Genomic DNA, 57,671 nt, shown 5'->3' with positions numbered 1-57,671 from the left:
AATGCCGTCATTTCGCTGCCGTCGAACTGACCGCACTGGCGGGACGGGCGGACCGGGCGGGGGATTGCGGCGGGCGCAGTCCAGGGCAGGATGCCGTCGATATCTACCGCTCGTTGCTGTCCACCGGTCTGGAAACCGGTATCGACGACGGGGTCGATGGGGATGAAAAGCCACCGTCGGAAACGGTCTTTCCCTTCCTGGCCCCACCCTGACACCAATGAAAAAGGCGGCCCCGACAACGGGCCGCCTTTTTTGATTCCACCCAGGACCTGAATCAGAACGGGATTTCGTCGTCCAGATCGGCCGCGGGGCTGGGCCGGCTGCTACCACCACCGGAGCCGCCGCGTGAGCCACCGCCACGGTTGCCGCCGCCGTAATCGCCGCCGCCACCGCCATAGGAGCCACCACCCCCGCCGCTGTAACCGCCGCCGCTGCCACCGCCATAATCGCCGCCACGGTCGTCGTAGCTGCCACCGCCGCCACCAGCGCCCATGCCGCCGCCTTCACGGCCATCCAGCAGGGTCAGTTCGCCACGGAACTGCCGCAGCACGACCTCCGTCGTGTAACGTTCCTGGCCCTGCTGATCCTGCCACTTGCGGGTCTCAAGCTGGCCCTCGATATAGACCTTGCTGCCCTTCTTCAGGAAACGCTCGGCCACGCCGACCAGATTTTCGTTGAAGATTACGACGCTGTGCCACTGCGTGCGTTCCTGACGCTCGCCCGTGCCACGGTCCTTCCAGGTTTCCGAGGTGGCGATACGCAGCGTGCAGACCTTGCCGCCATTCTGCAATGACCGGACTTCCGGCTCCTTGCCCAGGTTACCGATGAGGATGACCTTGTTGACGCTGCCCGCCATGCTGTCGCTCTTTCGCAAAAAGGGATCGTCGGCGGAAGTCGCCCGCCGCCGAATGGCTCGCAGCCTACACGCTGCCCCCTGCTGCTTTCTACATTTTTAATGGGAACAATACAAGAACATTGCATTCCGCTAATGGACAGGGCATTGTCATCCCGTCCCATGACCAGCCGGACGCGACCATGAACGACCTTCCCTTTGCCGATGCCGAGCAGGCATTGAAGGATCATGCCCTGACTCTGCCCGAGGCGGCGGAGGATTTCCCCTGGGGGGAACGGGTGATCAAGGTGCGCGGCAAGATATTCATTTTCGTGAACCATTACGAGGGCCTGTTCCGGGTCAGCCTGAAACTCCCCCACTCCCGCGACTTCGCCCTGGACATGCCGGGTGCCGCGCCGACGGGGTACGGGCTGGGCAAGGCCGGCTGGGTCACGTTCAAGTTTCAGCCGGGTGAAGGGATCGATGTCGAGCGGCTATGCCATTGGACGCTGGAAAGCTATCGCGCCGTCGCCCCGAAACGGTTATCCGCTTTACTGCCCACATGACGGGGCCGCGTTCACGCGACCTTTTCAAACCGGTCACATCGCCTATCCTTAACTGCATCGCAGCATCCGCCCGCCCCACGGGACAGAAAGCCGAAGATCAAAACCGATGAATAAGCATATTTCCGTCCGTGGCGCCCGCGAACATAACCTGAAGAATGTCGATGTGGATCTGCCGCGCGACAGCCTTGTGGTCATTACCGGCCTGTCCGGGTCGGGCAAATCCTCGCTGGCCTTCGACACCATCTATGCCGAGGGGCAGCGGCGCTATGTGGAAAGCCTGTCGGCCTATGCGCGGCAGTTCCTGGAACTGATGCAGAAGCCCGATGTCGACAGCATCGAGGGCCTGTCGCCCGCCATTTCCATCGAACAGAAGACGACCAGCCGCAACCCCCGCTCCACCGTCGGTACGGTGACGGAGATTTACGATTATATGCGCCTGCTGTTTGCGCGCATCGGCGTTCCCTATTCCCCCGCCACGGGCCTGCCTATCGAAAGCCAGACGGTTAGCCAGATGGTGGACCGTATCCTGAACATGCCGGAGGGGACGCGGCTGTACCTTCTGGCCCCCATCGCGCGCGGCAAGAAGGGAGAGTTCAAGAAGGAACTGGCGGAGTTGCGCAAGCGCGGGTTCCAGCGCGTGAAGATCAATGGCGAGATGTATGAGATCGAGGATGCCCCTACCCTCGACAAGAAGCTGAAGCATGATATCGAGGTGGTGGTCGACCGGTTGAAGGTGCAGGCCGACCTGGGCAACCGGCTGGCGGATTCGATTGAGACGGGGCTGGAGCTGTCCGACGGCCTGATCTTTGCCGAGAATGCCGACAATGGCGAGCGCACCGTCTTCTCCGCCAAGTTCGCCTGCCCCGTCAGTGGTTTCACCATTGAGGAGGTGGAGCCGCGCCTGTTCAGCTTCAACAATCCGTTCGGCGCCTGCCCGGCCTGTGACGGGCTGGGGTCGAAGCATTATTTCGACCCGATGCTGGTGGTGCCGGATGAGCGGTTGAGCCTGCGGGAGGGTGCCATCGCGCCTTGGGCCAACTCCACCTCGCAATATTATTTGCAGACCCTGGAAAGCATCTGCGCCCATTATGGCAGCAAGATCGACACGCCCTGGGAGAAGCAGCCCGAAGAGGTGCGCAACTGCATCCTGTTCGGGTCGGGCAAGGTGGCGATCACCATGCGCTATGATGATGGGTTACGGTCGTACGAGACCAAGAAGCCGTTCGAGGGCGTGGTGAACAACCTGCAGCGCCGCTGGAAGGAAACCGAAAGCGCGCTGGTGCGCGAGGAATTGTCCAAATACCAGTCGTCGCAGCCGTGCGAGGCCTGTAACGGCGCGCGCCTGAAGCCGGAGGCGCTGGCCGTCAAGATCAAGGGCCTGTCCATCGCCGATATCAGCCGCATGTCCATCCGCCAGGCTGGCGAATGGTTCCTGGCCCTTGACCCGCATCTGACGCAGAAGCAGCGCGACATTGCCGTGCGTATCCTGAAAGAGATTAACGAGCGGTTGGGCTTTCTCAACAATGTCGGGCTGGAATATCTGGCGCTGGACCGCGCGTCGGGCACCCTGTCGGGTGGCGAAAGCCAGCGTATCCGGCTGGCGTCGCAGATCGGTTCAGGTTTGACGGGTGTGCTCTATGTGCTGGACGAGCCGTCGATCGGCCTGCATCAGCGCGACAATGACCGGCTGCTGACCACCCTGAAACGCCTGCGCGATATCGGCAATACCGTCATCGTCGTCGAACATGATGAGGATGCGATCCGCATTGCCGATTATCTGGTCGATATGGGACCAGGGGCGGGCGTGCATGGCGGCACCGTGGTGGCGCAAGGTACACCGGCAGAGGTGATGGCCCATCCGGACAGCCTGACGGCGCAGTATCTGTCGGGCCGCCGCTGCATCGAGATCCCCAAGGTCCGCCGCCCCGGCCATCCGGGACAGTTCCTGGAGGTCACGGGCTGCCGCACCAACAATCTGCGCGATGTGTCGGCCAAGGTGCCGCTGGGCACCTTCACCTGCGTCACGGGCGTGTCGGGCGGTGGTAAGTCCACGCTGGTGGTCGAGACGCTGTACAAGGCGCTGGCCAAGAAGCTGATGGGGGCGCGCGAACATCCGGGCGAGCATGACGCCATCCATGGGCTGGAGAATATCGACAAGGTCATCGATATCGACCAGTCGCCCATCGGCCGCACGCCGCGATCCAACCCCGCCACCTATACTGGCTGTTTCACGCCCATCCGCGACTGGTTCGCCGGATTGCCGGAGGCGAAGGCGCGCGGGTACGGGCCGGGGCGGTTCAGCTTCAACGTCAAGGGCGGGCGGTGCGAGGCGTGCCAGGGCGACGGCGTCATCAAGATCGAGATGCATTTCCTGCCCGATGTCTATGTCACCTGCGATGTCTGCCACGGCAAGCGCTATAACCGCGAAACGCTGGAGGTGCATTACAAGGGCAAGAGCATCGCGGAAGTGCTGGACATGACGGTGGAGGAAGGGGCGGAGTTTTTCCGCGCCGTGCCGTCCATCCGCGACAAGCTGGAAACCCTGGACCGCGTCGGCCTTGGCTATATCAAGGTGGGCCAGCCGGCCACCACCCTGTCGGGCGGCGAGGCGCAGCGGGTGAAGCTGGCCAAGGAACTGTCGCGCCGGTCCACGGGGCGCACCATCTATATCCTGGACGAGCCGACGACCGGCCTGCATTTCGAGGATGTGCGCAAGCTGCTGGAAGTGCTGCACGCGCTGGTCGATCAGGGCAATACCGTGCTGGTGATCGAGCATAATCTGGAGGTCATCAAGACCGCCGACTGGATCATCGACATGGGGCCGGAGGGCGGCAATGGCGGCGGTGAGATCGTGGCCGCCGGCACGCCCGAACAGGTGGCCAAGGCCCCGCGCAGCCATACGGGGCATTATCTGGCGCCTTATCTGAAGGTGGCGAAGGCGCGCAAGGCCGGGTGAGCCGGAGAGGGGCGGGCGGGTTCACCGCCCTCCCCTTCATCATCCCGCCGCAAATTTAGTTGACTAAGAAACCATATCAATATAGTTTCCTTGGAAATCATATATGAGCCAGGGAGAACCGCCATGGATGCGGAACGGATCGTCCTTGCCCGTGAGTGCCTGGAGGCCGCCCATACGGGCAGCCTGAACTTCCCCGCCATCATCGGTCGGCTGGTGAATGCGGGGTTCGAGGGGTATCTGGTGGATTACCGCTGCGGCACGCAGAGCTATTACCTGCCCGATGGCGACAGCATCACCCTGCCCCTGCCGCACGCTGCCAGCACCATTTCCCCGGCCTTCGATGCGGCAGCCGTGGAGCGCCTGATCCGCTGGGCCCAGGCCGACGGTCCGGATTATTCCTATCCCGCCTTCTGTGACCGGGTCATGGCAGCGGGCTGCGCCGGCTACCTCGTCACCTTCCTGGGCCGCCGCGTCGTCTATTACGGTCGTACCGGCGACATGCATGTGGAGCATTTTCCGGGGTGATGGGGGTGCCGCAGGGGCCGTTGCTTGCTGGTGCTGAACCGCCCGCAGGTATATTCTCACCGGAGGGCGATTGATATGTCAGGGGCATGACATGACAGCAACAGCCACCGGCGAGGAGCAGCAGTGGCAGGCCGGTCAGGAGTTTGTGTTCATCCCGAAGGGCAAGGGCGTGCTGGTGATGCCGGTGCCAGAGCTGACACAGCTCGCCGGTATCGCTAAGGGGGCCAATAAGGAAGGCTACCGCGATCGCGCGGATCGGTACTGATGGCCTCGGCAAAGCGCTTGGTCGATACCTCGGCCTGGATCGAATAGCTGGTGGATAGCGACATGGGACACAGGCTGGCCACCACCGACGCCGTGATTTACGCCACCGCGCACCAGCGGGGGGCGGAATTTCTGACCTGTGACGCGCATTTCAAGGGATTGGCCGGTGTCACGCTGATCGCCAGTCGGCCTGCTGAAACCAGACATAACAGGGACAGGAGATGCTCATGACCACCCGGATCGCGTCATGCAGTTGCGGCCAACTGCGCCTGACCTGTGAGGGGGAGCCGCTGCGGGTGTCCATGTGCCATTGCCTGGAATGCCAGAAACGCACCGGCAGCGTCTTTGCCACCCAAGCCCGGTTCCCGCGCGACAGCGTGAGCATCACGGGCCACACCACCACCTGGTCCCGCCAGGGCGACAGCGGCGGCACCGCCACCTTCCATTTCTGTCCCACCTGCGGCTCCACCGTCTATTGGGAGTTGGACGGGGCACCCGATTTCATCGCTATCGCCGTCGGAGCATTCGCCGACCCGAACTTCCCGCCGCCGAACGTGATGGTCTATGAGGACAGGATGCATCCCTGGGCGTTGGCAGCGGAGGGGTTGGGGATGGAGCGGTGGGGGTGAGGTTTCGGGTTTGCGCTCCATTGAGGTCGTTCGGGCGCTCCGGTGAGCGTCTTATCAGCGGACATTTCGTCAACTGCTTTGTGCGGAAAGTCGTTTGGCAAACAATTTGTCCGGATTGCCATCGCAGTCGTCGGTTTCCAGCCGCCGCCGCGTTGACCGCCAAACGACGCCTTTACGGACGGGACGGGGGGGGACCGGTGTAGGGAGAAGGGTTTCGGCGGAAGCCTTCAATAAGCTGTTGTATGGTAAGCGACCCCAGCTATATCGCGGCCAGCACACGAAAGCTTTGACGGAAAATTGGCGTGGCGCGTCTAGTCACAAAAGGCTTGAGAAGATTTATCAGCGGCAAACTATTTTAGACTTTTACGTGAAAATGTGATATGATTTCTATTCACTGAGCATGCTGGGAGGGCGCATGTCGAGCGAAGCCACAGTAAGCAATTCTGGTTTCTATTTTCCCTCCCAATCGATTCTAACGAGCAGAAACCTATATCTGTTTTTGTTAGACTACTATAGTGTGGTAGACTTGTTCTATTTCACACTTAATTTGGCTTTTCATGCAGATGATGCAGCGCTAACTGCGAGCAAAGTATTAATAAAATCAGCAGAAAACGAAGAAGACAGAAAACGCTACCAGATGACCATTGATAATCCAGAGAAAGCAGTAAAGAAACTCAAGGATTTCAGTTCGCTTAATTCTAAAAATCTGACAGTGACTACTGTTGATGCCTTTCTTTGGTTTATTTCATCAACGATACAAGGTGCGATGAAAAAGAGGCCCGAGATGGTGAAATCCGGAGAGTCCGTCAAAATTGAAGACATATTTGAATTCAGCAACAAAAGAGAGTTAATAAACTATCTAATTGACAGAAAAGTCAACTCTCTTTCGTACGGCGGAATGTCAAAAATTGAGAAATTTATTAACGATTCAATGGGTATAACGATGTTTCGAGACAACAATGAACGCGATTTGATGCAAATTCTTGTGGAGGTTAGGAATATTCATGTTCATAATCGTGGTTTCGTTAATCGGGTGTTCCTAAGCAGAGTGACAGAACATGAGAATTTCCATTTTGTCGAAGGAGAGAGAGCTCATCTCGACTTTGATGAACTAATTAGTTTGACGCGGGTGTGTGTACAAACAGCTATCGATCTTGACATAAAAATCTGCAAAAAATTCGGCATCGAGCGAAAGCGATATTCAACTTGGAGAAAAGCCGTGACCACCCCGAAGTCCAATTCAGCTAAGCCAGTTTGATCTCGAATCGGGCGAGTTGGGTGGTATCGTTGCGAGGTTATCGTCTTAGCCCCCTGACAGCCCCCCCCGTCCGCTTCCGCCCCCCAAAAAAACACCGACGCCCCCCCCCCTCACTCCACCCGATGCCCCTCCAACCGCCGCCGTGCCGCCTCTTCCTCGGCGCGGCGCTTTTCCTTTTCCGCCTTGGTCTGGCCGAATTTCACGCGGTTTTCCGCAGCCTGCACCTCGCGGTCGGTCTTGGCCTTGGCCTTGCGGGCGCGGTTGAGATTCACGATTTCGCCCATTTCATTTCCTATCCTGTCGAGCGACGGTTCTATAGGTTAAGACCCGAGCAGCAGTGGAAGGCAAGAGGGATGGGCTGGGCGTGAAGCGGATCGCGGTGACCCTGGGGCTGACGCTGGCCCTGCTGATCCTGGTGGTGCTGGTGGGGCCGTCGCTGGTGCCGTGGAATGAGTTCCGGGCGCGGGCGGCGGATGTGCTGGCCGAACTGACGGGGCGGCAGGTGGTCATTGATGGTGACCTGAACCTGACCCTGCTGCCCGTGCCGACCCTGACCGCCGCCGATGTCCGGCTGCTGGATAATGGCGAGCCGCTGGCGCGCGTCGGGCGGGTCGCCATGCAGGTGCGGCCCTGGCCCCTGCTGCAGGGGCAGGTTCATATCCAGCATCTGGCCCTGAACGAGGCGGAGATGCGGGCCATCCTGCCCGCCGATGGCCCTGCCCGCTGGCCCATCGCCCTGTCATCGCTGGGCGGTGCGGTACAGGTGGAGGGGGTGAGCCTGTCGGCAGGGTCGCTGGCCCTGGAACGCGCGGGCGGCGATGTCATCCGGTTGGCCGGCTTGGCCGGCGAACTGGCGGCGGGCGGGCCATCGGGCCCGTTCGAGGTGACGGCCACGGGGTCGCTGGACGGCGCGCCGGCCCGGTTCAGCTTGAATGCCGCGCGCAAATCTGCCAATGGGGCGGTACCGGTGCGGGCCATCCTGGCGCTGACCGATGCCAAGGCCGAACTGCGCTTCACCGGCAATCTGCCGCCGGCGGGGGGCAATCTGCGGCTGGAGGGTGATGTCGCGCTGCAGGGGCCGGATGCGGCACCCGTCCTGCGGCTGGTGCAGCATCTGGCGGGCATGGAACTGCCCGCCGACGCCATGGGCGGCACCGGGGATGGGGCGGGCAAGGCCCCTGCCCTGTCGCTGCGCGGACGGTTGTCGCTGTCCAGACAGAATGCGGGCATGGACGGGATTGAGCTGCAATGGGGCGACAGCCGCGCGACCGGCAGTGTTGAAATCCCGCGCAGCGGCGATGGGGTAGGCGCCGTGGTGCTGGCCTTTACCGCCCTGGACCTGGATGGGTTGGGCCGGGACCTGCCGGGCCTGTCGCCCTGGCTGCTGCGCGCCAATCTGACGCTCGATTTGCTGGCCGATCAGGGGCGGTGGCGCGGGGATATATTGCGCGACCTGCGGCTGGTCGGGCGGCTGGGCGGCGGGGTGCTGGGCGATGCGGAACTGTCGGCCACCCTGCCCGGCAGCACGGCCCTGACCCTGAAAGGGGCGGCGGATTTCAGCGGGGAACAGCCCGTGCTGGGCGCCGATCTGGACCTGAAATCCGACAGCGTGCGCGACACGCTGGCCTGGGCCGGGGTGGGGATGGAGACAGTGCCCCTGGAACGGCTGCGCCAGGCGCGGCTGACGGGGCGGCTGTCGGGCAAGCCGCAGGATATGGCCCTGACGGATGCCAAAGGCAGCGTCGATACGACGGGGTTCAGCGGCGCTGTTACGCTGTCGCGACGTGACCGGACGGGCCTGGGCCTGCGGCTGGATTTGGACCGGCTGGACCTTGACGCCTATCGCACCAAGGAAGCGCCGCCGCTCTGGCCCGTGTTGAAGCCGCTACTGGCGGATATCGACCTGACGCTGGAGGGCAAGGCGGCGCAGCTGGTGGTCGCGGGCCTGCCCATTGAGGGGCTGGTGCTGGATGCCGGCTGGACCGGCGGGGCGCTGACCCTGCGCGATGGCGCGGCGGACGGCGTGGCCGGGATCAAGGTGAAGGCCAGCGGCCATTTGTCGGACAAGGAGGGGGAGGCATCGCACCTGACCCTGACGGGATCGGGTACGACGCTGGCCCCGCTGCTGCGCGCCCTGGGCCGGCCTGATCCGGTGCTGGCCGAACGGTTGGGGCCTGTTGCAGTGGAGGCACGGCTGGTCGGCGATGCCGCCAAACTGTCGGTCGATATCCGCGCCGATGCCCTGGGCGGCACGACGCAACTGGGCGGCAGCATCGGCAACCCCACGGCGCGACAGGATGCGCAGCTGGATGTGAAGCTGCGCAGCACGCTTCCCGACAGTGCCAATCTGCTGCGCCTGCTGATGCCCGATTGGCGGCCGGCGGGGGCGCTGGGTCCGCTGGACCTTTATGCCGGCATCACGGGGCCGCTGTCGGGCACGTTGGTGCTGGACGGGGTGACGGGGCAGTTTGCGGGACACAATGTGAACGGTGCGCTGACCTGGGTGCCGGCGCCGGCGGACGGCTCTGCGGCGGCGCGGCTGGATGGCAAACTGTCGCTGTCGGTGCTGGATGCCGATCTGGTGATCCCGGCCCTGACGCGCGATGGCGACAGTAGGGAGTTGGGCTGGGACCTGGGCTGGACCCGCCGTCTGAATGGCAAGCTGGATGTGAGCGTGCCGCAACTGACCCTGGGCGGGGAGAAGCTGGGCAATGTCAGCCTGCCGCTGATCATTGGCAATGGCCTGATCCGGGTGGAGGGTGCGGCGGGCCGCTGGCAGGGCGGCGATGTCACCCTGACCGGTGCCCTGGAACAGACGGAACGATCTGGGCTGGCCACGGATGAGGAGCCGGGTCCGGTGCCCCTGTCGGGATCGGTCAATCTGGCCATCAAGGATGCGGTGACGCCCGGCTGGCTGGCTGGCCCGTCGCTGGGCATTGGCGGGGGGCGGTTCGACCTGTCGCTGACGGGCACGGGGGCCGGCCCCACGCCGCGCGCGCTCCTGTCCGCCCTGGCCGGGGAAGGCCAGGCCAGCCTGCGGGATGGCTCCATCACAGGGCTGGATCTGGCGCTGGTGGGCAAGAAACTGTCCGAAGGCGGGCCGAAGGGGCCGACACAGCTGCGCACCGCCCTGCGCGCCAAGGGGGTAACGGGTTTCGACAGCCTGTCACTGTCCTTCACCCTGGCCGACAAGGTGGCGGCATTGAGCGGGATTGAGGCGGCGGGGCCGGCGGGGCGGATAACGGGGGCCGGTCGCTGGTCCTGGGCCAAGCGCACGCTGGATCTGGGCCTGACGGTCACGCCGGCCAGCCCGGCGGACGCGCCGCCCATGGCCATCAACCTGACCGGGCCGGACCAGTCCAGCGTCCGCACCCTGGACGTGGCCGCCGCCGATGCCTGGCTGGGCAAGCGGGAGGCGGAAAGGCTGACCAAACAGGCCGCCGCAGCCGAAGCGGCAGAAGCCGCCAAGGCCAAGGCGGCGGAGGCGGCAAAGCCCAAGCCCCCTGCCCCGGCGGCACCCAAGCCGCAGCCGGCACCGCCGCAGAAGCCGGCGGCCAAGCCGGAAAAAGAGGGAACCGTGCAGGGAATCCTCGACCGGTTGAAAGGGAACCCTTGATTTGGAAGTCGAATGGGTATTCAAGTCCTAACCGACGGAACCATGAGCGCAGCAGGGAGTGAGTGCCATCATGTTGAAGGGTAAGGTTGCCATCATCACCGGCTCCACCAGCGGCATCGGCCTGGGTGTTGCGCGCAAGCTGGCAGCGGCGGGTGCCGATATCGTGCTGAACGGCTTTGGTGATGCGGCGGAGATCGAGGCGGTGCGCAGCGGCATCGAGACCGATTTCGGCGTCAAGGCCCGCTATTCCGCCGCCGACATGACCAAGCCGGACCAGATCAAGGCCATGGTGGATGAGACGGTGGCGACGCTGGGCTCCGTCGATATCCTAGTCAATAATGCCGGTATCCAGCATACGGCGCCGGTCACGGAATTCCCCGTTGAACGCTGGGACAGCGTCATCGCCATCAATCTGTCGGCGGTGTTCCACGGCATCCAGGCCGCCTTGCCGCATATGCAGGCCAAGGGCTGGGGCCGCATCATCAACATCGCGTCGGTGCATGGGCTGGTGGCCAGCGTCAACAAGGCGGCCTATGTCGCGGCCAAGCATGGCGTCATCGGCCTGACCAAGGTGGTGGCGCTGGAGAATGCCGAAAGCGCCATCACCTGCAACGCCATCTGCCCCGGCTGGGTGCTTACGCCGCTGGTGCAGAAGCAGATCGACGCCCTTGCCGCACGCGAGGGGATCAGCGAGACGGAAGCCAAGGTGAAACTGCTGTCGGAAAAGCAGCCGTCCAAGCAGTTCACGACGCCCGAGGAACTGGGCGATCTGGCTGTCTTCCTGTCGTCCCCCGCCGCCGCCAACATCAAGGGTGCCGCCATGACCGTGGATGGCGGCTGGTCGGCGCAGTAACTATCCCTTACGTTGTCTGTTCCTGTCTTCCTCCAGTTAAAGTTCATCATGACCCGATCCAAATCCGTTGTTCGCCCCCGTATCGGTCTTGCGTTGCAGGGGGGTGGGTCGCATGGGGCCTTTACCTGGGGGGTGCTGGACCGGCTGCTGGAACTGGATCGGCTGGAGGTGGAGGCCATCTCCGGCACCTCCGCCGGGGCCATGAACGGTGCCCTGATGGCCTATGGCTGGCTGACGGGCGGTCCGCAGGCGGCGCGCGATCTGCTGTACCGGTTCTGGCGGCGCGTCGCCAAGGCCAACGCCTTCGGCCCACTGTCGCCATCCTTCCTGACGCAACTGACGGGCAATCCCAATGTGGAGGCGCACCCGGTCTATGCCGGGTTTGACCTGATGATCCGCATGATGTCGCCCTATCAGTTCAACCCGCTGGGGCTGAACCCGCTGGCCGATGTCCTGGAAGGGCTGATCGATTTCAAGGTGCTGCGCGAGGCGGCGGAGATGCGCCTGTTCGTCAGCGCGACCAACGTGGCGCGCGGGCGCATGCGGCTGTTCCAGGGCAAGGACCTGTCGGTGGATTGCCTGCTGGCCGCCGCCTGCCTGCCCTTCCTGTTTCAGGCGGTGCGGATTGAGGATGAGCATTACTGGGACGGGGGCTATATGGGCAATCCCGTGCTGGACCCGTTGATCAAGCAGTGCCGGACCAACGATATCCTGATCGTGCAGGTCACGCCCATCGAACGGCCCGACGTGCCCAAGGCCCCGACCGCCATTGTCGACCGCATGAATGAGGTCAGCTTCAATTCCATCTTCCTGCGGGAATTGCGCTCGATCGAGTTGGTGAACCGGCTGCTGGCCAAGGGGGCGATGACGGAAGAAGCCTCTGGCATGCGGTCCATCCATCTGCACCGGATCGAGGCGGAGGAACGGATGGGCCATCTGGGCGTGTCCAGCAAGCTGAATGCCGATTGGGGCTTTCTGTCCGACCTGCGCGACACGGGCCGGGCGGCGGCCGATGAATGGCTGGCCCGGCATGAGAAGGATTTGGGCAAGCGCAGCAGCTTTGAGACGGGGCCGCTATTCGTGTGAGGTAGCGTTTCGTCGCATGCGCTTTGCTTATGCGACCTACGACAGTAACAAGCCTGCTTCGTAGGTCGCATAAGCGGACCGCATGCGACAAGCAAATCCCTGTGACGGCCATCACAGGCCGATACAGTTGCCCCCTATGTCGGACATGACAAACATGCTATAGCGGCGCTTCCTCAGCATCCAAACACAACAAGGCTGCAATGGCTTGGATATCAAACGACCCCGAACGGGGTTTTTTCGGGCATCCGCGTGGTCTGGCGCCCCTGTTCTTTGCCGAGATGTGGGAACGCTTCTCCTTCTACGGCATGCGGGCACTTCTGACCCTCTATCTGGTCAAGCATTTCCTCTATAGCGACGGGACCGCCGGCTTCATCTATGCCAGCTACGCCTCCCTGAACTATGCGATGCCAGTGATCGGCGGCCTGATCGCCGACCGTTATCTGGGCAGCCGCAAGGCGGTTATGCTGGGCGCCATCCTGCTGGTCTGCGGCCATATCGGCATGGCCTTCGAAGGCGCGCCCGCCCAGGTGATCGACGGTGTCGTGGTACGTCAGTCGCCCTATGACCAGATCATGTTCCTGTCGCTGGCCTTCATCATCACCGGCGTCGGCTTCCTGAAGTCGAACATCTCGACCATGGTCGGCAAGCTGTATGGCAGCAAGGATGACCCGCGCCGTGACCCCGGCTACACGATCTTCTACATGGGCGTGAACCTGGGCTCGTTCTTCTCCACCATCGCCTGCGGTTACCTGGGCGAGACCTATGGCTGGAAATACGGCTTCGGTCTGGCCGGCATCGGCATGGTATTCGGCCTGATCGTGTTTGCGCGCGGCACCAAGTGGTACCGCAACTCCGAAGCGCCCGATCCGGTGAAGCTGACCAAGCCGCGCGCCTTCGGCCTGTCGCTGGAATGGATGATCTATATCGCTGCTGTCGTCGGCGTGATCATCAACTGGCAGCTGGTGCAGAACCATCACGTCGTCGGCTCCCTGCTGCTGTCCGTCGTGGCGCTGGTTGTGGTCGGCCTGATCTGGTTCTCCATCACCCAGTGCACGAAGATCGAGCGCGAGCGTCTGATCGCCATGATGCTCATGATCTCTCTGTCGGTGGTGTTCTGGACCCTGTTTGAACAGGCTGGCACCTCGCTGACCCTGTTCGCTGACCGCAATTCCGACCGTTCACTGTTCGGCCTGATCATTCCGGCCTCGGTGGTGCAGGTCTTCAACCCGATGTTCATCGTGTTGCTGGGCCCACTGTTCAGTTGGGGATGGGTGGCACTGGCCCGCAAGGGGCTGGAGCCGTCGACCCCGATGAAGTTCGGTCTGGCCATCATCCAGGTAGCGCTTGGCTTCGGCGCGCTGGTCGTCGGTGGCGCCGTCGTGGGTGAAGATGCGCAGACCGGCCTGATCTGGCTGGTGCTGGCCTATCTGCTGCACACGACCGGTGAGCTGTGCCTGTCGCCCGTCGGCCTGTCCATGATCAGCCGCCTGTCGGTGGCCCGCATCACGGCCATGATGATGGGTGTCTGGTTCCTGTCGTCGGCTGGCGCGCATTATCTGGCCGGCTTCATCGCAGATGCCGCCAGCGCGAGCGCGGAGGGCGGGGCCGTCCTGTCGCCGCAGGAAAGCCTGAAGGTCTATACGGGCGTGTTCTACGACCTGCTGATCTGGGCTGGTGGCATCGGCGTTGCCGTCTGCATCGCCTCTCCGCTGATCCGCAAGCTGATGCACACGGACGCGGCCGACATGCACACGGTGGAAAAGGGCAGCAAGGCTGCCTGATCTCGTCCGGCATGTTTGATAAGTGAAGGGGCCGTCCGGGGTGATCCGGGCGGCCCTTTTGTTTTATACAATTCCTCAGTCGCCGACCTCCAACGGTCAGAACTTTGACCGTTGGTTTTATCCCCGCAAACTGGCCAGCAGGGCATGGTCCGTCATGTCGAACCCGATGGGTGTGACGCTGATTTCCCGGCGGCGGAGCGCACCGATATCGGTATCATCCGCGCCCTGCCCCGGATGGCGGCGGATAGACAGCCAGTGATAGGGGAAGCCGCGCGTATCCTCCCGGCTTTCCACACCCATCACCATGCTGCCCGGCGGGGCCTGGCGCGTGACGCTGACGCCTGTCACCTCTTCCGGGTCCACATCCGGAAAGTTCACGTTCAGCACGCTGGCGGGGGCGGTGCCGAAGCGACGCACGATGGCTTCCAGGCCGGATATGGCCGTCTTCCAGCGCACATTTCTGCGGTCGCGCCAGGCCTGGCTGACGGCATAGGCCGGAACCCCGCATAGCCGCGCCATGATGGCGGCGCTGACGGTCCCGGAATAGCCGACCTCCTCCCCGATATTGGCCCCCCGGTTGATGCCGGAAAACACGATGTCGGGCGGATTGTCCTTCAGGATGTGGCTAAGCCCGATCACGACACAGTCGCTGGGCGTGCCGGTGACGGCAAAGCGGCGGGGGCCACGTTCCAGGACGCGCAGGGGGCCATGCAGGCTGATGGCGCGCGACACGCCCGACTGGTCATGTTCGGGGGCCACCACCCAGACCTCCGCCGCCAGCGGTGTCACCGCCTCGATCAACGCCGCCATGCCCGGCGCGTCGATCCCATCATCATTGGTCAGCAGCGCACGGGTGAACAGGGGGGCGGTCGGGGCTTGCATGGCGGGTCCGGACATGGTGGTTAGAGGCAACGCCCATTCAAATCGAACAAGCGTTTGAAGTCGAGCACGAACAGGACCGGAAGACCATGGAAGAACGCCTGCCCACCCATCTGTTCGTGCAAAGCCATCTCTGGCGGCTGTCGGCGGCGGGCGTGCCCACCTATGTGCTGCGCAAGGGAGAGCGGGAAAGCGGGCTGATCTTGTTGAAGATCACAGTGCCGTTCCAGGGCAGCCGCATGTTCAGCCAGGGCCGCGACATCAATGGCAAGCTGGGCTGGCAGCCGGGGGCCAATGGCGAGATGATCGACGAAATGGCCGCACGGGAATTCGTGGAACGCCATGTAAAGCGCGATCCCGACCTCTGGGTGATCGAGGTGGAAACGCGCGATGGCAGCAATCCGTTTCACGAGAATTGAGCTGTTTTCGGTTGACCGGAAACAGCGCCGGCGGCGACTGCCGCCGCGCGGCACGTGCCGCGAAAGCCAAGCTGCGGATGCAGCGCCGGCGATTGAGGAACAGATAGCTTTAACCTGACGCAACCCTGCCCCCCGCGCGCTTTTTCTTGCGGGGACAGAAAATTTCGTGAATTCAGGCGCGGAATCCTGATCGAACCCCAGACATTGGTTCCGCAACCCATGAAACACCCTGCCTACCGCTACGCCCGTATTCTGTCCGCGACGACCGCCCTTCTGGCCCTGTCGCTTCCCGCCATGGCAGAAACGGCGCTTGACGAGATTGTCGTCACCGCCACCCGCCGCGCCACCGCCATCCGCGATGTCCCGGCCAGCGTGTCCCGCGTGGACCGCAATGATTTTGAGGCCAAGGCAACCCGTTTCATCGGGGAAGAATTGCGCGGCCTGCCCGGACTGGTCGTCAAGACCAACGACCAGGGCACCTACACCGACATCACCATCCGCGGCGTGCCCAACCGGGTGCATAACGACACCATCACGGTCCTGATGGACGGCGTGCCCTTCGTCACGGGCGATGATGAGGTGGACCTGGAACAACTGCCCTTCGGCGTTGTCGGACAGGTCGATGTGGTACGCGGGCCCACCAGCGCCCTTTATGGCCGTGGCGCCATTGCCGGCACCATCAATTACATCACGCGTGAGGTCACCGACGAGCCGCTGTCCCAGGCACAGGCCGGCTACGGCTCTCACGACTGGTGGAACGCCGCCGCCATGGTGCAGCGGGCCACGGGCGATGTCGGCGCCATCCTGATCTCCGCCCAGGCGCAGGGGGCGGATGGCTGGCGCGACCGTACCGACCGGGAGGAACAGACCCTGTTCGTGAAACAGCGTCTGGACCTGACTGAGGCGACGACCCTGAACCTGACCGGCACCTATGTGAACACCGAACAGGGGCTGGCAGGCGAATTGCCGACCGACGCGAACGGCATCCCCGTCGCCCTGCCCGGTGGCCGCAAAGGCAACTGGAACCAGGATGGCGCCGGTTTTGACAAGCGGATGTGGACGGGCACGGCAATGCTGTCCAGCGCGGTGACGGATGATGTCACCAGCACCACCCGCCTGCACGCCCGCCACGCCAACACCGCTGGCCGCCAAGGGTTTTTCAATCCGTATGACCCGGCCAGCGGTACCGTGAATTTCACCGGCTTCCGCGTGGATGGCAGCACCGACACCTATTTTGCCGAACAGCAGGTGGATGCGCGCCTGGATGATACGTGGCGCGTTCTGGCCGGTGTGTCGGCAGAGCAGGTGGAGGCCCACCATATCGAAACCTGGACCGGGGAGTTCGATTTCGGCCCCCGTTTCTATACCCAGCGTCGCAATGCCCAGACCGGCGCGCATGTCGATGCCAATATCTGGCAGTCGGATTACCTGCTGAACGCCAATGCGCGCAACCGCACCCAGGCCGCGTTCGCGCAGGTTGATGGTGATTGGGGCGATGTGGTGGCCAGTATCGGCGCGCGGCTGGATCGGTTTCAGCGCAAGGTGCATTACGGCCCGTCGGGCAGTGGCTATGGCCCCGACCCGGAGGTCACCGTCAAGGACAGCGACAGCCATATCAGCCCCAAGGCATCGCTGCGCTGGCGGGTCAGTGATCTGGTCACGGCCTATGCCGCGTTTGGCGAGGGGTTCAGCCCCGGCTTCGGTCCCATCTGGTCCTTCCGCAACCGCAACAAGGACCTGAACCCCGAAATCGCCCGCAATATTGAAGGGGGATTGAAGGGCCAGACGGCGGATGGGCGCTTCACCGCCAGCATCACCGCCTATCAGCTTCGCCGCTCCGACCTTCTACAGCTTCTGCCTGTCGGCGGGTCTGCCCGGACCATCAATAATGGTCGGCAGCGGTCGCGCGGGGTGGAGGTGGAGGCATCCGCCGATCTGGGCAATGGTACGGCGCTGAACCTGACTTATGGCTTTACCGAAGCCATCTGGACAGAGAACGCCTTTCTGGAGCCGGACACCAACCGGCCCTTCGATTTCACCGGCAAGGATGTGGCGGGTGTGCCCCGGCATGCCGGGCGGGTGGAGATTGTACAGGCTGTGCCGGATGTCCCCGTCACCCTGCGCGCCTGGGCCGATATCTCCGGCGATTACGCCTATGACGGCGCCAACAGCCGCAAGGCCGGCGGCTATATGCTGGCCAATGCCGCCATCACCTGGGCGGCGCTGGATGGGCTGGATCTGACCCTCACGGGGCGCAACCTGTTCGACCGCAAGGTCAACAATGTTGTTGCCAATAATGACGGTCCCTTTGCCTATTTCCCGCAGCCGCCGCGGGAATGGGTGCTGACGGGGACTGTAAGGTTCTGACGAAGAGTAGCAGAGCGGGCCGAGACGACCGGCCCGCTCTCCATACAAACCCTGACACCGGTGACAATTTGCGACATGATCCCACTAGGAAACCGGTGTCATGTGTGATTTACTCGGGGCTTGAGAGATGGCCGGCAGAGCCATCCATGGAGCGAAGCCCGGAGACGTTCGAATGACCATCGCCGCTTTCAAGCGTGCCCTGATCTGTGCCTGCCTGCCGCTGATGCTGGCCCTGCCCGGCCATGCCCAGCCCGCCACCAGCAGTCCCGCCGCGCAGGAGGCCGTTCAGGCCCCCAGCCGCGCGGAAATCCTGGCGACCATGAAGCGGGCGGCCACGTTCATGATGGATGAGGCTGCCGTCAATGGCGGTTATGTCTGGCAATATCTGCCGGACTTTTCCCGCCGCTGGGGTGAGTTGGAAGCCAACAAAACCATGATCTGGGTGCAGCCACCGGGCACGCCCACCATGGGACACCTGTTCCTGGACGCTTGGCACGCCACGGGTGATGGCTGGTACCTGGATGCCGCCATGAAGACGGCAGACGCGCTGATCAAGGGGCAGTTGGACAGCGGCGGCTGGAACTATGTCATCGATACGGCCGGCGAGGACTCGCTCAAGCGCTGGTACGACACCTATGGCAAGAATGCCTGGCGGATGGAGGAATTCCACCATTATTACGGCAACGGCACCTTTGACGATGCCGGCACCGCCGAGGCGACACAGTTCCTGCTGCGCCTGTACCTGGAGAAGAAGGACAAGGGCATCAAGAAGGCGCTGGACAAGGCGCTGGGCTTCATTCTGAACGCCCAATATCCCAATGGCGGCTGGCCACAGCGTTTCCCCCTGGTCAAGGATGGCGGCCTGCATGGCAAGCCGGACTATACCGGCTACATCACCTTCAATGATGATGTGTCGGGCGAAAATCTGGAGGTGCTGGTCTTCGCCTATCAGGTGCTGGGCGATAAAAAGCTGATCGACCCGATCCGCCGTGGCATGGATATCTTCATCGCCACGCAGCAGCCGCAGCCGCAGCCCGCCTGGGGCCTGCAGCACCGCACCACCGACCTGAAGCCAACCGGTGCCCGCACCTATGAGCCGGAAGCCTTCGCCACCCATACGACGGCCAACAATATCAAGCAGTTACTGAACTTCTACCGCCTGACCGGCGATGCGAAATATCTGGCACGGGTGCCGGAGGCGCTGGATTGGCTGGATAAGGTGCAGTCACCGCCCAGCCTGCGCACCCAGGGCCGCACGCACCCGACCTTCCTGGCAGTTGGCACCGATAAGCCGCTATATCTGCATCGGCGCGGGTCGAACGTGGTCAATGGTGAATATTACACCAGCGACAGCCCGAATGAGGTGATCGCCCATTACGGGTCCTTCCGGACAATCGATACGCAGACATTACGGGCCGAGTATCAGAAGCTGGCGGCCATGAAGGGCGAAGAAATTTCCAAGGGCTCGCCCATGCTGGCCAAGCCCGGCACCTACAAACTGCCCCGCTATTTCACGCTGCGCGATGTCGATGTCTTTGACATGATGAAGACGGACAATGCCGAGAAGGTGGCGGGTGCCGATAAGCTGGCCGATCTGATCCGGGGCCTGAACCCGCGCGGATACTGGCCGGTGAAGCTGACCGCCGTATCGAACCCGTATATCGGCGACGGGCCGGCCACGCCGACGGGGGGTGAATACCGGGCGACGCGCGTGGGCGACCTGTATGACACCTCCCCCTACAATGCCGATTACCCGGTGGAAGGCATCTCCACCGCCGCGTTCGTCAAGAATATGGGCGAACTGATCAAGGCGCTGGGCCAGTAAGGGCCGGCGTCAGATATCCAGATCCACCTGATGGCTGTCCGGGGTGACGGCCATCAGGGCGTGGATATAGTTGGAAATCTTGGTGGCCCGTTCGCTGTGCAAACCCAACAGGATTTGCATCTGCTGCGCCAGTTGTACCGCATCGACCCCATCGCTGACCGCCGCAAGGGCCGCAGCTTCTGCCTGTATCTCTTCCTCCGCCGTCATGGCGGCCAGGGTCTGATCGGGCGTTGGCGGCGGCGGTGGCGGGTGGTCTGGCGCGTGATCGGGCTGCCGGTCGGCGAAGCGGCCCAGATTGTTGCGGATACGCTGCTTCTGCGGCGTGGTCAGGTCGGGCAGGCTTTCGACCTCGTCCATCACCAGATCAATCAGGCGATGGCGAAGGCTGCGTCCTTCCCGTCCCTTTTCCTCCCGCCGCGGCCGTTCCTCAATCCGGTTGACGCCCAGAACATGCCGATCCTTCGACGGCGGCGTCACCGGCGTGGGCAGTCGCTGCAAAGGGGGCGTATAGAAAGCCATGCGCCAGCTTACCACGCCGTATCCGATTGGAAATGCGCTGGTTTCTGGCGTTTCGGGGCCTCAGTTGCCCGCGTGGCGCATGATGGTTACGGACGGCGTACCCCAAAGGCGGGATGCAGCAGCCGGTCCCCAGGCTTTATCCCCAGCTTGGCCGACAGCCCGCCATTCAGTTCCAGCACCGCCAGCGCCGGCCCGGCGGACGGCAGCGGGGTGAGGTCCAGGGGCTTGCCATGCTGGATGTTCAGGATATAGCCGTTGGCATCGATGAAGATAATATCCAGCGGGATCAAGGTGTTCTTCATCCAGAAGGACAGTTTGCTTTCCTGATCATTCAGGAACAGCATCCCCTTCTCATCCGCCATCTTCTCTACGAACATCAGGCCGATGGCCTGCTGCTGCGGGGTCAGGGCCAGATCGACATTGAAGCTGTGGCGCTGCCCACCCTTGGTTTCAATCACCAGATTGTCGCGGTTCAGGCCCGATTGCGGCCCCATCTGGGCGGCGGCATCGGGCATGGCGGCGGGCAGAATGATGGGGGACAGGGACAGCAGCAGGGCAAGGGCCAGACGGCGCAGCAGCATGATGGTTCCCGGCGCGGGGTTAAGATAGGTTCTATCTTACCATAGGTCGCGGACGGATGCTGCGGCCTGCCGCACCATGTCGCGGATCGGCCCCTCATGCGGCGGATCGACCAGCGTTTCCATCCAGCGGCGGGGCGGATTGCGCCCTTCCCGCCGTTCCCAGGTCAGGGATTTCAGCACGTCCGAAGCCGCCGGGGTCAGCGGTGCCTCCAACGGGTCGATCCCGTTCAGCACGGCCCAGATGCCGGCCCAGGCACGACCCACCGACCAGGGATTATAACCGCCGCCACCCACCACGATGGTTCGCGGGGCCAGCCCAACCAGATCACCTACCGCGCGCCACAGCGCGCGGTTGGACAGGGACAGGCGCGACAGGGGATCATCGGCCAAGGCGTCGGCCCCTGTCTGGATCATCATGGCCTGCGGGCGGAAAGCGACAGCCAGCGGGATGATCGCTTCCTCCACCACATGGCGGAATTCATCATCATTCACGCCGGGGGGCAGCGGGATATTGCGGGCCATGCCACCGGCCCGGTCATCCAGCTTGCCCGTGTGCGGCCAGCGCCCTTCCTCATGCGTGGAAATGGTCAGAACGCGTTCATCATCATGGAAGGCATCCTGCACGCCATCGCCATGATGGGCGTCGAGATCGACATAGAGGATGCGGTCCAGCCCCTGATCCAGCAGCGCCATGATGCCCAGGACAGGCGCATTGAAGAAGCAGAAGCCGCTGGCGCGGGCCGGGCGGGCATGGTGCGTGCCGCTGGCCGGGGAATGCACGACACCCCCGTCCCGCACCAGATCTGCTGCCAGGATGGCGGCACCGGCGGCGATGGCGGGACGGCGATACATTTCCGGGAAGACGGGATTTTCCAGCTTGCCCAGCGCATAGCGCAGGGCCGTATCCAGATCGACCTTCTGGTCCCGCTCTGCCCGCTGCACCGCCGCGATATAGTCGCGGTCATGGAAACGGGCCAGTTGTTCTGCCGTCGCCATCGGGCTGTCGAGATAGACGGCATCATCCAGCCAGCCCATGGCGCGGGCCAGATCGGTTGCCACCGACACGCGCGGAATGGAAAGCGGGTGTTTCTTGCCGTAACTGGAATGGCGATAGATTTCACCGCCCAGATAAAGCGGGCGTAGCGTGGCGACGGATGAGAGGAGCGGGGCGGCGCTGTCGGGCATGATGAATGCAACTTATGTTGCGCCGCCGCATGGCACAAGAGGCGGAATATTATTTCACGGCCTCATGGTCGTACGAAAAGACCCGCGCCAGTTTCCAGCCGTCGGCCTCTAGTCGCCAGAACTGGCTGAACTTGGCCCTTCCCACCAGCTTTTCCGGCCCATTTCCTTGCCGCTCATAGAAGACATGCTCGCCTTGCTGGAACACACCGACGCCGGCAATCGGGTGCAGGGTCATGCTGCCCGCCACCAGTTCGCGCCGCGACCGCCAGGCGTCGGGCGCCTTACGCCCCTCACACTGTTTGGTGTAGAGCTTGACCATGTCGGCGCCCGAGCGTGCGACTTCCCCGTCCTTGTCGTGATACATCTCGAAATCGGCGGTCAGCAAGGCGGCGGCCCGCGCGGGGTCGCATTTCTCAAAGAACAGGTCGAAGAATTCGGCATCGACCTTTTCAATGGTCGCGCGCAGGGCCGCACCTTCGGGCAAGGATGCCGCCGAAGCCGGAAATGACAGGCCCGCAAGCATGGCGGCTATCAGCAAGGTGCGGTGCATCGGAACGGTCTCCACAATCGATGGACCTTCACTCAACCGCATCCGGTTCGCACGGCCAAGGGCCGACCAGGGGGATCGTCAGGGTTCCAATCATTTCCTTGCGGCCCCCGCGGTGCTTTGCCATAACCAACCCACCTCACTGGGGGGAGCCGATGGTCGGCTGAGAGGTCCTGTACGGGACGACCCCTGGAACCTGATCCGGCTGATACCGGCGTAGGGACAGTGATCCATGAATGATGTTCCGGGGCCTGCTGCGGCCCTGCCCGCCCCCGCCATCCAGGTTTGCGACGCCGCCATCGGCTTTGGCGGGCGTCTGTTGTTCAGCGCGCTGTCGATGCAGGCACCGGGGGGCATGACCACCTGCCTGCTGGGTGCCAGCGGGGTTGGCAAGTCCAGCCTGCTGCGCCTGATCGCCGGGCTTTTGGCCGGTACGGGTAGCGTCACCGCCGATGATGGCAAACCGCTGTCCGGTCGCATCGCCTGGATGGGGCAGCAGGATCTGCTGCTGCCCTGGGCCAGCGTGCTGGAGAATGTGACGCTGGGCGTCAAGCTGCGCGGGGGCCGGGTCGGCGCCACGGAGCGGGCGCGGGCCATGGCCCTGCTGAACAATGTCGGCCTGGGGGACCGCGCGGGCGACCGCCCCGATGCCCTGTCGGGTGGCATGCGGCAACGCGCGGCCCTGGCCCGCACCCTGTTCGAGGACCGGCCCATCGTCCTGATGGATGAGCCTTTTTCAGCGCTGGACGCCATCACCCGGCTGGATATGCAGGATCTGGCGGCGCGGCTTCTGTGCGGCCGTACCGTCATCATGGTGACGCATGACCCGATGGAGGCGTTGCGCTTGGGTCATCAGGTCCTGGTGTTGACCGGCAGCCCGGCACGGCTGTCCACACCGCTGACCCCGGCTGGCGACACGCCGCGCCCGCCGGATCAACACGCGTTGCTGACGCAGCAGGGTGAATTGCTGTCACGCCTGCGCGGCGGGGAGACGGCGGTATGAAGGCCGGCGGTTTCCTACGCGGTATCGTGACATTTGCGGGGCTGATCCTGGCCTGGGCACTGCTGGTGCGGCTGGCGGACCTGCCGCACTTCATCCTTCCGGGGCCGGAACGGGTGGCGCTGCGTCTGGTCGATGACTGGGCGCTGCTGGCCGAACATGCGGGATACACGCTGCTGGAAATCGTGCTGGGCCTGATCCTGGGCACGGTCTGCGGCGGGCTGGCGGCGCTGGCCCTGACGGCATCCGCCGCGGCCCGGCGCTGGCTGCTGCCGCTGCTGCTGGCCAGTCAGGCGGTGCCGGTCTTTGCCATCGCGCCGCTGCTGGTGCTGTGGCTGGGCTATGGCATGGCGTCCAAGGTGGCGATGGCCACCCTGATCATCTTCTTTCCCGTCACGGCCAGCTTCTTTGACGGGCTGCGCCGCACCGACCCCGGCTGGCTTGATCTGGCCCGCACCATGGGGGCCAGCCCCTGGGCGGTATTGCGCCATATCCGCATGCCGGCGGCATTGCCGGCCCTGGGCTCCGGCCTGCGCATGGCCGCCGCCGTGGCCCCCATCGGGGCGGTGGTAGGGGAATGGGTCGGGGCGTCGGAGGGTTTGGGCTATCTGATGCTGCACGCCACCGCGCGGGTGCAGACCGACCTGACCTTCGCCGCCCTTCTCATTCTGGCGCTGCTGGCCGTCGGCCTGTGGCTGCTGGTCGATCTTACCGTTCGCCGGGTATTGCCCTGGCTGCCTGACAGCGTGATGAGCAAGGAAGAGAGATGATGAAGATGCGTTGGATGCGCGCGGTGGCCGTGGCCGCCGCCATGACGGCCAGTGCGGCAGGCACCCTGCCCGCCCTGGCGCAGGACAAGATGACGGTGCTGCTGGACTGGTTCGTAAACCCGGACCATGGCCCGCTCTATGTCGCGCAGGAAAAGGGCTACTTCAAGGATGAAGGCCTGGCGGTGGAGATGATCGCGCCCGCCGATCCCAACGACCCGCCGCGTCTGGTCGCCGCCGGCCAGGGCGATATCGCCGTCTCCTATCAGCCGCAGCTGCATTTGCAGGTCGATGCCGGTCTGCCGGTGGTCCGCGTCGGCACCCTGGTCGCCACGCCGCTCAACACCGTCATCGTGCTGAAAGACGGGCCGATCAAGTCCATCAAGGATCTGAAGGGCAAGAAGGTCGGCTTCTCCGTCGGCGGGTTCGAGGATGCGCTGCTGGGCGCCATGCTGGAAAAGCACGGCCTGTCGCTGAAAGACATCACCCTGATCAACGTGAATTTCTCCCTGTCGCCGGCCCTGTTCGCGGGTCAGGTGGATGCCATTGTCGGCGGCTACCGCAATTTCGAACTGAACCAGATGGCGATTGAAAAGAAGGAAGGCCGGGCCTTCTTCCCCGAAGAAGAAGGCGTGCCCGCCTATGACGAGCTGGTCTTCATTACTGCTAAGAACAAGGTGAACGACCCACGCATCGGTCGTTTCCTGAACGCCGTGGAACGCGGCACCCAGTTCCTGATCAACCATCCGGACGAGGCCTGGGGCCTGTTCATCAAGGGCCGCAAGGATTTGGATACGGAGCTGAACAAGCGCGCATGGAAGGACAGCATCGCCCGCTTCGCCCACAGCCCCCGCGCGCTGGACAATGCCCGGTATGAGCGTTTCGCGCAGTTCCTGAAGGCGCGCGGCCTGATTAAGACCACGCCGGACGTCGCCACCTACGCGGTTGAGGTAAAGTGAACCGGTCCGCTTGACAGGATCAGGCCGGAACAAGCAGACATGGTGCAGGGCCCTGTCCTGCCGTTCCGGCCGCCGCCCCAGCCTCGAGGTTCCATGATGGTGCAGACCGATCCCCGCCTTCTTTACATCGAGCTGATGAAGAAGTGTCTGACGGGATTGATCTATGAGGACCCCGGCTGCGGCCCCTATGGTCAGCCCTTCAGCCGGTTCCACCGTGAGGTGGGCCATGATTGGCCCCTGAAGGCCCATACGATGATCGGCGAGAAGCGGATGAATAATCTGCGCGACGCCGTCGTCCATGTGGTGCGGGAGAATATCCCCGGCGACCTGATCGAAACGGGTGTGTGGCGCGGTGGTGCCTGCATTTTCATGCGCGCCATCCTGGCCGCCCTGAATGTGACCGACCGCACCGTCTGGGTGGCTGACAGTTTCGAAGGGCTGCCGCCCATCAATGCCGAACAATATCCAGAAGACGCCAAGTACGACGATTTGTCGAAATACGCCGAACTGGCCATCAGCCTGGAAGAGGTGCAGGCCAATTTTCAGAAATACGACCTGCTGGACGATCAGGTAAAGTTCCTGAAGGGCTGGTTCAGGGACACGCTGCCCACCGCCCCCATCGAGAAACTGGCCCTGCTGCGCCTTGACGGCGACATGTATGAATCGACCATGGACGGGTTGACCAACCTGTACCACAAGGTTTCCCCCGGCGGGGTGATCATCGTCGATGATTACAACATCATCCCCGCCTGCAAGCAGGCAGTGCATGATTTCCGTGACGCGCACGGGATCACCGAACATATCCAGCCCATCGATTACTGCGCCGTCTTTTGGATCAAGGCTGGCGAGAAGCAGGGTTGACGGCGCGGACCGGCGGGGGAGTGATTTCCCTTCAGGCACGGATGAAATGAGGGTAAATTGCCCGCTGAACGGGTAAGGTACCCGTGTCACCACGCCTCATGGTTCAAATGACTGGCAATGGCGCCCGCCCCCCGAAACGTCACGATCCGCCGCCCACGCGGTATGGACAAGGCGGGCCGGTGCAGCCAAAAGCAGCCGGGTCACCACCGCATCACGCTCCCCCACCGACCCGGTACAGCACGGCACCGGCAGCGCAATTGAAGGGGGCCGCTCCCAAGAAAGTGCCAGACATGCCAAGAACTCCCGCCTTGGCCCCGCCAATTCAGCTAACGGCTAAGCCCGCACCTGCACGCCCGGCCCATTCAACGCCGTTCGGAACCCGGACCATCCAGAGGGCAGCTTTGGACCCGCCGGCATTCGATCTGCCAGCCTATATAAGGGAATTGCGGCGGGCCATGGCGGATGCAGCGGCGAAGATGGAGGTGCTTCGCGCCGCAATGGCCGCTCCACCGGCAGGATGCCGCTTCGTGTTCCGCGTCCATTTCACCACTCATTCCGTCCTGGATGTCGGCGGCGCCAAGGCCATATGGTCCAAAGCGGTTGAGGATCGATTGCCGAAGATCGTCAAGAAGGACCTGGGCATTCCCGACGGCACGCCATTGAGCCAAATTCCCAGGAGCGTGAAAGACGGCCTAGCTGACCGCGGCATCTACGATAAAAAGCTAGGGACGCTCAGGCTGCCGCCAGCCACTGCTGAACAGATCAGGCAGGCTGTCGGACAAGTCTCGGCTGAAGCCAGAAAGACGGGCATGGCGGCCTCTATCGAAAAGCAGGCAAAAGGCTCTCACGGCTCTCCCTTGATGTCGGTATGTGTAGACAGGCCGACAGCGGGACAACTTGAGTATATCGGCGTCAACGATGCCGTCATGTATGTCTATCTGGTTCGCGAAAACACGCTCATACAAAACACTGCCGTCACATACGAAAGGGAATGGTTTGCCCCCGTGGTTCTGCTATCCAGCAACTTTGTGACAATACTCAGCCGCGAAGAATCGGCACAACTGATTTGAGACCTGCATTAGCCAGTCTCACGGTTCCCAGCGCCGGCTCCTGCACAACCCATCGTTCGGACAACACACCGAGCCTTGGTGGCGTCCAATCGCACCGGCAACACGTCCCCCTTTTGTTCCCATCGGCCACAAACCCTGCTATACCCGCCGCATCCTTGCCGATAGCCGTGAAGCCCCCTTGTCATGAGCATGATCCCCACGCCCGACATCGCCCTTAACCTGGGCCATCCGCGCCGCATGCTGCTGTCCGGCGCGCCGGACGGGCAGGATGCGCGATTGCTGGCGGCCTTGGCCAAACGCGGCGGGTCGGCGGGCCTGCTGCATATCGCCAGCGACGATGCCCGCGCGGCGCGGCTGGCAGAGGTGGTGTCCTTCTTCGCCCCGGACGTGGAGGTGCTGCATTTCCCGGCCTGGGACGTGCTGCCCTATGACCGTATCTCCCCCAATGGGGAGATCGTGGCACAGCGCATCACCACCATGACCCGGCTGCTGCGCCCCAATACCGGCAAGCCGTTCCTGGTGCTGACCACCGTCAATGCGGTGGTGCAGAAGCTTCCCCCCCGTCTTGCCTTCCGTAATGCCAGCTTTGCCGGCAAGGTCGGATCGCGCATCAATGTGGCGGAGCTTCAACGGTTCTTGTCGCAGAACGGCTATATCCGCGCGCAGACGGTGCGGGAACCGGGCGAATTCGCCATCCGGGGCGGCATCATCGACCTGTTCCCGCCCGGCAGTGGGGAGGCGCTGCGCCTGGACCTGTTCGGCGATGATCTGGACGGGGTGCGCAGCTTTGATCCCATGACCCAGCTGACGGTCGATAAGCGCGACGGTTTCCTGCTGACGCCCATGTCGGAAGTGTTCCTGGACGAAATGTCGATCCAGCGCTTCCGCACCGGCTACCGGGAGCATTTCGGGGCCGTCATGGATGACGATCCGCTGTATGAAGCGGTCAGTGCAGCGCGCAAGCATGCGGGCATGGAACATTGGCTGCCCTTGTTCCACAGTTCCATGGAAACCCTGTTCGATTATCTGCCCGATGCGTCGGTGACGCTGGACCCCAATGTCGAGCAGGCGCGCGATGAGCGGCTGGAGCAGATCCAGGATTTCTATAATGCCCGCCGCACCATGGTGGAGGCGGAGAAGAAATCCGGCAATCCGGCCTATAAGCCCATCCCCCCTTCCCTGCTGTTCCTGGATGGTGACACGTTCGACCGGCATCTGGCCGTGCGCGCGGTGGCGCAACTGTCGCCCTTCGCGGCGATTGAGGGGGAGACATCCAACAAGGACATGGTGGATGGCGGCGGGCGCAAGGGCCGCGATTTTGCCGATGCCCGCGTGCAGTCCGGCGTCAATGTCTATGACGTTCTGCGCGAGCATATCGAGGCGCTGACCCGCGACGGCCGCACCCCCGTCATCGCCGGCTACACGACCGGATCCCGCGACCGTCTGCTGTCGGTGCTGAAAGAACATGGGCTGACACGGCTGAAGGCCGTGGATGCCTGGGCCGATCTTCTGACGCTGGACAAGGGGACCGCGGCGCTGATCGTCCTGCCGCTGGACCATGGCTTCACGGCCCCCGGTCTGGCCGTCATCACCGAACAGGATATCCTGGGCGACCGTCTGGTCCGCGCCGGGTCAAAGAAGAAGCGCCGCAACGCCAATTTCATTGCGGAAGCCGCATCGCTGAACCCCGGCGATTTCGTCGTCCATATCGATCATGGCATCGGCAAATATGATGGTCTGGAGACGCTGACCGTTGGCGGCGCCCCGCATGATTGCCTGCGCATCATCTATGATGGTGGCGACAAGCTGTATGTGCCGGTGGAGAATATCGAGGTCCTGTCCCGCTATGGCAGCGAGGAGGCGGGCGCTACGCTGGACAAGCTGGGCGGCGTCGGGTGGCAATCGCGCAAGGCCCGCGTCAAGCGCCGTCTGAAGGATATGGCCGACGCGTTGCTGCGCATCGCCGCCGAACGCGCCCTGCGCCGGGCCGATGCCGTGCCGATCCCTGATGGCGCCTGGGACGAGTTCTGCGCCCGTTTCCCCTATGCGGAGACGGACGACCAGTTGCGGGCCATCGATGATGTGATCGAGGATATGGGATCGGGTAAGCCGATGGACCGCCTGATCTGCGGCGATGTCGGCTTTGGCAAGACGGAGGTGGCGCTGCGTGCCGCCTTCCTGGCCGTCATGGCGGGCCGTCAGGTGGCGGTGGTGGTGCCGACCACCCTGCTGGCGCGGCAGCATTCCCGCACCTTCGAGGCGCGGTTTGCCGGCCTGCCGGTGCGTATCGGCCAATTGTCGCGCATGGTGACCACGAAGGACGCCAACCTGACCAAGCAGGGTGTGTCCGACGGCACCGTCGATATCGTCATCGGCACCCATGCCTTGCTGGGCAAAAGCCTGGATTTCAAGCGCCTGGGCCTGGTCATCGTGGACGAGGAACAGCATTTCGGCGTGAAGCAGAAGGAGCGGCTGAAGGAGCTGCGCACCGATGTGCATGTGCTGACCCTGTCGGCCACGCCGATCCCGCGCACCCTGCAACTGGCCCTGTCGGGTGTGCGCGAATTGTCGGTGATCGCCACACCGCCCGTCGACCGTCTGGCCGTGCGCACCTTCGTCCTGCCCTTCGATCCCGTGGTGATCCGCGAGGCGATCCTGCGCGAACATCACCGGGGCGGGCAGAGCTTCTATGTCTGCCCACGCCTGGAGGATCTGGAGAAGGTGCGCGTCCGGCTGGAAGAACTGGTGCCGGAGGTGAAGCTGATCACCGCCCATGGCCAGATGGCGGCGACGGAGTTGGAGGACGTGATGACGGCCTTCGACGATGGCAAATATGACGTGCTGCTGGCCACCAACATCATTGAAAGCGGTCTGGACATTCCGCGCGCCAACACCATGATCGTCCACCGCGCCGACCTGTTCGGTCTGGCGCAGCTTTACCAGATCCGGGGCCGCGTGGGCCGGTCCAAGGTGCGCGGCTACGCCTATCTGACCTATCAGCCCAAGACGGTCCTGTCAGCCACGGCGCAGCAGCGCCTGCATGTGCTGGAGACGCTGGACAGCCTGGGCGCGGGCTTCCAACTGGCCAGCCACGACATGGATATCCGAGGTGCCGGCAACCTGCTGGGCGAGGAACAGTCGGGCCAGATCCGTGAGGTCGGCGTGGAGCTTTACCAGCAGATGCTGGAAGAGGCGGTGGAGGCGGCGCGCGGTGGCCTGTCCGACCTGCAAGTGGCAGAGGATGCCTGGTCGCCGCAGATCGCGCTGGGCATGCCGGTCCTGATCCCCGAAAGCTATGTCCCCGATCTGGGCGTACGCCTGACCCTCTACCGCCGCCTGTCCGACCTGGACAGCAAGGAGGAGGTGGAGGCGTTTGGCGTGGAATTGATCGACCGGTTCGGCAAGATGCCGCCGGAGGTCGATAATCTGCTGCGCCTGATGGAGATCAAGCGCCTGTGCCGGGAGGCGGGTGTTTCCAATCTGGACGCGGGGCCGAAGGGGGCCACCGTCGGCTTCCGCAATAACAGCTTCAAGAATCCGGCCAAGCTGGTGGAATTCATCCAGAAGCAGGCGGGCACGGCCAAGCTGCGGCCCACAGACCATAAGCTGGTCTTCCTGCGTCCCTGGGATTCGGACGAAACCCGCATGGCGGGCGCGCGCACCCTGATGCAGGCGCTGGCCCAGATGGCCGCCGGAGAGAGGGTGACGGCCGATCTTCCGCCCCCTCCGCCGCCACCTCCCCCACCCCCGCCGCCAAAACCATTGGTCAAGCGCCCGCCGTTCGGTGCGGCCAAGCGGCGCTGGTGATCGGGGATATGCAAGGAGAAAGGTGGCGGAAGCGGTGGGATTCGAACCCACGGTGAGTTGCCCCACGGCGGTTTTCAAGACCGCTGCCTTAAACCACTCGGCCACACTTCCGTCAGGCACACGCCTAGCCGAAACGCGCGGCAGGGGCAAGTCCCCTGTCGCGTTCGCACGGGAAATCGACATAAAGCCCTGATATGCTGCTAGCATTGCTGACGCAGACGCTTTGCCACGAGACTGTTGGTTAACGTTGCGTTTAGACTTGGTTACGCATAGTGCGCGACAGGTTCGCAGGGAAGGTTGTGCATTCATGGGTGGTGATGACGCGGATGACCTGTTCGCCCCGGAAGATGATGATGCGCTGTTCGGCGCGTCAGAGGGCGTGAACGCCGCGGCCCCTGCCCCCCCGCCGCCTCTGCCGCCCTGGCCCGTCCTGGTCGTTGATGACGATGAGGAGGTGCACATCATGACGCGGCTGGTCCTGTCCAAGCTGCGTTACAAGGACCGCCCGCTTGAACTGCTGACCGCACGGTCGGGGAATGAGGCGGATGATGTCTTCCGCCGGCGCGAGGATATTGCCGTCGCCCTGCTAGACATTGTGATGGAGACGGATGATGCCGGCCTGCGCCTGGCGCGCCGCATCCGTGAGGAGTTTGCCAATACCGATACGCGCCTGATTCTGCGCACCGGTCAGCCGGGCCAGGCCCCCGTGCGGGATGTTATCGTCAATTATGACATCAACGACTATAAGTCGAAGACCGAGCTGACCTCGGAAAAGCTGTTCATCACCATCATCACGGGCCTGCGGTCCTATGACAATATCCGCAGCGCCCGCATGGCCGAAAGCGCGTCGAAGCTGAAATCCAGCTTCCTGGCAGCCATGAGCCATGAAATTCGCACGCCCATGAACGGGGTGCTGGGTATGCTGGAACTGCTGGGCCATACGCCGCTGGATGCCGATCAGCGCGACATGCTGCTGACGGCGCAGGATTCGGCGGGCGCCCTGCTGCGCATTATCGACGATATCCTGGATTTCTCGAAGATCGAGGCCGGTCGCATGGATATCGACCGGCATCCGGTCGATATCGGCACCATCATGGAGGGGGTGGCCGACACGCTGGCCCCGGCGGCGCGCAAGAAGGGCCTGTCCTTCGATCTGCATGTCGATCCGGCCATTCCGACCGCGCTGATGGGTGATCCGGTGCGGCTGCGCCAGATCCTGTTCAACCTGACCGGCAATGCCATCAAGTTCACCGAACAGGGCGGTGTCATGGTCCGGGCGGAACGTCACCCCGACGCAGCCCCCGGCGTGGCCCGCATCCGTGTGGCCGTCACCGATACCGGCATCGGCATCGCACCGGATCAGCAGACCAAACTGTTCCAACCCTTTGCCCAGGCGGAAGTATCGACCAGCCGCCGCTTCGGTGGTACCGGCCTGGGCCTGTCCATCAGCCGCCGCCTGATCGAACTGATGAAGGGCCATATCGGGCTGGACAGTGTGCCAGGCCATGGCTCTACCTTCTGGTTCACGCTGGATCTGGAAGTGTCCGATCAGGGGGCATCGGATGCGGCAGGTTCTGCTGATATTGCCGGCCTGCATGTCGCACTCGATATCGCCGAACCGGAACTGGCGCAGACGGTCAGCGCCTATCTGGTGCAGGCGGGTGCGGTGCCCATGGATGCAGGCGCGCCATCGGCGGATCTGGTCATCTGTGCCGGGCGCAGCGGTGCCCCCTGGCCGGTGCCGGAGGGGCCCCTGCCCGCCGTCGTGATTGCCGATGCGGATTCGCGCCGGTCGGGCGACATTCCAGCGGGAACGCAGCTGGTGGCCCGTCCCCTGCGCCGGTCCGCCTTGTTCCGGGCCGTTGCCGTCGCCGCCAACCGGTTGGCCGGCGGCACACCGGTCACCGCTTCCGCACCGCGCGCGGCCGTCGTCGCCCCCAGCCCCGAGGAAGCAGCGGCCCTGGGCCGTCTGATCCTGGTGGCAGAGGATCAGCGCGTGAACCAGATGGTGATCAGCCGCCAGCTGTCGATCCTTGGATTCGCGGTTGAAATCCATGCCGACGGGGCGGCGGCACTGGCAGCCTGGCGTCCGGGCGCGCATGGTCTGCTGCTGACCGACTGCAACATGCCTGTGATGGACGGGTATGAATTGACCGCCGCCATCCGGGCGCGGGAGGCCGAGGACGGATTGCCGCGTCTGCCCATCATCGCCCTGACGGCCAATGCCATGGCGGGTGAGGATCAGCGCTGCATCAATGCCGGCATGGATGATTTCCTGTCCAAGCCGCTGGACCTGACACAGCTGGAACGCTGCCTGTCACGCTGGCTGGGAACAGCGGCGCAGACAGCGGCATCGGCAGCGACCCCGGCGGAAGCCGCAATCTTCGACCCCGCCATGACCATCGATCTGTTCGGCGGCCTGGATGATGATGCGCGCGGGTTCCTGGCGGAGTTCACCAGCTCTCTCCACACCCTGCGGGCAGAGGCGGAGAAGGGCTTTGCCAGCGACGATATGGACGCGGCACGGCGCGGCATTCATGCCCTGGCCGGTGTTGCGAAGAATGGGGGCGCCCCCGCGCTTGGCGCCCTGGCCGATACTATCGAACGCTCCCTAAAGCAGGGGGACTATGCCGATGCGCGCACAAATGCCCTGAAAATACCCGGCATGATTGATCGGGTGGTTGCCGCCATCGACGCCTTGTAGTCAACTAGGGCGGTACGGGGTCGCAAGAACCCGTATGTATGCGCGTCCATGGGGAAAAGTGCGATGGCGGGTTTCAGCAGCTTCAGCCGTATGAATGCCCTGATCGTTGAGGATCAGGCCTTCATCCGGACCGTCGTGTCCCGTATCCTGAAGCAGCTTGAATTCAATCAGATTTTTGAGGCGGATGAAGGAACCGGCGGCCTGACCCTGGCGCTGGAACGCAAGCCCGACGTGATCATCTGCGATATCGAGATGGCGCCCATGGACGGGCTGACCTTCCTGCAGCAATTGCGGCAGAAGGAAGAGTTGGGCCGGCGCACACCCGTCATCTTCCTGACCAACCATGCCCAGAAGGACATGGTGCTGAAGGCCCGTGACCTGGGCGTGAATGCCTTTATCGCCAAACCGGTAACGGTGGTGGGCCTGCGGGAGAAGCTGGCCGTCCTGTTGAGCAACCGGCGATGAATAGTGAACTGAATTTTTGCTGGCAGCGGTTCGACGATTTCGACATCGCCGGCCTCTACGCCATGCTGCGCTTCCGCCAGGATGTATTCATCGTGGAGCAGCAGTCGCCCTATCCCGACCTGGACGGGCTGGACCCGTTTTGTCAGCATCTGCTGATCACCGATCCGGCAGGTGCGCTTGTCGCCTATCTGCGCGCCCGTGGCCCAGATGGCGACAGCCCGGCCTTCATCGGGCGTATCGTGGTGGGGCCGGCGGGGCGCGGCACGGGGCTTGGCAGGCGACTGGTTCAAGAAGGGCTGGACTTCATGGACCGGACTTGGCCGGGGCAACCGATTGAGATTGGCGCGCAGCAGCACCTGGCGGATTTTTATGCCGGTTTCGGTTTTGTCGCCGAAGGACCGCCCTATGATGATGGTGGCATCCCGCATGTGACCATGTGGCGCCGGTAAACAGAACGCCTGGTTGAATTTTCGCGATTTTTATGGTCCGTTCACTATCGAAGATAGAGAACGGGGCGCGGGACGTGCGAATACCGGTACGGCATCTCCTGTTTTACGTGGCGGCCATTGCCGCCGTCGTCACCTTCCTTTGGCTGCAGATGGCGGAAGCCAATCAGCGCCTGGAGGAACAGCGTCAGACGGCGCGCGTCGATGTGACCCGCCGCGTGGAACAGGCTGTGGGTACGGCACTGGATTTCCTGGAATTGATGCATGCGCAGATGGAGGAAGGGCTGGTCAAGGCGGTGTCGGGCGCCCCGCCCTCCCCCCTTCGCCGCGCCTTGCAGACGGGGGACGATGGTTCCTACCATCTGGACAATCCACCCACCCCCTATGAACGGGACCTTGTCGGCAACATGACGGGTCTGGGCGGGCTGGCCAATCGCGGCCCTGCGTTCGAAGCGGAGATGGAGGCGGCCCTTTCGCTGCACACCGCCTTTTCCCAGGCGCAGCGCCGGCTGCCCAATATCCCCTGGGTGTATTACATCTCCGCGAGCCGGTTCAGCTTTGTCTATCCTTATGTCGCGTCGACGGAACTGACCTTCGCGGACAAAGACCTGGAGATGGAGTATTTCCAGGCCTCGCTGCCCGCCAACAACCCATCGGGGGAGCTGTTCTTTTCCAAACTGTATGAGGATGATGGCGGCAAGGGCATGATGGCGACCATCGGCATGCCCGTCTATCAGGGCGAGCGGCATCTGGGCGTGGTCGCCCTGGATATGACGGTCGGCTATCTCTCCTCCCTGCTGGACGGGTTTCCGGCGGGGTTCGGCACGCTGGCGCTGGTGGCGCCCGACGGGCAGGTCATCGGCATCTCGCACGGCGAGGGGCGTCGGCATCCGCCAGAGGCCGCGTTGAAGGCCGCTATCCAGGAGACGATCAGCCGTGACGGTCAGATGCGCCTGGAGAAGGATGGCTGGACCTTCACCAGCCATATCCTGCGCAAATCGCCCTGGCGCATGGTGATGGCGCAGGATGGCACGGGCCATCTGCACGCCGTCATGCGGGAAAGCACGCCACCCATCCTGGTGGCGCTGCTGCTGCTGGGACTGATCGGCGGCATGGAGTTCCGCCGCCGCACCGATGCCCGCATCCGCAAACAGTCCGACATCCTGGCCGCCACGAACCTGGATCTGGCCCGCGCACGGGACGAGGCCGAACAGGCCACCCGTGCCAAATCCACCTTCCTGGCCACCATGAGCCACGAAATCCGCACGCCCATGAATGGCGTGCTGGCCATGGCGGAAATGCTGGCCGATACCCCGCTGAACGAGGATCAGCAGGGCATGGTGAAGGTGGTGCGCGACAGCGGCGGCGCACTGCTGACCATCATCAACGATATCCTGGACTTCTCGAAGATCGAGGCCGGCAAGCTGGATATCGAATGGATCGATACCGACATCCTGTCCCTGGCCGAGGGGGTGGGCGATCTTCTGGCCCGCCGGGCGGAGGAAAAGAGCCTGGCCCTGACCATTGATGTCGATCCTGCCCTACCCCGCCATCTGGTGGCCGATCCCACGCGCCTGCGTCAGGTCCTGCTGAACCTGACCGGCAATGCCATCAAGTTCACCGAACATGGCGGCGTGACCGTCCGTTTGAACCGCATGCCCGATGCGGGCAAAGGCAAGGTCGGTCTGCGGGCGGAGATTGTGGATACGGGCATCGGCCTAACGCCGGAGCAGCAAGCCAAGCTGTTCCAGCCCTTCGCCCAGGCCGACGGGTCAACGGCGCGCCGCTTTGGCGGGACCGGTCTGGGCCTGTCCATTTGCCGCCGTCTGGTGGAACTGATGGGGGGGACCATCGGTGTCACGTCGGAGGCGGGTGAAGGCTCCACCTTCTGGTTCGAGCTGCACCTGGACGAAGGCCAGGCGGATGAAGGGGCGGCGGATGAACCGTCGCTGTGGGGCCTGCGGGTCGCCATCCTGGGCGGTCTTCCGGCAGAACGCGCCAGCCTGACCCGCACCCTGACGGCGCGGGAGGCGGAAATGGTGGAGATGGCGGACGAGGCATCGGCCCTGACGGCATTGCGTCAGGCCGCCGCCGACGGCATGCATTTCCACGCCATCCTGATCGATGCCTATCCGGGCGACGGGGTCGGGCTGGATATCGCCCGCCGGCTGGGGCTGGCGGACGGTACGGGGGGAACGCGCACAGTGCTGATCGCGCCGGTATCGCTGGTTTCCACCCTGTCGGAGGCGGGCCGTGCCAAGGGTATCTTCGCCGCCATCCCCAAGCCTGTGCGACAGGCCCGCCTGATCAAGGTGGTGGCCGCCGCCGATGGCCGCGCCTCCCTGGACATCACCGCCACCACGGGCAGCAGCGAAACCGTCTGGCAGGCGCCGGAGGTGGAGGTGGCGGCGGCCAATGGCGCCCTGGTCCTGGTGGTAGAGGATAATGCCACCAACCAGATCGTCATCCGGCAGGCCATGCGCAAGCTGGGCTTCGCCGCCGAGATCGCGGGCAACGGCCTGGAAGGGCTGACGGCGTGGCGCACGGGCCGGTTCGGAGTGGTCGTCACCGACTGCCACATGCCGGAAATGGACGGGTATGACATGACCCGCGCCATCCGGGTGGATGAGGGTGCCGCCGCCGATGGCCGGCATGTGCCTGTCATCGCGCTTTCCGCCGATGCCGTCAGCGATGCCGCCCAGAAGTGCCGTGATGCCGGCATGGATGATTACCTGACCAAACCCATCGAACTGGCCAAGCTGGAAGCCGCCATCCTGCGCTGGGCGCCGGTGACGGCGGAGATGCGGCGGCGTGTGTCAGCCAAACACGCGCCACCTGTGGCCCCCGCCCCCACCGCACCCGTCGCAAAGGCCGAAACCGATCCCGCCATCTTCGATCCCAACCGGTTGAAGGAAATGTTCGGGCATCTGGATGCCGAGGCCATCGCCCTTCTGGACGAATTCCTAGTACAGGCGGAGGCACGGGCGTCCGCCGTGGAAGAGGCGCTGAACAATGGCGACCTGAAATCCGCCAAGGATGGTTCCCATTCCCTCAAAGGCTCTGCCAATGGCGTGGGTGCCGTTGCGCTGGGTGACCTGTTCGCGCGGATCGAGGCGGCCCTGAAACAGGGGGACGAGGATATGGCTCAGGACCTGCGTTGGAACATCGCGCCGGCCTTTGAGGATCTGCGCCATCAAATCAGACTTGTGAAAGGGTGACGGCACCATGGCCGATGTGGATTTCGCCAAGCTGAAGGTCCTGATCGTCGATGACGATCAGTTCTATCGCGGTATCCTGAAACGGCTGCTGTTTCAGGCGGGCGTGCGCATGATCGCGGAGGCCGAGAATGGCGAGGCGGCCATCGCCTCCATCACGCGCCTGAAACCAGACGCGGTGTTGTGCGATATCGAGATGGAGCCGGTGAACGGCATCGAGGTTTTGCAGCGTATCCGTTCCGTTGATATCAAGCATATCGCCACCACCCCCATCGTGATGGTCACCAGCCACGCCACCAGCGATCTGGTGAAACAGGCGGTGCAATATCAGGCATCTGGCTATCTGGTGAAGCCGGTATCGCTGACCGACATCCAAAAACGTCTGACGGTGGCCATTCAGACGCGACCGGAAGCGTGATTGCCCTTGGCAGAAGGGGGCGGACACACCACATTGCGGGCAAGTTCATGTTCCGACGGGAGAATTGCCCTTATGTCCCTGACCAGGAAGGCCTTGGCCGCCCTTGCCGTCACCCTGCTGACCGGCACCGCCGCCCTTGCCGCACCCAAGGAGTTCACCACCTTTCCGGCGCCCAAGAACCGGCATGATGTGAAGGTGACGGTGGTGGCAGAGGGGCTGGACACGCCCTGGTCCATCGCCTTCATGCCTGATGGTCGCATTCTGGTCACCGAGCGTACGGGCAATCTGCGCGTCGTGAAGGATGGCAAGCTGCTGCCGGAACCGGTTGCCGGCCTGCCGAAGATCGAGGAGTTCAAGCAGGGCGGCCTGATGGATATCGCCCTGGACCCCGATTATGCCCAGAACCGCTACGTCTATCTCTCCTTCATGGAGAAGGCGGAGAAGGGGCCGGACGCCAAGCCGCGCGATCAGGACAAGGGCAACCGCACCGTCATCGCCCGCTTCACCGATGATGGCCCCGCGTTGAAGGACATGAAGGTCCTCTACAAGGGCGCCCTGGTCGATAGCGGCTTCCATTTTGGCAGCCGCTTCGCCTTTGACAATCAAGGCCATATCTATTTCAGCATCGGGGAGCGCGGGTCGCAGGACCGGGCGCAGGACCTGATGGATGCCGCCGGCAAGGTGTTCCGCCTGAACCGCGACGGTACCGTGCCTGCCGACAACCCGTTCGCGGGCCGCAGCGATGCGCTGCCGGAGATTTTCACCTATGGCAACCGCAACCCGCAGGGTCTGGCCACGCAGCCGGGCACTGGCCTGATCTGGGAAAGCGAGCATGGGCCGCAGGGTGGGGATGAGATCAATATCATCCGTCCGGGGACCAATTATGGTTGGCCCGTCATCACCTATGGCAAGACCTACGGCCTGGGCCTGAAGATCGGTGAAGGCACCGAAAAGGCCGGCATGGTGCAACCGGAGCTTTATTTTGTGCCGTCGCTGGCCGTGAATGGCATGACCTTCTATGATGGCGGCTCCCTGCCCTTCTGGCGCGGCGACCTGATTGTCGGGCTTCTGGCCGGCGGCATTGCGCGTCTGGATGTGGAGGGCGAAAAAGTGGTGGCGACCGAACGCCTTCTGGAAAACGAACTGCCGCGCACCCGTGATGTGGCGCAGGGTCCGGATGGACGGCTCTATGCCCTGATCGAAGCACCGGGGACGGATGGCAAGCTGGTCCGTATCGACCGGAAGTAAACGGGATTGACCATTCCTGCGGGGCTGGATAATTTCAGCCCCGCAGTGGCGCTGCTTTCCGGCTCATCGGACCTAAATCTACGCCCCTTTCCGTACCGGTAAACGGGAAACAGGGGACGCACGCCATGACCAATTCCAATCACGACCAGACCGTTTCCACTAATGAAGCCGGCTATAACCGCTGGTCACGCCTTTATGACGCCTATCCCAACCCGACGGTAGCCGCCGACGATCTGGCCTTCCCGCCGTTCTGGGCGCATCTGTTCGGCATGAATGTGCTGGAAATCGGCTGTGGTACGGGACGGCATACGCTGAAGCTGGCCAGGGCCGGCAATCGGGTGACGGGGGTGGACCTGTCACCGGGCATGCTGGAACAGGCGGCACTGAAGCTGGCAGGTTTGCCTGTCACCTTGATACAGGGCGACGTGATGGCCGGGATCGACATTCCCGGTGGGCCGTTCGATGCGGCGCTGACCGCCCTGGTCATCGAACATATCGGTGACCTGGCGGGGTTCTTCGCGCGGGTGAAGGCGCTGCTGAAGCCGGGTGCCGCCTTCTACATCTCTGAAATCCATCCCGACCGCACCGCCACCGGCACCTTCGCCCATTTCAAGGATGAGGATGGGCAGGAGGTGGCGCTGGCCGGATATCCGCACAGTGTGGCGGATGTGGAAACGGCAGCCCATGCCGCCGGCTTGGCGGTAGAGCAAAGCCGCGATGTTCTGGGCAATGATGCCCTGGTGGCGCTGAACCCGAAATGGGAACGCCACCAGGGCCGACCGATGTTGAAGATATGGGTGCTGCGGGGTTGATCAGACCTGCAGCGCCTCCACCAATGGCAAATGGCGCAGCCGCTTGCCCGTAGCCGCCGACAGGGCATTGGCGACCGCCGGGAAGGTGGGCGGCAGGCCGGGTTCGCCGACACCGCCCAGCGCCTCCCCGGAATTGATGAAATGCACGTCGATGACGGGCGGGGCTTCGGAATGGCGCATCAGGCGGTAGCTGTCGAAATTACGCTGTTCGGCGCGGCCATCCTTCACCGTCACCGCCTCATAAAGGCCCGCCGACAGGGCCATGACCACACCCCCCATCATCTGGCTGCGCGCGCCATCGGGCAGGACGACATCGCCGCAATCCAGCACCGTCGTGACCTTATGGATATTCGGCTGTCCGTCGGATACCGACGCTTCCACGACATGGGCTGACAGGGAACCGAAGCTGGCGAAGAAGCCGATGCCCTGGCCATGGCCCTTGGGCAGCTTCTTGCCCCAATCCGACTTGGCGGCCACCAGATCGATCACGGCCAGCGCCCGCTTGTTCCCGGCCAGCAACTGCCGGCGGAAGGCCACCGGGTCCTTGCCGGCAGCAGCGGCCAGTTCGTCAATGAAACATTCCAGGAAGAAGGCATTATGGGTGGCGCCCACGGCCCGCCAGGGGGCCGTTGTCACGCGCACATGCCGACGCGCCCAGTCCAGCTTGAAATTGGGCAGGTTATAGGGAAGGTTCGACAGATCCTGCACGGAGGAACCGTCCAGGTCCGTCTCCTTCACACTGCCGGGGGTAAATTCGGCACGCATAGACGGGCCGGAAATGCGGATGGCCATGCCCGTCACTTCCCCCTTGGCGTCCAGCGACGCGGTCAGGCGGGCCATCTGGGCCGGGCGGTAATAGCCACGGTCGAACTCATCCTCCCGCCGCCAGAAGAACTTGACGGGCGTGCCGGCCAGTTCCTTGGCGACCTGGGCCGCACCAGGGATGCCTTCATCCATCAGGCGCCGGCCAAAGCCGCCACCCAGCATCAGGGTGTTGACCTTCACCGCCTCCGCATCGATACCCAGCGTGCTGGCGGCGGTGCGGCGGGAACGGTCCTGCACCTGGGTCGGCGCCCAGAGTTCCAGCTTGCCATCCTTGAACAGGCCCGTGCAGCTCCACACCTCCATCGGGGCGTGGCAGACATAGGGCACGGCGTAATCGGCGATAACGGTCTTGGCCGCAGATTTCAGGGCCGCAGCCAGATCGCCGCGTTCAGTGGCGGGAATGGCGTTGTCGGCGCCCAACCCCTCGATCATCGCGGCGGTCAGGGCGGCGCTGTTGATGCCATCCTGGGGCGACGGGGCCATGGTGACGGTGACGGCATCCGCACCCTTCATGGCGGCCCAGACACTGTCGGCCACCACGGCCACGCCACCGGTGATCTTCACCACCTTCTTCACGCCCTTGACCTTCAGGGCCGGGGCGGCATCGAAACTGGCAACGTCGCCGTAAAAGACGGGGTTCAGGCGGGCGCAGGCATAGAGCATGCCGGGCAGGCGGAAATCCATGCTGTAGATGGTTTCGCCGCGCACCTTGGGCGGAATGTCCAGGCGGGGGATATCCTTGCCGACATAGCGCCGGGTCTTGGGATCGCGCAGGGTGGGATTATCGGGCGGCGTCAGCTTCGCGGCGTCTTCGGCAACCTCCCCGATCCCCAGACTGCGCTTGGACGGTGCATGCGTCAGGCGGCCATTATCCAGAGTGACGGTGGCGGGATCAACCTGCCAGCGGTTGGCCGCCGCCTGGATCAGGACGGCGCGGGCCTGGGCCGCCCCCTTGCGCAGATGATCGTTCCAGCGGCGCACACCCTGGCTGCCGCCCGACCCCATGGACCCGCCCCAGCGATAGGCATCGGCGGGAATGGCGGTTTCAACCGATACGGCGGCGAAATCCACCCCAACCTCATCGGCGATGATGGCGGCATGGGCCGTGTGCGTGCCCTGCCCCATTTCCGTGGTGGGGGAAATGATGACGACCTTGCCGTCCGGCTTTACAACCAGATGGGCGGTGACCATGCCGGCCTGGGCATTGGCACCGGCAGCAGCAGCACCCAGCGGCGGCGGGGCCGGCGGCGCATTCTGGGCCAGGACCGGCAGGGGCAGCGTGATGGCGACGGCAAGACCGCCCATCCCGGCCAGCAGGGCGCGGCGGGACAGGTCGGTATTGCGGATCAGATGGCTATCCATGGCTTAATCCTCCCTTCCTGCTTCAGGACGCGACGCCGGCGGCGCGCTTGATCGCGGCCTTGATGCGCGGATAGGTGCCGCAGCGGCAGAGATTGCCATCCATGGCGCCATCGATATCGGCATCGGTCGGCTTGGGCGTATCCGTCAGCAGGGCGGCGGCGGACATGATCTGACCGGACTGGCAGTAGCCGCATTGGGGCACCTGCAATTCCTCCCACGCCTTTTGCAGCGGGTGATTGCCGCCCAGCGCCTCAATCGTCGTGACCTTGGACCCGGCGACCGCTTCCAGCGGGATGGAGCAGGAACGGGTGGCGACGCCATCGACATGGACGGTACAGGCGCCGCATTGCGCGACACCACAGCCATATTTGGTGCCCGTCAGACCCACAATATCCCGGATGGCCCAGAGCAGCGGCATGTCCGGATCGGCATCCAGCCGGTGTGCCTTGCCATTGATGGTCAGTTCGATCATCGCCTTACCCTCTGCCATTGGGATTATTTGGGTCACAAGATAGCTCTACCACCGCCGCCGGCGACGGGCATTTTGTTTCCGGACGGTAAATACGGTGCCAAAACATGTCAGCCTGTGGCGCCGGCCCCGAAACCCATAACCCCTCGCCATCAATCGACAAAGACTGTACGTTTCCGGACAGTTCCATTGCGTTCTGGTGAGACATGGCCGAGCAGCCGCGCGTTCTGATCGTTGACGATGACGAGGATATCCTTGTTGCCGCCCGCCTGATGCTGAAACGTGAAGGCATCCTCTGCCACACCGAGCCACGGCCAGACCGCATCCCGCAACTATTGAAGGATGGCACCTTCGACGCGGTCCTGCTGGACATGAATTTCGCTATCGGAGCCAATACGGGACGCGAGGGCTTCCAGTGGCTGAAACGCATTGTGGAGATCGACCCGACCCTGTCGGTGGTGCTGATCACCGCCTATGGCGATGTCGGCACGGCGGTGGAGGCCATGAAGCAGGGGGCTGCCGATTTCGTGCTGAAACCCTGGCAGAATGAGCGACTGCTGGCCACCCTGTCATCGGCACTGAAACTGACCGCATCAAAGCGGGAGGCGCAGCAATCGGCGGCGACGACCAAGGAACTGGCCAGCGTCGCCCTGGATGGCACGCCCAATACCATTATCGGGTCGGCCCCCGCCATGGCCCGCATCTTCGCGCTGCTGGACCGCGCCGCCCCGACGGAGGCCAATGTCCTGATCCTGGGTGAGAACGGGACGGGCAAGGAAGTGATCGCGCGGGAAATCCACCGCCGGTCAAAGCGCGCGACGCAGGTATTCGTGTCGGTCGATCTGGGCTCCGTCTCTGAAAGCCTGTTCGAGAGTGAGCTGTTTGGCCACAAGAAGGGAGCCTTTACCGACGCCAAGGAAGACCGGGTTGGCCGTCTGGTCGCGGCCAATGGCGGCACGCTGTTCCTGGATGAAATCGGCAATTTGCCGCTGTACCTGCAATCCAAGCTGCTGTCGGTGCTGGAACAGCGGGTGGTGATCCCCGTGGGCGGGACCAAGCCGATCCCCATTGATGTCCGTCTGGTCAGCGCCACCAACATGCCGCTGGACCAGTTGGGCCGGGAGGACGTGTTCCGGCAGGATCTTCTCTACCGTATCAATACGGTCGAACTGCACCTGCCGCCGCTGCGCGACCGGGCGGACGATATCCCCGCCCTGATCGACCATTTCGTCGCCATCTATGCCCGCAAATACAATATGCCGGCCAAGAAAGTGTCAGCGGCGGCCATGCCCCGCCTGATGGCCTGGCGCTGGCCCGGCAATGTCCGCGCGCTGCGTCATGCGGTGGAACGCGCCATGATCCTGTCGGGCGGGCCGATGCTGGAGGCGGAGGATTTCTCTCTGCCGTCGACCGCCGGACAGGCGCCCGCCGCGCCTGTGGCTGCGTCAGCGCCGGCTGCCGCACCGGCGGGCACGCTTGTCCTTGACACCTTGGACCTAGAGGCGGTGGAGCGCGAGGCAATCCGTAAGGCCCTGTCCAAGCATCAGGGCAATATCAGCCACGCGGCCCAGGATCTGGGCATCACCCGCGCCTCCCTCTATCGCCGGATGGAAAAGCATGGGCTATAGGCGGTTCGAGCTGAATGTCACGCTGCGGGTGGCGTTCCTAGCCCTTTCATCCATGTTGCTCGGCATCATGCTGGTGGAGACGACATACCGCGCCACCAGCTTTCTGGTCGCCCTGGCCATCCTGGCGCAGGTGGGCGGGCTGCTGCGCGCCGTGACCAAGACCAACCGCGAGGTCGCACGCTTCCTGGGCGCCATCGCCCATTCCGATTTCAGCCAGACCTTCAGCCAGTTGGGCCAGGGCTCGGCCTTTGATGAGCTGGGTGCGTCGATCACCCAGGTGATGGATAAGTTCCGGGCCAGTCGCGCCACATCCGAACGGCAGGCCGATTACCTGAACGCCATGCTGAACCATGTGCCGGTGGCGCTTGCCGCCGTGTACGAGGATGGGCGCGTCGAACTGCTGAACAATTTCGCCCACCGCCTGCTGGGGCCGGAGGAATTGAGCCGCCGGACGACGGATGGTGTGCTGATCGCCGATGCCCTGCGCCGCCTGACACCGGGCACGCGGACCCTGATCCGGGTCGCTGCCGGCAGCTCCGTGGGACCGCAGCAACTGACCGTGACGGCGACGCAGCTGATCCTCGGCGGGGAAAGCCGGCTGCTCCTGTCCTTGCAGAATATCGCGGGCGATCTGGAGGCGACGGAGGTCCGGGCCTGGCAGGATCTGGTGCGGGTCCTGACGCATGAGATGATGAATTCGCTGACCCCCATCTCCTCCCTGACCCGCACGGCACAGGGGGTGCTGGCCGACCTGAAGGAAAAGATCGAAGGGCAGAGCGATCTGGTGGAGGAGATGCAGGACGCGGAAATGGCCATCGATACGGTGGCCCGCCGATCCAACAGCCTGCTGCGCTTCGTCGAACGCTACCGGCAATTCACCTCGGTACCCAAGCCGCAATTGTCGCGCATCAAGGTGAAGGAGATCACCGAACGCTTGCAGCGCCTGATGGCACCGGCTGCGCAGAGCCATGGCGTGACCTTGGAGGTGCTGGTCCTGCCGCCGCAGCTTGAACTGGTGGCCGACGCCGACATGGTGGAACAGGTGCTGATCAACCTGTTGAAGAACGCGGTTGAGGCCATGCGCGATATGGAGCCGCGTGAGGGGGACCACCGTATCCGCCTCACCGCCCATCTGGACGAGGGCGGGCATGTCGTCATCAATGTCGGCGATAATGGGCCAGGCATCCCGTCAGACGTGGCAGAGAAGATCTTCATCCCCTTCTATACGACCAAGCGCGACGGGTCCGGCGTTGGCCTGTCCCTGGCGCGCCAGGTGATGCTGGCCCATGGCGGCAGCATCAACCTGTCCCCCGATCCCGACGGGGGTTCCGTCTTCACATTGCGGTTCTGACCGGTTTCCATGGTAATCTGACACCTGAAACCTTGTTTGCGGGTGCCGTGCCATGGAACTGACCGCCCTGATGATTTTTGTCGGCATCTATGCCGTTGCCGTCGCCTCCCCCGGCCCCGGCGTGGCCGCCGTAGTGGCACGCGCCATGGGCAGCGGTACGCGACGCACTCTGCCCTTCATCGCCGGCATCGTGATCGGCGATCTTGTCTGGTTCGCCCTGGTGGTGGGCGGGCTGGCGGTATTGGCGCAGAGCTTCCAGATTGTCTTCACGATCATAAAATATGCCGGTGCCGCCTATCTGCTGTATCTTGCGTGGAAACTGTGGCGGGCACCGGCCAAGGGCATCGACGAACAGCCGCAGATCAAGGGCGAGGGCTTCAAGCTGGTGCTGGGTGGTCTGGGCCTGACCCTGGGCAATCCCAAGACCATGGTTTTCTTCCTGGCCATCCTGCCACAGGTCATCCCGCTGCAGGCGGTCACGCCGCTGGCCATTGTGGAGCTGTGCGCCATCATGGTGGTGGTGCTGGGTGGCATCATGACGGGTTATGCCATGCTGGCCGACAGCGCGCGGCGCTTCATCGCGACCCCGGAACGCATGCGGACAGTCAACCGTGCCACCGGCGGGTTGATGGCTGGCGTCGCGGTCGCGGTCGCGGCCCGCTGACCCCTGGTCGCCTGGCCTTCTTGCCTGGACAAGGCAACTACGCTATAAGTTCCGCTTACGTAAACGTTAGAAAATCAAGAGGAACGTCATGACCGTTGACCAGATCGAAGCCCAGATGAAGGCCAATGTGCTGAATTTCGTCGGCCTGGGCGCGCTGGTGAAGTTCGAACTGGGCGGCGGCAGCACGCTGTTCATCGATGGCCGCACCACCCCGCCGACCATCAGCCGCGAAGGCGGCACGCCGGACACGACGCTGACCATCTCTCCAGAGAATCTGGCGAAGCTGGCCGACGGCAAGCTGGCACCGACGCTGGCCTTCATGACCGGCAAGCTGAAGGTCAGCGGCAGCATGGGCATCGCCCTGAAGCTGGCCAACATGCTGGAAGATTGATACCCACTTCGGGATCAAACCGTCGCAGGCGGTGGCGGGCAAATGCCCGTCACGTCAGCCAGTAATGGCCGTCGGAACCGTTCTCAAACAATCCGGTCAGCACCGCAGCGGCCTCCATCGGAGCCGCTGCACCGGAGGAATTCGTCACCACACTGACGGTGATGCGATAATCCTTAGACGTGGAACTGAACGCTTCCAGTTCGATATAGATATCTTCTGCCGCCATCGTGAAGAACTCCGTCGTCATGGACGGATAGCGGCCATAGTCAGTTATCACTGACACATTATCTTGCCCCCGCAAACTCAACGACGCGAGGTTCGGGCTGCTGGATTGGGTCAGGAATTCGACGGTGACCTTGTATCTCGTATAGGCATCGCCGTGGAATTTGAACCAGTCGACATCATCGATGTTGCTGAAACTGTCCGTCACCGCCTTGCCCAGGGCGAGCAGGTGCTGCGTCTGGTCAGTGCCATAGGGCGTGCCGTCCGTGCGATTGCCGGCCAGATAGGCCTTGGTCGCCGCCAATTGCCAATCATCCCCCGTAATGTTGTTCTTCATGGCATAGGCGGTGACATCGAACTTGGCCGTGTCCAGTCCCTGTGTCAGGCCGGTGGTGACGTAATGCCGGGTCAATGCCGCGAGATCATACCCGACAGAGGCCACGACAGTGGGGTTTGAACCGGCATAATCATAGACATTGAAGCTCTTGTCCGTCCGCCCCTCCACCACGCCATAATAGAAATAGTGGAAATAGGCGCGGTCCAGGTCATAGCCGAAGGCACGGGCAAGATCGGGGTTCGAGGCCAGATAATTGCCGACGTCGAACTTCACCTCCCGATATTCCTTCACACCGCTATTCAGATAATGCTGAAGCCCTGCGGCGGCATTCATGCCGATGCTGGCCCGCAGGTCGGCATAGGAGGCGACATAGGCAAGACCGTCGAACGTGATGCCCAGACCTTTGGGCGCCCCGTTCTGGATATAGTCGATCATGCCGCCCGCAGCACTCAACCCGATCGTATCAAGGCGCGAGGTATCGCTGGCTAGCCAGGCCAGCCCATCGAAGCCCGCAACCTTCCGGCCCTCGCGATACCCATAGGTAATGTAATGCATGGTGGCGGCGGTCAGGTCATAGCCGAAGGCGGCGATCAGGTCCTTGTTGCTGGCCAGATAGTCGAGCGCGCTGAACCCATCCAGGCTGCGGTTTTCATTCTTGCCGAAGGTCAGCCAATGGTTGGTGGCGGCTGTCAGGTTGCCGCCAAAGGCCAGGATAAGATCGGGATTGGCCGCGACATACAGCATGCTACTGAAATCCAGCCCGGCCACCTGCTGCCGGGTGAGGGTCTGCCCCACCGATCCGCTGAAACTGAAACTCTCGACATTGTTGACCAGGATGCTGCCGGTCGGGCCGCGCAGGGTCAGGGTGCCGTCGGCATTGCTGACGGCGCGGTACAGATCCTTGGCCCCCTGCAGCTGCAACAGGTCGGTCCCTGCCCCGCCATCCACCGTGTCATTGCCGATGGTCAGCGTGATCACATCGTCGCCGGCCCCCGTCAGAATACGGTTGGCCAAGGCATTGTCGCGAACCGTATCGGTCCCCGCGCCTGTGGTCACGTCGGCGATATAGGTTGCAAAGGCAATCGACAGGTTACGGACCAGGCCGGCCGCATCGGAATAGGAGCCGGGGCGCAGGTCGATATTGGAGGTGTTGGTGAAACCGGACAGGTCCAGGCTGTTACGCCCCCCACCGTCCCAGACGGTGACAACCGGCTGGGTATTGACCGTGAAGTCCAGCACGCTGCGCCCGGCGGTACTGTTGAACCCATAGACCGTGTCATCGGACCGGGTCGCATAGTTGCGACCATAGAAATCCTGAACCGCCAGCAGATCATAGATCATCGGCGTGGCGGCGTATTTGCGGCCATGATTGCCGCCAACCTCCGACGCACTGAAATAGGACATGATGGTGTAGAGGCGGCTGTCCTGCATGAAGGTGGCATTGTTGGCATAGGTCGCCTCCCCCTTGTCCGAAGCATTGTAATTGCCCGGATGGTTGAGGCCCAGCGCATGCCCGATCTCATGCATCATGGCGGTCAGGTCATAGGAGCCGGGGGTGCGCCCGCCCCAGCTATCCTTGCTACCATCCAAATTGACCCAGACGGGCCGGGTCGTGCCGGACGTGAAGGCAAATCCCCAGACACCGCTGGAAATGCTGCTGGAATTGGCAAAGGTGATCTGTCCCTGCCTTTCGGCGGCGGTCGCATCCTCTTTGAAGGTCAGGTTCGCCACGTCTGACCAGAGCTGCAGCGCCAGCCGGGCCGTGTCCTTCTGCGCGTCGGTAAAGACATTGAAGCCGGTATAGTCCGAACCGGAACTGCTGGACGGCCTGCTGGTCAGGAAGCTGTAGCCGATAACCTGTTTCGGGGCCCAGGCGCCCCCATTTTCTTCCTGCAGGCGATCAATGAACGCGGCGTCGGAAATGGCAGGCTTGGCACCCGTTGCCATCGCGCTGGCCGCAAGCTCGGCCGTGGTCACAGCGTGGGAATCCTCAAGCCTGCCGCACAGAACGCACATGATGCTTCACATCCTGCCAAGACGAACCTTTGCATCAGCCTAGCAGAAGCCTGCGGGCCGATGACAGCAGTGCAAATGGATGAGCCTGCCAATTTTCAACCTCCGCCCGCGAAATCAGCACGCCGCGCCGCCGCCGCCTCTGGTAAATACCCCCGGGACCACGCCAGGGAGACGACAGCGCCATGACCCAGCCCGTGCTTTACCGCAATGCCCGTCTGATCGACCCGGCCAGCGGCCTGGACCAGATGGGCGACCTGTTGACCAATGGTGGCAAGATCGCCGCCATCGGCGCCGATGCTGCACGCGACCTGCCGGCAGGTGCGGAGATTGTGGATGCAACGGGTCTGGTCCTGGCCCCCGGCCTCGTCGATCTGCGTGCCCAGGTGGGTGAACCGGGGCTGGAACATAATGAGACGATCCAGACGGCCAGCCGCAGTGCGGCCGCCGGCGGCATCACAGCACTGGCAGCCTTGCCCAACACCGATCCCGTGATCGATGACGAGGCCGGCCTAGAATTCATCGCGCGCCGGGCGCGGGAAACCAAGCTGGTGAAGATCTTCGCCTATGGCACTGTCACGCGGGAGACGGCGGGTAAGGAGATCAGCGAGATCGGTCTGCTGGCCGAGGCCGGGGCCGTGGGCTTCACCGATGGCGGCCCCATTGCCGACCCGGCCCTGATGCGCCGCGTCCTGTCTTATGCCAATGGTTTCGGGCAGACGATTTTCCAGCATCCGTCGGAGCCGCGTCTGGCCGGCGGCGTTATGAATGCGGGCGAGATTGCCACCCGCCTTGGTCTGTCCGGTATTCCGGGCATGGCCGAGGTCATCATGCTGGAACGCGACCTGCGTCTGGTGGAGATGACGGGGGGCCGCTACCATGCCGCCAATATCTCCACCGCCGAATCCGTTGCCGTCATCCGCCGGGCCAAGGCGCGCGGGCTGAAGGTCACCTGCGATACCGCCCCGCCCTATTTCGCACTGACGGAAGTGGATGTCGGCGATTACCGCACCTTCTTCAAACTGTCGCCGCCGCTGCGGGGCGAGATGGACCGCCGCGCCATCATCGAGGGGCTGGCCGACGGCACCATTGATGCCATCGCGTCCGACCATCACCCGCATGACCAGGACAGTAAGCGCGTGCCCTTTGCCCAGGCGGCCTTTGGCGCCGTGGGTCTGGAGACGCTGCTGCCGTTGACCCTGGAACTGGTGCATAAGGGCGCGATGCCCCTGTCGCGCGCACTGGCGGCTGTCACCTCGATTCCCGCCGATATCCTGGGCTTGCGTCATCTGGGCCGGCTGTCGGTGGGCGGACCCGCCGATCTGGTGCTGTTCGATCTGGACCGGCCCTGGCGGGTGGAGGCCGAGAAACTGGCGTCGAAGTCCAAGAACAGCTGCTTTGACCGCCGCCCGGTCCAGGGCATGGTCTTGCGCACCATCGTGGATGGGCGCACGGTGTTCGCCCGCGACTGATTGCAGACCGACCACAAACAAGAAGCAAGACCATGGCCGATCTCTCCCCGCTGCCGCTGATCCTCGCACTGATCGGCGGCTACCTGCTTGGCTCCATCCCGTTCGGCCTTGTCCTGACCCGGCTTGCCGGTTATGGCGATATCCGCCAGATCGGCAGCGGCAATATCGGCGCCACCAATGTGCTGCGCACCGGCAACAAGCCGCTGGCCCTTGCCACCCTGCTGCTGGATAGCGGCAAGGGCGCCATCGCCACCCTGATCGCGCTGTATGTCGCAGGCACGGAGGCCGGGATCGCCGCGGCGGCGGGGTCCATGCTGGGCCACAGTTTCCCCGTCTGGCTGGGCTTCAAGGGCGGCAAGGGTGTGGCCACCTCGCTGGGCGTGCTGCTGGCCATTTCCTGGCCCGTGGGGCTGGCGGCGTGCGGCACCTGGCTGCTGGCGGCCGTGCTGTTCCGCATCTCGTCCCTGTCGGCCCTGATCGCCGTGGGGGCCAGCCCTGTGGTGGCCTGGTTTCTGGCCGGTCCCGCCGTGGCGGGCCTGTGCCTGTTCATCGCGGTGCTAGTCTATATCCGCCACAAGGACAATATCGCCCGACTTCTGAAGGGCGAGGAACCGAAGATCGGCGCGAAGAAAAAGGAAGGGGCGTAATGCCAATTCCCGGTGATCGTAACCGATCACCGGGCCTCAGTCGCCGGCGCCGACATCTGTCGGCTTGGCTTTCGCGGCATGTGCCGCGCGGCGGCAGTCGCCGCCGACCCATATACCGGCGAGTTCACCTCACCGGTATATGTGTTAGTCACGCCCCACCCTGCAGCGCCTGATACCGCGCATAGGCCCCACCGGCGGCCAGCAGTTCGCCATGCGTCCCCTGCTCCACCACCCTGCCCTGATCCATCACATAGATGTGATCGGCATCGGCGATGGTGGAGAGGCGATGGGCGATGACGAGCGTGGTCCGGCCCGCCGCCAGACGCCGCAGCGCATCCTGCACGGCGCGTTCGGACGCGCTGTCCAGGGCTGAGGTCGCCTCATCCAGCAGCAGGATGGGCGCGTTTTTCAACATGGCGCGGGCAATGGCAATGCGCTGACGCTGTCCGCCTGACAATTTCAGGCCCATTTCGCCGACCATGGTGTCGTAGCCATGGGGCAGTTCCATGATGAATTCATGGGCCGCCGCATCGCGGGCCGCCGCCTCCACCTCTGCCCGGCTGGCGCTGGGGCGGCCATAAGCGATGTTGGCCAGGATCGTGTCGTCGAACAGGGCGGTTTCCTGACTGACAAGCGCGATGGAGGCGCGCAGGCTGGACAGGGTCAGGTCACGCACATCGTGCCCTGCCACGCTAACCGACCCGTCCGTCACCTCATAAAAGCGGGGGATCAGGTTCAGGACCGTCGTCTTGCCTGATCCGGACGCCCCGACCAGGGCCACCGTGCGGCCCGCCGGCACCATGATATCCACGCCATCCAACGCCTCCTTCTCCCCATCATAGGAGAAGTGGACGCCGGAAAAGCGGATATCGTGGGTGGCATCTGCCGGCAGCGTTGCCGCGCCCGGCCGGTCGGTGATGGATGGCGGCATGTCCAGCACACCCAACACCCGTTCCGCCGCCGCCAGCCCGACCTGCAACTGCGCATTCAGCTTGGTCAGGGCCTTCATGGGCTGATAGGCCAGCATGAAGGAGCCGATGAAGCTGACCAACTGTCCCGCCGTGCGCGTACCGTCGGCAATGGCCAGGCCGCCATAGATGATGACGCCCACGACGGCGGCACCACTGAAAATCTCGTTGATGGGCAGCATGGAGGCGCCGGTACGGTAGCTTTTGGCCGTCAGCTTGCGCAGCCGGTCAATGGTCATACCGACCCGCGCCTCTTCATGCGCTTCCATGCCATAGGCCTTCACATGGCGCGCACCCTGGAAGGTCTGGCCCAGCACGGCGGAGAAATTACCCAGTTCCGTCTGCTGGCTGGTCGCGATGCGGCGCAGACGCTTGCCCAGCCGGCCCAGGAACCAGCCCGATACGGGAAACACCGTGAAGGCGATCAGGCCCAGGCGCCAATCCTGATAGAACATCATGATGACCAGAACAACCAGCGTCAGGCTGTGATTGACGGCCCCGGTCAGGCATTCCGACACGGCAAGCCGCATCTGGTTCACATCATTGACCAGATGCGAAATCCACTGTCCCGAGGCGCGGCCATGCAGATAGGCAAGGTCGGAACGGATCAGGTGGCCATAGACCTGTGCCTGGATGCGCGCCACGATGCGCTGCCCCACATGGTTGACCAGCACCGAATGGCCATAGGCCGCCGTACCGCGCACAAAAAATGCCGCCATGATCAGGGCCGCGAAGGGCAGCAGGAAACCCTGATTATCCGGCTGGAACGCGCGGTCAAGCAGCGGCTGGAAACCCCAGGCTACCGCCCCGGTCCCCGCCGCCTCCAGCGCCATCAGCAGCAAGGCCGCCAGAAGCTTCGGCTTGTATGGCCCCAGATAGGCCCCGGAAAGCCGGCGCAGAAGGGCGCCGGTCGGGGTCGTGCGCTTGACGGCGGGTGCAGGAATGGGTTTGGCCAAGGTCAGGTTCCGTGGGTGGCACGCGAAAGACCATAGCACATGGCCCGTGCATCACGCCGACGCAAGGGCGGCGTCCAGGACCCTGGCATTCCCGCGCAGTTACGGCGTTACCGGGCTCTGCCCCCGGGCCCAGCCGGCGACGATGGCGCCGATGCCTTCCTTGGAAAATTCAATCCCGATTCCCATTTCGGTGCGTCGCACGACACGGGCATTGGCGGTCAGCGCGATTTGCGGGATTTCCAGTTGCAGCAGCGTGCCGATGGTCAGGTCGGGGGCATCCACCAGCATGGCCCCGCTGGGTGACACGTCGCGCATGTTGCATTCATGCCCTTCTCCGCCCGCCTGGATGCGGACGGGGAACTGCACCGCATGCCGGTCGTACCGGCGGCGGTTGGGCTTGAACAGACCCTTGAACCAGTTGAAGAGGGACATCGCCGGCATGGTCATACCCTGCTGATGCAAATGGCGGTCAGATCGTCGGCCAGGGGCCGTGCAGCCATAGTGTCGAAGGCGGCGAGCAATCGTGCAAGCCTGTTCTCGCCCCCTGGGAAACATTGCCGGACAAGGCGCAGCAACCCATCCTCCCCGATCAGGTGGCCGCCCTTGTCATCCGCCTCCGTCATCGCGTCGGAATAGATCAGGACAGAGGCCCCGCGCGGAAACGGCACCGTATCGGCGGTCAGGGATGGGTTGTTGGAAACACCCAGCATCAGGCCGCTGGCATCCAGCATCGTTACGTGACCGTTATGAAACAGCATGGGGCTGGGCGCCCCGGCGGCGGCATAGGACAGGGTGCCCAGGCGGCTGTCGATGATCCCATAGAAGCAGGTGGCGAACTGTCCCACGGGCAGCAGGTCCTTCAAGGGCCGGTTCAGCATGGTCAGCCATTCCACCGGTTCGAACCCCTGCGGCGGAATACGTTCGATCAGGGTATGGAATCGGAAGGTGTTGATGGCCGCCGAAATGCCATGGCCGGAGAAATCCGCCGCCAGCACGCCCAACTGATCGTCGCCCAAGTCGAAAATGGTCCAGAAATCGCCACCCAGTTCGTCCGACGGCTCAAAATGGCCCTCAATGGACAGCTTATGACGCTGGCTGGCCCCGGCGATGGTGCGGGCATCCGGGATCAGGGATTTCTGCATCGACCGGGCCAGTTTCAGATCGCTCTGCAAACGGCGGTGGAAGTCCGTCAGATTGCGAAAGAAGAACTGCTTTTCCAGATGCAGGCGGACACGCGCCATGCATTCGCCCGGATTGATGGGCTTGGTGATGATGTCGCTGGCCCCGGCCTCAAAACATTTCACGCCCGCCGGATCGCTGGACGCCGATGTCTGCATCAGCACGGGAAGGTCGGCCCAGGCCGGCTCGCCACGGATATGGCGGCAAAGGCTCAACCCATCCATCACCGGCATGTCGGTATCGAGCAGGATCAGGTCGTAGCTGGTGGTTCGCAGATGGGCCAGCCCTTCCTCTCCATTGCCCGCGAAATCAATGCGACCGATGCCCACCCATTGCATGAACCGCGACAGGATTTCCCGGTTAAAGCGGCTGTCATCGACAATGAGAACGCGGCAATCGGCAAAGCTGATCCGGTTGGGGCCCAGGGCCGGGAGGGGCGGCACCTCCGTCATCGGCGGAAATACAGGTTGGCGGCACGCCCGCCCTCGGTGAAGGCGACGCGGTCGGCCAGTTCACCCATGATGCGGATACCCCGGCCCGACTTGGCCTCCAGCCGTTCCACCGCCGTCAGGACATGGCCAGGATGGCCCCGCCCCTCGTCCCGGATGGTGATGCACAGCATGTCCGGTTCGGCCACCGCCTCCACCGTCACGCGGCGGGCGGCATGGGCGCGGTCGGCCAAACGGGTCTGGACCGCACGGAAGAAACCGTCAAAGGCGCCGGCATCGGCGGATGGCCCCTGATGGACATCCAGATTGCCATGGACGATGGCGTTGCTGACCGCCTCATGCACACAGATTTCGGCATCGGCCCGGCGGTCGGCAGACAACCAGCCCCGCGCCACCATGGTGGCACAAAGATGCGGTGCCAGATCCAAACTGAAACAGGTCGCCGTCGACAAGGACACATGCAGACAGGGCGGCCCCGACAACAACGTCAGCAGTCCCGGCGGCAGGTCCGTGTCATCGCCCAGTTCAACATAGGCCGACCCACCCAGCGAAAGGGAGGCGCCAATATCACGGACGCATCCCCGCAAGGCCACCAGGATATCAGGGGCCGCCGTCAGTTCCCCCATCTCCGCCGCTTCGACGGCCCAATCGACAACACGAAGCCCATGCCCCGTTGCCAGCCGCCACAGCAATGCCGACGCCACCTCCCCGCCTATGGATGGCGGGTGGGGGTGCGCGGCAGAGGGGTCGGCGGCAGTCACCATCGGTGCGCCAGGATCAGGGGGTGACGCGGAACAGGGTCTGGAACTTGGCGATCTGCAGGATACGCTTTACCGACTCCTGCGCGCCGAACAGCTCGATCTCCATTTTCTTCGGCAGGGCGACGTCGCGGGCGATGAGGAACATGCCCAGGCCGGAACTGTCGACGAATTCCAGCTTCGTCAGATCGAAAATGCAGACGGTGCCTTCCGCCTTTTCGATCGCATCGACGACGTTGCGGAACTTTTCATGGTCGATCAGCGTCATACGGCCCGACAGGGTGACGCGCAACCCATCAGCGGCGGTGTGGACGGTGTAGTCCATCAGAAGTCTCCGTTAAATCAGTCGAACAGATTGTCGATTTCGGATTGATCAAGCGGGTTCGGCGGCTCCTCATCCGCCGCAGAGGCGGCGGCAGGGGCCGCCGGCTTCGGCGGCGGCGGGGGCGGCGACGCCGGACGCGGCGCCGGAGTGGCCCCCGACATCAACGCATCCACATCATTCTGGTTCACACCATCATCACGGGGGCCGCCCAGCAGATGCGCATCAGGACGCGTATCGACCGGACCGGCGGGGGCCGGCGCCTTCACGCCTTCGATGCTCCAGATGGAGATCATGGCGTTGATACGCTGCTCCACATAGCGCAGGGCGTTGACCACCTTGCTGGTGCGCTGCCCCGTCAGGTCCTGGAAGGAACAGGCCGTGAAGATATTGGTGACTTCGTTCTCGATATCGCTGACCAGATCGGCATCGGCGCCCAGACGCTTCAGCCGGCCCGCGACCTCCATCAACCGTTCGGCAGATTGCAGAATCTCGATCGAGGCCCGCTCCGTCGTGGAAACGATGGCATCCAGTTCGTTGGTGGCGATGTCCAGACGGTTGTTGGACTGGTCCTTCGGACGCAGCGCCGCAATCTCGCGTCGCGCATGTTCGATGGAAGCCGCCATTTCCAGCAGCTCATTACGCAGCACCTCGGCCCGGCCAGAGGTCTGCATCAGGCTGGCCTGGCTTTCGAACAGATAGCGCAAGTCCTGCAACGCCGCGTCGACCTTTGACTGGCCCGCGTCGCCCGCCCGGCGCGCATGCTCGCGCAGAAAGGCAAGTCCTTGCGGCGACTGTGCGATTCGGTCGTAAAGGGCGGTATACTCCGCCTCTGACAGACCCGGAATGTTACCCATTTCGTGCAAGATGCCGCACCATTCCTTATGTCGGGCCGTTACCCGGTCCCGCCGCCCCACGCGGCTGGCAACCCGGCCCGTCTTATTGCTACCACCATCCGGGTAAGCGCAGCAAATGATTGCACCGCGTCGGGATGCGGATTTTGTCTGCTACCGGCAAATCCTTGGGCGCCACGGGGATCATCAGGATCGGATCAGTGTTTGCCGTCCGGGTCATTCACCAATCCCCTGCCCTTTAGCCATTACCGCCCCTATTGCGCTTCGATAGAATTTAGATTGCGTATGTATGTCAGCACTTGATGCCGGACGGACACGGACTTCCATAATGGCGCAGAATCGTC

50 protein-coding genes, 1 tRNA gene and 1 riboswitch (1 of these 52 cut by a window edge) are annotated in these 57,671 nt (G+C 63.5%); of the genes, 34 read left to right on the top strand and 17 right to left on the bottom strand.

Annotated features, from left to right (window positions below):
- On the top strand, positions 1-212 hold the end of the coding sequence (locus tag ACT6Q8_RS09060) for a DUF4331 family protein (protein ID WP_444733259.1). Its footprint begins 973 nt before the window's first position; the window shows 212 of its 1,185 coding nt (coding positions 974-1,185); the start codon falls outside the window, past its left edge; its stop codon occupies positions 210-212.
- A 62-nt stretch (positions 213-274) separates the two neighbouring features.
- Here ACT6Q8_RS09060 and ssb read toward each other — a convergent pair whose 3' ends face one another.
- Positions 275-856, bottom strand: a complete 582-nt coding sequence (gene ssb, locus ACT6Q8_RS09055) for a single-stranded DNA-binding protein (RefSeq protein WP_444733258.1) — start codon at positions 854-856, stop codon at positions 275-277.
- Positions 857-1,035: 179 nt separating this feature from the next.
- Here ssb and ACT6Q8_RS09050 point away from each other — a divergent pair, with 179 nt between their 5' ends.
- From ACT6Q8_RS09050 to ACT6Q8_RS09020, 7 genes are all read left to right on the top strand, one after another.
- Positions 1,036-1,398 (top strand): MmcQ/YjbR family DNA-binding protein, encoded by a 363-nt coding sequence (locus ACT6Q8_RS09050; RefSeq protein WP_156344654.1) that lies wholly within the window; start codon positions 1,036-1,038, stop codon positions 1,396-1,398.
- A gap of 106 nt (positions 1,399-1,504) precedes the next feature.
- Complete coding sequence (uvrA, locus tag ACT6Q8_RS09045; RefSeq protein WP_444733257.1) at positions 1,505-4,354, top strand: excinuclease ABC subunit UvrA; 2,850 nt, start codon at positions 1,505-1,507, stop codon at positions 4,352-4,354.
- 123 nt (positions 4,355-4,477) lie between these two features.
- Positions 4,478-4,879: a DUF1398 domain-containing protein gene (locus tag ACT6Q8_RS09040; protein ID WP_444733256.1), complete on the top strand. Its 402-nt coding sequence runs from the start codon at positions 4,478-4,480 to the stop codon at positions 4,877-4,879.
- Between the two features lie 91 nt (positions 4,880-4,970).
- A complete protein-coding gene (locus ACT6Q8_RS09035) occupies positions 4,971-5,144 on the top strand; it encodes a hypothetical protein (RefSeq protein WP_444733255.1) in 174 nt (57 codons plus the stop codon).
- 62 nt (positions 5,145-5,206) lie between these two features.
- Positions 5,207-5,374, top strand: coding sequence for a PIN domain-containing protein (locus ACT6Q8_RS09030; RefSeq protein WP_444733298.1), 168 nt, complete (start codon positions 5,207-5,209; stop codon positions 5,372-5,374).
- Positions 5,371-5,772: a GFA family protein gene (locus ACT6Q8_RS09025; RefSeq protein WP_444733254.1), complete on the top strand. Its 402-nt coding sequence runs from the start codon at positions 5,371-5,373 to the stop codon at positions 5,770-5,772. The genes ACT6Q8_RS09030 and ACT6Q8_RS09025 overlap by 4 nt, the downstream gene beginning before the upstream one ends.
- Positions 5,773-6,187: 415 nt before the next feature.
- The gene (locus ACT6Q8_RS09020) at positions 6,188-7,030 is read left to right on the top strand and encodes a hypothetical protein (RefSeq protein ID WP_444733253.1); all 843 of its coding nucleotides are present in this window, start codon (positions 6,188-6,190) and stop codon (positions 7,028-7,030) included.
- Between the two features lie 110 nt (positions 7,031-7,140).
- Here the strand turns inward: ACT6Q8_RS09020 and ACT6Q8_RS09015 are convergent, their stop codons facing one another.
- Positions 7,141-7,314 carry a DUF4169 family protein gene (locus ACT6Q8_RS09015; protein ID WP_444733252.1) on the bottom strand — a complete coding sequence of 58 codons (174 nt, stop codon included), beginning with the start codon at positions 7,312-7,314 and terminating at the stop codon, positions 7,141-7,143.
- Positions 7,315-7,394: 80 nt separating this feature from the next.
- Here ACT6Q8_RS09015 and ACT6Q8_RS09010 point away from each other — a divergent pair, with 80 nt between their 5' ends.
- From ACT6Q8_RS09010 to ACT6Q8_RS08995, 4 genes are all read left to right on the top strand, one after another.
- Entirely contained in the window at positions 7,395-10,646 is a 3,252-nt protein-coding gene (locus ACT6Q8_RS09010; protein WP_444733251.1) for an AsmA family protein, read from the top strand.
- 70 nt (positions 10,647-10,716) lie between these two features.
- On the top strand, positions 10,717-11,499 hold the full coding sequence (locus tag ACT6Q8_RS09005; RefSeq protein WP_444733250.1) for a 3-hydroxybutyrate dehydrogenase: 783 nt from the start codon (positions 10,717-10,719) through the stop codon (positions 11,497-11,499).
- Between the two features lie 48 nt (positions 11,500-11,547).
- A complete protein-coding gene (locus tag ACT6Q8_RS09000; protein ID WP_054168667.1) occupies positions 11,548-12,585 on the top strand; it encodes a patatin-like phospholipase family protein in 1,038 nt (345 codons plus the stop codon).
- A gap of 200 nt (positions 12,586-12,785) precedes the next feature.
- Positions 12,786-14,366, top strand: a complete 1,581-nt coding sequence (locus ACT6Q8_RS08995) for a peptide MFS transporter (RefSeq protein ID WP_444733249.1) — start codon at positions 12,786-12,788, stop codon at positions 14,364-14,366.
- Between the two features lie 117 nt (positions 14,367-14,483).
- Here ACT6Q8_RS08995 and surE read toward each other — a convergent pair whose 3' ends face one another.
- On the bottom strand, positions 14,484-15,248 hold the full coding sequence (surE, locus tag ACT6Q8_RS08990; protein ID WP_444733248.1) for a 5'/3'-nucleotidase SurE: 765 nt from the start codon (positions 15,246-15,248) through the stop codon (positions 14,484-14,486).
- Positions 15,249-15,334: 86 nt separating this feature from the next.
- On the opposite strand from surE, the gene ACT6Q8_RS08985 reads away from it, so the two are divergent.
- From ACT6Q8_RS08985 to ACT6Q8_RS08975, 3 genes are all read left to right on the top strand, one after another.
- Positions 15,335-15,664, top strand: coding sequence for a DUF1491 family protein (locus tag ACT6Q8_RS08985; protein ID WP_054168670.1), 330 nt, complete (start codon positions 15,335-15,337; stop codon positions 15,662-15,664).
- Between the two features lie 219 nt (positions 15,665-15,883).
- Positions 15,884-18,031: a TonB-dependent receptor gene (locus ACT6Q8_RS08980; protein ID WP_444733247.1), complete on the top strand. Its 2,148-nt coding sequence runs from the start codon at positions 15,884-15,886 to the stop codon at positions 18,029-18,031.
- Positions 18,032-18,203: 172 nt separating this feature from the next.
- Positions 18,204-19,856, top strand: coding sequence for a pectate lyase (locus ACT6Q8_RS08975; protein ID WP_444733246.1), 1,653 nt, complete (start codon positions 18,204-18,206; stop codon positions 19,854-19,856).
- Positions 19,857-19,865: 9 nt separating this feature from the next.
- On the opposite strand, the gene ACT6Q8_RS08970 is transcribed toward ACT6Q8_RS08975, so the two are convergent.
- From ACT6Q8_RS08970 to ACT6Q8_RS08955, 4 genes are all read right to left on the bottom strand, one after another.
- Positions 19,866-20,375, bottom strand: coding sequence for a hypothetical protein (locus ACT6Q8_RS08970; RefSeq protein ID WP_054168672.1), 510 nt, complete (start codon positions 20,373-20,375; stop codon positions 19,866-19,868).
- An 86-nt stretch (positions 20,376-20,461) separates the two neighbouring features.
- The gene (locus ACT6Q8_RS08965) at positions 20,462-20,956 is read right to left on the bottom strand and encodes a DUF192 domain-containing protein (protein ID WP_444733245.1); all 495 of its coding nucleotides are present in this window, start codon (positions 20,954-20,956) and stop codon (positions 20,462-20,464) included.
- Positions 20,957-20,992: 36 nt separating this feature from the next.
- On the bottom strand, positions 20,993-22,141 hold the full coding sequence (locus ACT6Q8_RS08960) for an acetoin utilization protein AcuC (RefSeq protein ID WP_444733244.1): 1,149 nt from the start codon (positions 22,139-22,141) through the stop codon (positions 20,993-20,995).
- Positions 22,142-22,190: 49 nt separating this feature from the next.
- Positions 22,191-22,691 (bottom strand): nuclear transport factor 2 family protein, encoded by a 501-nt coding sequence (locus ACT6Q8_RS08955; protein ID WP_444733243.1) that lies wholly within the window; start codon positions 22,689-22,691, stop codon positions 22,191-22,193.
- 132 nt (positions 22,692-22,823) lie between these two features.
- Positions 22,824-22,928: riboswitch (TPP riboswitch) on the top strand.
- On the opposite strand from ACT6Q8_RS08955, the gene ACT6Q8_RS08950 reads away from it, so the two are divergent.
- From ACT6Q8_RS08950 to mfd, 6 genes are all read left to right on the top strand, one after another.
- The gene (locus ACT6Q8_RS08950; protein WP_444733242.1) at positions 22,921-23,691 is read left to right on the top strand and encodes an ABC transporter ATP-binding protein; all 771 of its coding nucleotides are present in this window, start codon (positions 22,921-22,923) and stop codon (positions 23,689-23,691) included. (Overlaps the previous riboswitch by 8 nt.)
- The gene (locus tag ACT6Q8_RS08945; RefSeq protein ID WP_444733241.1) at positions 23,688-24,458 is read left to right on the top strand and encodes an ABC transporter permease; all 771 of its coding nucleotides are present in this window, start codon (positions 23,688-23,690) and stop codon (positions 24,456-24,458) included. Before ACT6Q8_RS08950 ends, ACT6Q8_RS08945 begins: the two co-directional genes overlap by 4 nt.
- 5 nt (positions 24,459-24,463) lie before the next feature.
- On the top strand, positions 24,464-25,414 hold the full coding sequence (locus ACT6Q8_RS08940) for an ABC transporter substrate-binding protein (RefSeq protein WP_156344669.1): 951 nt from the start codon (positions 24,464-24,466) through the stop codon (positions 25,412-25,414).
- A gap of 93 nt (positions 25,415-25,507) precedes the next feature.
- Positions 25,508-26,275, top strand: coding sequence for a TylF/MycF family methyltransferase (locus ACT6Q8_RS08935; RefSeq protein ID WP_444733240.1), 768 nt, complete (start codon positions 25,508-25,510; stop codon positions 26,273-26,275).
- Positions 26,276-26,730: 455 nt separating this feature from the next.
- The gene (locus tag ACT6Q8_RS08930) at positions 26,731-27,345 is read left to right on the top strand and encodes a hypothetical protein (protein ID WP_054168678.1); all 615 of its coding nucleotides are present in this window, start codon (positions 26,731-26,733) and stop codon (positions 27,343-27,345) included.
- Positions 27,346-27,528: 183 nt separating this feature from the next.
- A complete protein-coding gene (gene mfd, locus ACT6Q8_RS08925) occupies positions 27,529-31,152 on the top strand; it encodes a transcription-repair coupling factor (RefSeq protein WP_444733239.1) in 3,624 nt (1,207 codons plus the stop codon).
- A 23-nt stretch (positions 31,153-31,175) separates the two neighbouring features.
- Here the strand turns inward: mfd and ACT6Q8_RS08920 are convergent.
- A tRNA-Ser gene (locus ACT6Q8_RS08920) sits at positions 31,176-31,263 on the bottom strand.
- Positions 31,264-31,459: 196 nt separating this feature from the next.
- Here ACT6Q8_RS08920 and ACT6Q8_RS08915 point away from each other — a divergent pair.
- The 7 genes from ACT6Q8_RS08915 (at position 31,460) to ACT6Q8_RS08885 (ending at position 40,460) form a co-directional block, all read left to right on the top strand.
- The gene (locus tag ACT6Q8_RS08915) at positions 31,460-33,856 is read left to right on the top strand and encodes a response regulator (protein ID WP_444733238.1); all 2,397 of its coding nucleotides are present in this window, start codon (positions 31,460-31,462) and stop codon (positions 33,854-33,856) included.
- 63 nt (positions 33,857-33,919) lie between these two features.
- Complete coding sequence (locus ACT6Q8_RS08910) at positions 33,920-34,321, top strand: response regulator (RefSeq protein ID WP_054168680.1); 402 nt, start codon at positions 33,920-33,922, stop codon at positions 34,319-34,321.
- On the top strand, positions 34,318-34,770 hold the full coding sequence (locus ACT6Q8_RS08905) for a GNAT family N-acetyltransferase (protein WP_054168681.1): 453 nt from the start codon (positions 34,318-34,320) through the stop codon (positions 34,768-34,770). The genes ACT6Q8_RS08910 and ACT6Q8_RS08905 overlap by 4 nt, the downstream gene beginning before the upstream one ends.
- Positions 34,771-34,844: 74 nt before the next feature.
- Positions 34,845-37,985, top strand: coding sequence for an ATP-binding protein (locus tag ACT6Q8_RS08900; protein WP_444733237.1), 3,141 nt, complete (start codon positions 34,845-34,847; stop codon positions 37,983-37,985).
- A 7-nt stretch (positions 37,986-37,992) separates the two neighbouring features.
- Positions 37,993-38,400, top strand: coding sequence for a response regulator transcription factor (locus ACT6Q8_RS08895; protein ID WP_054168683.1), 408 nt, complete (start codon positions 37,993-37,995; stop codon positions 38,398-38,400).
- Between the two features lie 72 nt (positions 38,401-38,472).
- The gene (locus ACT6Q8_RS08890; protein WP_444733236.1) at positions 38,473-39,648 is read left to right on the top strand and encodes a PQQ-dependent sugar dehydrogenase; all 1,176 of its coding nucleotides are present in this window, start codon (positions 38,473-38,475) and stop codon (positions 39,646-39,648) included.
- A 125-nt stretch (positions 39,649-39,773) separates the two neighbouring features.
- A complete protein-coding gene (locus ACT6Q8_RS08885) occupies positions 39,774-40,460 on the top strand; it encodes a class I SAM-dependent DNA methyltransferase (protein WP_444733235.1) in 687 nt (228 codons plus the stop codon).
- Here the strand turns inward: ACT6Q8_RS08885 and ACT6Q8_RS08880 are convergent, their stop codons facing one another.
- The gene (locus tag ACT6Q8_RS08880) at positions 40,461-42,647 is read right to left on the bottom strand and encodes a molybdopterin cofactor-binding domain-containing protein (protein WP_444733234.1); all 2,187 of its coding nucleotides are present in this window, start codon (positions 42,645-42,647) and stop codon (positions 40,461-40,463) included.
- A gap of 22 nt (positions 42,648-42,669) precedes the next feature.
- Positions 42,670-43,119, bottom strand: a complete 450-nt coding sequence (locus ACT6Q8_RS08875) for a (2Fe-2S)-binding protein (RefSeq protein ID WP_444733233.1) — start codon at positions 43,117-43,119, stop codon at positions 42,670-42,672.
- Between the two features lie 203 nt (positions 43,120-43,322).
- On the opposite strand from ACT6Q8_RS08875, the gene ACT6Q8_RS08870 reads away from it, so the two are divergent.
- The 4 genes from ACT6Q8_RS08870 to ACT6Q8_RS08855 all read left to right on the top strand — a co-directional run bounded on the left by ACT6Q8_RS08870 (position 43,323) and on the right by ACT6Q8_RS08855 (position 47,150).
- Entirely contained in the window at positions 43,323-44,744 is a 1,422-nt protein-coding gene (locus ACT6Q8_RS08870; RefSeq protein ID WP_444733232.1) for a sigma-54-dependent transcriptional regulator, read from the top strand.
- The gene (locus tag ACT6Q8_RS08865; protein ID WP_054168687.1) at positions 44,734-46,095 is read left to right on the top strand and encodes a sensor histidine kinase; all 1,362 of its coding nucleotides are present in this window, start codon (positions 44,734-44,736) and stop codon (positions 46,093-46,095) included. Before ACT6Q8_RS08870 ends, ACT6Q8_RS08865 begins: the two co-directional genes overlap by 11 nt.
- 52 nt (positions 46,096-46,147) lie before the next feature.
- On the top strand, positions 46,148-46,759 hold the full coding sequence (locus ACT6Q8_RS08860; protein ID WP_054168688.1) for a LysE family translocator: 612 nt from the start codon (positions 46,148-46,150) through the stop codon (positions 46,757-46,759).
- Between the two features lie 88 nt (positions 46,760-46,847).
- Positions 46,848-47,150: an SCP2 sterol-binding domain-containing protein gene (locus ACT6Q8_RS08855; RefSeq protein WP_054168689.1), complete on the top strand. Its 303-nt coding sequence runs from the start codon at positions 46,848-46,850 to the stop codon at positions 47,148-47,150.
- 49 nt (positions 47,151-47,199) lie between these two features.
- On the opposite strand, the gene ACT6Q8_RS08850 is transcribed toward ACT6Q8_RS08855, so the two are convergent.
- On the bottom strand, positions 47,200-49,686 hold the full coding sequence (locus ACT6Q8_RS08850; RefSeq protein ID WP_444733231.1) for a M10 family metallopeptidase C-terminal domain-containing protein: 2,487 nt from the start codon (positions 49,684-49,686) through the stop codon (positions 47,200-47,202).
- Between the two features lie 221 nt (positions 49,687-49,907).
- Between ACT6Q8_RS08850 and pyrC the strand changes: the two genes are divergently transcribed.
- Together pyrC and plsY are read left to right on the top strand one after the other, a co-directional pair.
- The gene (gene pyrC / locus ACT6Q8_RS08845) at positions 49,908-51,194 is read left to right on the top strand and encodes a dihydroorotase (RefSeq protein WP_054168691.1); all 1,287 of its coding nucleotides are present in this window, start codon (positions 49,908-49,910) and stop codon (positions 51,192-51,194) included.
- Positions 51,195-51,226: 32 nt separating this feature from the next.
- The gene (plsY, locus tag ACT6Q8_RS08840; protein WP_444733230.1) at positions 51,227-51,841 is read left to right on the top strand and encodes a glycerol-3-phosphate 1-O-acyltransferase PlsY; all 615 of its coding nucleotides are present in this window, start codon (positions 51,227-51,229) and stop codon (positions 51,839-51,841) included.
- A 148-nt stretch (positions 51,842-51,989) separates the two neighbouring features.
- On the opposite strand, the gene ACT6Q8_RS08835 is transcribed toward plsY, so the two are convergent.
- From ACT6Q8_RS08835 to ACT6Q8_RS08810, 6 genes are all read right to left on the bottom strand, one after another.
- Entirely contained in the window at positions 51,990-53,765 is a 1,776-nt protein-coding gene (locus ACT6Q8_RS08835) for an ABC transporter ATP-binding protein (protein ID WP_444733229.1), read from the bottom strand.
- 99 nt (positions 53,766-53,864) lie between these two features.
- Positions 53,865-54,206, bottom strand: coding sequence for a PilZ domain-containing protein (locus ACT6Q8_RS08830; protein WP_444733228.1), 342 nt, complete (start codon positions 54,204-54,206; stop codon positions 53,865-53,867).
- Between the two features lie 2 nt (positions 54,207-54,208).
- Positions 54,209-55,387, bottom strand: a complete 1,179-nt coding sequence (locus ACT6Q8_RS08825; protein ID WP_444733227.1) for a PP2C family protein-serine/threonine phosphatase — start codon at positions 55,385-55,387, stop codon at positions 54,209-54,211.
- Between the two features lie 5 nt (positions 55,388-55,392).
- On the bottom strand, positions 55,393-56,157 hold the full coding sequence (locus tag ACT6Q8_RS08820; RefSeq protein WP_082372420.1) for an ATP-binding protein: 765 nt from the start codon (positions 56,155-56,157) through the stop codon (positions 55,393-55,395).
- 13 nt (positions 56,158-56,170) lie between these two features.
- Positions 56,171-56,476: an STAS domain-containing protein gene (locus ACT6Q8_RS08815; protein ID WP_054168696.1), complete on the bottom strand. Its 306-nt coding sequence runs from the start codon at positions 56,474-56,476 to the stop codon at positions 56,171-56,173.
- Positions 56,477-56,493: 17 nt separating this feature from the next.
- Positions 56,494-57,330: a hypothetical protein gene (locus ACT6Q8_RS08810; RefSeq protein ID WP_054168697.1), complete on the bottom strand. Its 837-nt coding sequence runs from the start codon at positions 57,328-57,330 to the stop codon at positions 56,494-56,496.
- Between the last annotated feature and the right edge of the window lie 341 nt (positions 57,331-57,671).

Origin of the sequence: Niveispirillum sp., assembly GCF_052437035.1 — a bacterium.
GTDB lineage: Bacteria > Pseudomonadota > Alphaproteobacteria > Azospirillales > Azospirillaceae > Niveispirillum.
The sequence above is the reverse complement of the archived record's forward strand: the minus strand, read 5'-3'. Positions and strand labels throughout refer to the sequence as shown.

Bases quoted from the DNA above. Each gene is read 5' to 3' on its own strand.
- ACT6Q8_RS08955 (WP_444733243.1), bottom strand. From the start codon at position 22,691: ATGCACCGCACCTTGCTGATAGCCGCCATGCTTGCGGGCCTGTCATTT.
- ACT6Q8_RS08945 (WP_444733241.1), top strand. From the start codon at position 23,688: ATGAAGGCCGGCGGTTTCCTACGCGGTATCGTGACATTTGCGGGGCTG.
- surE (WP_444733248.1), bottom strand. From the start codon at position 15,248: ATGCAAGCCCCGACCGCCCCCCTGTTCACCCGTGCGCTGCTGACCAAT.
- ACT6Q8_RS09050 (WP_156344654.1), top strand. From the start codon at position 1,036: ATGAACGACCTTCCCTTTGCCGATGCCGAGCAGGCATTGAAGGATCAT.
- ACT6Q8_RS08885 (WP_444733235.1), top strand. From the start codon at position 39,774: ATGACCAATTCCAATCACGACCAGACCGTTTCCACTAATGAAGCCGGC.
- ACT6Q8_RS08860 (WP_054168688.1), top strand. From the start codon at position 46,148: ATGGAACTGACCGCCCTGATGATTTTTGTCGGCATCTATGCCGTTGCC.
- ACT6Q8_RS09020 (WP_444733253.1), top strand. From the start codon at position 6,188: ATGTCGAGCGAAGCCACAGTAAGCAATTCTGGTTTCTATTTTCCCTCC.
- ACT6Q8_RS08820 (WP_082372420.1), bottom strand. From the start codon at position 56,157: ATGGTGACTGCCGCCGACCCCTCTGCCGCGCACCCCCACCCGCCATCC.
- ACT6Q8_RS08910 (WP_054168680.1), top strand. From the start codon at position 33,920: ATGGCGGGTTTCAGCAGCTTCAGCCGTATGAATGCCCTGATCGTTGAG.
- ACT6Q8_RS08895 (WP_054168683.1), top strand. From the start codon at position 37,993: ATGGCCGATGTGGATTTCGCCAAGCTGAAGGTCCTGATCGTCGATGAC.
- ACT6Q8_RS08855 (WP_054168689.1), top strand. From the start codon at position 46,848: ATGACCGTTGACCAGATCGAAGCCCAGATGAAGGCCAATGTGCTGAAT.
- ACT6Q8_RS09025 (WP_444733254.1), top strand. From the start codon at position 5,371: ATGACCACCCGGATCGCGTCATGCAGTTGCGGCCAACTGCGCCTGACC.
- ACT6Q8_RS08890 (WP_444733236.1), top strand. From the start codon at position 38,473: ATGTCCCTGACCAGGAAGGCCTTGGCCGCCCTTGCCGTCACCCTGCTG.
- ACT6Q8_RS08915 (WP_444733238.1), top strand. From the start codon at position 31,460: ATGGGTGGTGATGACGCGGATGACCTGTTCGCCCCGGAAGATGATGAT.
- ACT6Q8_RS08950 (WP_444733242.1), top strand. From the start codon at position 22,921: ATGAATGATGTTCCGGGGCCTGCTGCGGCCCTGCCCGCCCCCGCCATC.
- ACT6Q8_RS08940 (WP_156344669.1), top strand. From the start codon at position 24,464: ATGCGTTGGATGCGCGCGGTGGCCGTGGCCGCCGCCATGACGGCCAGT.
- ACT6Q8_RS08975 (WP_444733246.1), top strand. From the start codon at position 18,204: ATGACCATCGCCGCTTTCAAGCGTGCCCTGATCTGTGCCTGCCTGCCG.
- ACT6Q8_RS08905 (WP_054168681.1), top strand. From the start codon at position 34,318: ATGAATAGTGAACTGAATTTTTGCTGGCAGCGGTTCGACGATTTCGAC.
- pyrC (WP_054168691.1), top strand. From the start codon at position 49,908: ATGACCCAGCCCGTGCTTTACCGCAATGCCCGTCTGATCGACCCGGCC.
- ACT6Q8_RS08930 (WP_054168678.1), top strand. From the start codon at position 26,731: ATGGCGGATGCAGCGGCGAAGATGGAGGTGCTTCGCGCCGCAATGGCC.
- ACT6Q8_RS08880 (WP_444733234.1), bottom strand. From the start codon at position 42,647: ATGGATAGCCATCTGATCCGCAATACCGACCTGTCCCGCCGCGCCCTG.
- ACT6Q8_RS08985 (WP_054168670.1), top strand. From the start codon at position 15,335: ATGGAAGAACGCCTGCCCACCCATCTGTTCGTGCAAAGCCATCTCTGG.
- ACT6Q8_RS08980 (WP_444733247.1), top strand. From the start codon at position 15,884: ATGAAACACCCTGCCTACCGCTACGCCCGTATTCTGTCCGCGACGACC.
- ACT6Q8_RS08815 (WP_054168696.1), bottom strand. From the start codon at position 56,476: ATGGACTACACCGTCCACACCGCCGCTGATGGGTTGCGCGTCACCCTG.
- ACT6Q8_RS09035 (WP_444733255.1), top strand. From the start codon at position 4,971: ATGACAGCAACAGCCACCGGCGAGGAGCAGCAGTGGCAGGCCGGTCAG.
- ACT6Q8_RS08865 (WP_054168687.1), top strand. From the start codon at position 44,734: ATGGGCTATAGGCGGTTCGAGCTGAATGTCACGCTGCGGGTGGCGTTC.
- mfd (WP_444733239.1), top strand. From the start codon at position 27,529: ATGAGCATGATCCCCACGCCCGACATCGCCCTTAACCTGGGCCATCCG.
- ACT6Q8_RS09015 (WP_444733252.1), bottom strand. From the start codon at position 7,314: ATGGGCGAAATCGTGAATCTCAACCGCGCCCGCAAGGCCAAGGCCAAG.
- ACT6Q8_RS08870 (WP_444733232.1), top strand. From the start codon at position 43,323: ATGGCCGAGCAGCCGCGCGTTCTGATCGTTGACGATGACGAGGATATC.
- ACT6Q8_RS09000 (WP_054168667.1), top strand. From the start codon at position 11,548: ATGACCCGATCCAAATCCGTTGTTCGCCCCCGTATCGGTCTTGCGTTG.
- ACT6Q8_RS09030 (WP_444733298.1), top strand. From the start codon at position 5,207: ATGGGACACAGGCTGGCCACCACCGACGCCGTGATTTACGCCACCGCG.
- ssb (WP_444733258.1), bottom strand. From the start codon at position 856: ATGGCGGGCAGCGTCAACAAGGTCATCCTCATCGGTAACCTGGGCAAG.
- ACT6Q8_RS08965 (WP_444733245.1), bottom strand. From the start codon at position 20,956: ATGCTGCTGCGCCGTCTGGCCCTTGCCCTGCTGCTGTCCCTGTCCCCC.
- ACT6Q8_RS08970 (WP_054168672.1), bottom strand. From the start codon at position 20,375: ATGGCTTTCTATACGCCCCCTTTGCAGCGACTGCCCACGCCGGTGACG.
- plsY (WP_444733230.1), top strand. From the start codon at position 51,227: ATGGCCGATCTCTCCCCGCTGCCGCTGATCCTCGCACTGATCGGCGGC.
- ACT6Q8_RS08875 (WP_444733233.1), bottom strand. From the start codon at position 43,119: ATGATCGAACTGACCATCAATGGCAAGGCACACCGGCTGGATGCCGAT.
- uvrA (WP_444733257.1), top strand. From the start codon at position 1,505: ATGAATAAGCATATTTCCGTCCGTGGCGCCCGCGAACATAACCTGAAG.
- ACT6Q8_RS08960 (WP_444733244.1), bottom strand. From the start codon at position 22,141: ATGCCCGACAGCGCCGCCCCGCTCCTCTCATCCGTCGCCACGCTACGC.
- ACT6Q8_RS08830 (WP_444733228.1), bottom strand. From the start codon at position 54,206: ATGCCGGCGATGTCCCTCTTCAACTGGTTCAAGGGTCTGTTCAAGCCC.
- ACT6Q8_RS09040 (WP_444733256.1), top strand. From the start codon at position 4,478: ATGGATGCGGAACGGATCGTCCTTGCCCGTGAGTGCCTGGAGGCCGCC.
- ACT6Q8_RS09005 (WP_444733250.1), top strand. From the start codon at position 10,717: ATGTTGAAGGGTAAGGTTGCCATCATCACCGGCTCCACCAGCGGCATC.
- ACT6Q8_RS08810 (WP_054168697.1), bottom strand. From the start codon at position 57,330: ATGGGTAACATTCCGGGTCTGTCAGAGGCGGAGTATACCGCCCTTTAC.
- ACT6Q8_RS08935 (WP_444733240.1), top strand. From the start codon at position 25,508: ATGATGGTGCAGACCGATCCCCGCCTTCTTTACATCGAGCTGATGAAG.
- ACT6Q8_RS08995 (WP_444733249.1), top strand. From the start codon at position 12,786: ATGGCTTGGATATCAAACGACCCCGAACGGGGTTTTTTCGGGCATCCG.